The organism is Streptomyces sp. NPDC058671, assembly GCF_042716475.1.
GTDB lineage: Bacteria > Actinomycetota > Actinomycetes > Streptomycetales > Streptomycetaceae > Streptomyces.
This window is the reverse complement of sequence record NZ_JBHXSA010000022.1, coordinates 69,381-122,285: the sequence shown is the minus strand read 5'-3', so window position 1 is coordinate 122,285 and position 52,905 is coordinate 69,381. Positions and strand designations below refer to the sequence as shown.

General features: G+C 73.4%; 35 protein-coding genes. 25 read left to right on the top strand and 10 right to left on the bottom strand.

All coding sequences use genetic code 11. The features are described 5' to 3' along the window. Nucleotides 1-171 precede the first annotated feature (171 nt). Nucleotides 172-1,296 (top strand): GuaB3 family IMP dehydrogenase-related protein, encoded by a 1,125-nt coding sequence (locus ACFWV2_RS25620; RefSeq protein WP_360785411.1) that lies wholly within the window; start codon nt 172-174, stop codon nt 1,294-1,296. 127 nt (nt 1,297-1,423) lie between these two features. Here ACFWV2_RS25620 and ACFWV2_RS25615 read toward each other — a convergent pair whose 3' ends face one another. Then, nucleotides 1,424-2,665, bottom strand: a complete 1,242-nt coding sequence (locus ACFWV2_RS25615; protein WP_384408099.1) for a nucleotide sugar dehydrogenase — start codon at nt 2,663-2,665, stop codon at nt 1,424-1,426. Between the two features lie 299 nt (nt 2,666-2,964). Between ACFWV2_RS25615 and ACFWV2_RS25610 the strand changes: the two genes are divergently transcribed. From ACFWV2_RS25610 to ACFWV2_RS25585, 6 genes are all read left to right on the top strand, one after another. Further along, nucleotides 2,965-4,671, top strand: coding sequence for a glycerol-3-phosphate dehydrogenase/oxidase (locus ACFWV2_RS25610; protein ID WP_384408097.1), 1,707 nt, complete (start codon nt 2,965-2,967; stop codon nt 4,669-4,671). Between the two features lie 189 nt (nt 4,672-4,860). After that, on the top strand, nt 4,861-7,446 hold the full coding sequence (locus ACFWV2_RS25605; protein ID WP_384408095.1) for a protein kinase: 2,586 nt from the start codon (nt 4,861-4,863) through the stop codon (nt 7,444-7,446). Nucleotides 7,447-7,604: 158 nt separating this feature from the next. Beyond that, nucleotides 7,605-10,754: a protein kinase gene (locus ACFWV2_RS25600; RefSeq protein WP_384408093.1), complete on the top strand. Its 3,150-nt coding sequence runs from the start codon at nt 7,605-7,607 to the stop codon at nt 10,752-10,754. Between the two features lie 158 nt (nt 10,755-10,912). Continuing rightward, nucleotides 10,913-12,718, top strand: coding sequence for a protein kinase (locus ACFWV2_RS25595; protein WP_384408091.1), 1,806 nt, complete (start codon nt 10,913-10,915; stop codon nt 12,716-12,718). 153 nt (nt 12,719-12,871) lie between these two features. Next, nucleotides 12,872-14,536 (top strand): succinic semialdehyde dehydrogenase, encoded by a 1,665-nt coding sequence (locus ACFWV2_RS25590; protein WP_384408089.1) that lies wholly within the window; start codon nt 12,872-12,874, stop codon nt 14,534-14,536. A gap of 38 nt (nt 14,537-14,574) precedes the next feature. Next, entirely contained in the window at nt 14,575-16,398 is a 1,824-nt protein-coding gene (locus ACFWV2_RS25585; RefSeq protein WP_384408087.1) for a GMC oxidoreductase, read from the top strand. A 673-nt stretch (nt 16,399-17,071) separates the two neighbouring features. On the opposite strand, the gene ACFWV2_RS25580 is transcribed toward ACFWV2_RS25585, so the two are convergent. After that, nucleotides 17,072-17,380 (bottom strand): chorismate mutase, encoded by a 309-nt coding sequence (locus ACFWV2_RS25580; protein WP_384408133.1) that lies wholly within the window; start codon nt 17,378-17,380, stop codon nt 17,072-17,074. Between the two features lie 367 nt (nt 17,381-17,747). Between ACFWV2_RS25580 and guaA the strand changes: the two genes are divergently transcribed. The 3 genes from guaA (at nt 17,748) to ACFWV2_RS25565 (ending at nt 21,829) form a co-directional block, all read left to right on the top strand. Next, nucleotides 17,748-19,349, top strand: a complete 1,602-nt coding sequence (gene guaA, locus ACFWV2_RS25575; protein WP_384408084.1) for a glutamine-hydrolyzing GMP synthase — start codon at nt 17,748-17,750, stop codon at nt 19,347-19,349. 478 nt (nt 19,350-19,827) lie between these two features. After that, entirely contained in the window at nt 19,828-21,069 is a 1,242-nt protein-coding gene (locus ACFWV2_RS25570; protein ID WP_384408082.1) for a hypothetical protein, read from the top strand. Nucleotides 21,070-21,376: 307 nt separating this feature from the next. Beyond that, nucleotides 21,377-21,829 carry a DoxX family protein gene (locus tag ACFWV2_RS25565; protein ID WP_384408131.1) on the top strand — a complete coding sequence of 151 codons (453 nt, stop codon included), beginning with the start codon at nt 21,377-21,379 and terminating at the stop codon, nt 21,827-21,829. Nucleotides 21,830-21,985: 156 nt separating this feature from the next. On the opposite strand, the gene ACFWV2_RS25560 is transcribed toward ACFWV2_RS25565, so the two are convergent. Continuing rightward, nucleotides 21,986-23,329 (bottom strand): PspC domain-containing protein, encoded by a 1,344-nt coding sequence (locus ACFWV2_RS25560; protein ID WP_384408080.1) that lies wholly within the window; start codon nt 23,327-23,329, stop codon nt 21,986-21,988. Nucleotides 23,330-23,485: 156 nt separating this feature from the next. Here ACFWV2_RS25560 and ACFWV2_RS25555 point away from each other — a divergent pair, with 156 nt between their 5' ends. Beyond that, nucleotides 23,486-24,748: a PspC domain-containing protein gene (locus ACFWV2_RS25555; protein WP_384408078.1), complete on the top strand. Its 1,263-nt coding sequence runs from the start codon at nt 23,486-23,488 to the stop codon at nt 24,746-24,748. After that, the gene (locus ACFWV2_RS25550; RefSeq protein ID WP_384408076.1) at nt 24,745-25,461 is read left to right on the top strand and encodes a LuxR C-terminal-related transcriptional regulator; all 717 of its coding nucleotides are present in this window, start codon (nt 24,745-24,747) and stop codon (nt 25,459-25,461) included. The genes ACFWV2_RS25555 and ACFWV2_RS25550 overlap by 4 nt, the downstream gene beginning before the upstream one ends. A gap of 40 nt (nt 25,462-25,501) precedes the next feature. Here the strand turns inward: ACFWV2_RS25550 and ACFWV2_RS25545 are convergent, their stop codons facing one another. Beyond that, complete coding sequence (locus ACFWV2_RS25545) at nt 25,502-26,635, bottom strand: NlpC/P60 family protein (RefSeq protein ID WP_384408074.1); 1,134 nt, start codon at nt 26,633-26,635, stop codon at nt 25,502-25,504. Between the two features lie 342 nt (nt 26,636-26,977). Here ACFWV2_RS25545 and ACFWV2_RS25540 point away from each other — a divergent pair, with 342 nt between their 5' ends. Next, entirely contained in the window at nt 26,978-27,331 is a 354-nt protein-coding gene (locus ACFWV2_RS25540; protein WP_384408072.1) for a hypothetical protein, read from the top strand. 122 nt (nt 27,332-27,453) lie between these two features. After that, on the top strand, nt 27,454-29,904 hold the full coding sequence (gene pcrA / locus ACFWV2_RS25535; RefSeq protein ID WP_384408070.1) for a DNA helicase PcrA: 2,451 nt from the start codon (nt 27,454-27,456) through the stop codon (nt 29,902-29,904). Nucleotides 29,905-29,999: 95 nt separating this feature from the next. On the opposite strand, the gene ACFWV2_RS25530 is transcribed toward pcrA, so the two are convergent. After that, nucleotides 30,000-31,595 (bottom strand): M23 family metallopeptidase, encoded by a 1,596-nt coding sequence (locus ACFWV2_RS25530; RefSeq protein WP_384408068.1) that lies wholly within the window; start codon nt 31,593-31,595, stop codon nt 30,000-30,002. 222 nt (nt 31,596-31,817) lie between these two features. Then, on the bottom strand, nt 31,818-32,609 hold the full coding sequence (locus tag ACFWV2_RS25525; protein ID WP_384408065.1) for a lipase family alpha/beta hydrolase: 792 nt from the start codon (nt 32,607-32,609) through the stop codon (nt 31,818-31,820). Nucleotides 32,610-32,913: 304 nt separating this feature from the next. On the opposite strand from ACFWV2_RS25525, the gene ACFWV2_RS25520 reads away from it, so the two are divergent. Then, nucleotides 32,914-33,321, top strand: a complete 408-nt coding sequence (locus ACFWV2_RS25520) for a cobalamin B12-binding domain-containing protein (protein WP_360785443.1) — start codon at nt 32,914-32,916, stop codon at nt 33,319-33,321. A gap of 116 nt (nt 33,322-33,437) precedes the next feature. On the opposite strand, the gene ACFWV2_RS25515 is transcribed toward ACFWV2_RS25520, so the two are convergent. Both ACFWV2_RS25515 and ACFWV2_RS25510 read right to left on the bottom strand, forming a co-directional pair. Then, on the bottom strand, nt 33,438-35,339 hold the full coding sequence (locus ACFWV2_RS25515) for a DUF5691 domain-containing protein (RefSeq protein ID WP_384408063.1): 1,902 nt from the start codon (nt 35,337-35,339) through the stop codon (nt 33,438-33,440). Continuing rightward, a complete protein-coding gene (locus ACFWV2_RS25510) occupies nt 35,336-36,682 on the bottom strand; it encodes an SWIM zinc finger family protein (protein ID WP_384408060.1) in 1,347 nt (448 codons plus the stop codon). The genes ACFWV2_RS25515 and ACFWV2_RS25510 overlap by 4 nt, the downstream gene beginning before the upstream one ends. 147 nt (nt 36,683-36,829) lie before the next feature. On the opposite strand from ACFWV2_RS25510, the gene ACFWV2_RS25505 reads away from it, so the two are divergent. From ACFWV2_RS25505 to sucD, 6 genes are all read left to right on the top strand, one after another. Continuing rightward, nucleotides 36,830-37,243, top strand: coding sequence for a hypothetical protein (locus ACFWV2_RS25505; RefSeq protein ID WP_384408058.1), 414 nt, complete (start codon nt 36,830-36,832; stop codon nt 37,241-37,243). A 161-nt stretch (nt 37,244-37,404) separates the two neighbouring features. Next, nucleotides 37,405-38,562, top strand: coding sequence for an AAA family ATPase (locus tag ACFWV2_RS25500; protein ID WP_384408056.1), 1,158 nt, complete (start codon nt 37,405-37,407; stop codon nt 38,560-38,562). Next, on the top strand, nt 38,559-40,850 hold the full coding sequence (locus ACFWV2_RS25495; protein WP_384408054.1) for a DUF5682 family protein: 2,292 nt from the start codon (nt 38,559-38,561) through the stop codon (nt 40,848-40,850). The genes ACFWV2_RS25500 and ACFWV2_RS25495 overlap by 4 nt, the downstream gene beginning before the upstream one ends. Beyond that, nucleotides 40,847-42,049 (top strand): VWA domain-containing protein, encoded by a 1,203-nt coding sequence (locus ACFWV2_RS25490; RefSeq protein WP_384408052.1) that lies wholly within the window; start codon nt 40,847-40,849, stop codon nt 42,047-42,049. The genes ACFWV2_RS25495 and ACFWV2_RS25490 overlap by 4 nt, the downstream gene beginning before the upstream one ends. A gap of 426 nt (nt 42,050-42,475) precedes the next feature. Continuing rightward, nucleotides 42,476-43,654: an ADP-forming succinate--CoA ligase subunit beta gene (gene sucC, locus ACFWV2_RS25485; RefSeq protein WP_360785456.1), complete on the top strand. Its 1,179-nt coding sequence runs from the start codon at nt 42,476-42,478 to the stop codon at nt 43,652-43,654. Nucleotides 43,655-43,673: 19 nt separating this feature from the next. After that, entirely contained in the window at nt 43,674-44,558 is an 885-nt protein-coding gene (gene sucD / locus ACFWV2_RS25480) for a succinate--CoA ligase subunit alpha (RefSeq protein WP_055641765.1), read from the top strand. A gap of 91 nt (nt 44,559-44,649) precedes the next feature. On the opposite strand, the gene ACFWV2_RS25475 is transcribed toward sucD, so the two are convergent. Beyond that, entirely contained in the window at nt 44,650-46,071 is a 1,422-nt protein-coding gene (locus tag ACFWV2_RS25475; protein WP_384408049.1) for a sigma factor-like helix-turn-helix DNA-binding protein, read from the bottom strand. A 119-nt stretch (nt 46,072-46,190) separates the two neighbouring features. Here ACFWV2_RS25475 and ACFWV2_RS25470 point away from each other — a divergent pair, with 119 nt between their 5' ends. Continuing rightward, nucleotides 46,191-48,008, top strand: a complete 1,818-nt coding sequence (locus ACFWV2_RS25470) for a DUF6350 family protein (RefSeq protein ID WP_384408047.1) — start codon at nt 46,191-46,193, stop codon at nt 48,006-48,008. 8 nt (nt 48,009-48,016) lie between these two features. Here ACFWV2_RS25470 and ACFWV2_RS25465 read toward each other — a convergent pair whose 3' ends face one another. Continuing rightward, nucleotides 48,017-48,760 (bottom strand): hypothetical protein, encoded by a 744-nt coding sequence (locus ACFWV2_RS25465; protein WP_384408044.1) that lies wholly within the window; start codon nt 48,758-48,760, stop codon nt 48,017-48,019. A gap of 261 nt (nt 48,761-49,021) precedes the next feature. Between ACFWV2_RS25465 and purN the strand changes: the two genes are divergently transcribed. The 3 genes from purN (at nt 49,022) to ACFWV2_RS25450 (ending at nt 52,810) form a co-directional block, all read left to right on the top strand. Then, on the top strand, nt 49,022-49,651 hold the full coding sequence (gene purN / locus ACFWV2_RS25460) for a phosphoribosylglycinamide formyltransferase (protein WP_384408042.1): 630 nt from the start codon (nt 49,022-49,024) through the stop codon (nt 49,649-49,651). Further along, nucleotides 49,626-51,191 (top strand): bifunctional phosphoribosylaminoimidazolecarboxamide formyltransferase/IMP cyclohydrolase, encoded by a 1,566-nt coding sequence (gene purH, locus ACFWV2_RS25455; protein ID WP_384408040.1) that lies wholly within the window; start codon nt 49,626-49,628, stop codon nt 51,189-51,191. Before purN ends, purH begins: the two co-directional genes overlap by 26 nt. A 146-nt stretch (nt 51,192-51,337) precedes the next feature. Continuing rightward, nucleotides 51,338-52,810: a DUF2079 domain-containing protein gene (locus tag ACFWV2_RS25450; RefSeq protein WP_384408129.1), complete on the top strand. Its 1,473-nt coding sequence runs from the start codon at nt 51,338-51,340 to the stop codon at nt 52,808-52,810. Nucleotides 52,811-52,905: the final 95 nt, after the last annotated feature.

Genomic DNA, 52,905 nt, shown 5'->3' with positions numbered 1-52,905 from the left:
ACACGCCCCCCCCCCCCCACCACCCCCCCTCCCGGGCGGCCCCCCCAAAACCCCCCACAAAAAACCCCGCCCCCCGGGGGGGGGGGGGGGGGGGGGGGGGCCCCCCCCCCCCCCCCACGCTTGTGTCGGGGATACTGGTAGGCGCAGACGTAGAGGGAAAGGCCACACATCGTGACTGAGATCGAGATCGGGCGCGGCAAGCGCGGCCGCAGGGCGTACGCGTTCGACGACATCGCCATCGTCCCGAGCCGGCGCACCCGGGACCCGAAGGAGGTCTCGATCGCCTGGCAGATCGACGCCTACCGGTTCGAGCTGCCGTTCCTGGCCGCGCCGATGGATTCGATCGTCTCGCCGCAGACGGCCATCCGCATCGGCGAGCTGGGCGGCCTGGGCGTCCTCAACCTGGAGGGCCTCTGGACCCGGTACGAGGACCCGCAGCCGCTGCTGGACGAGATCGCCGAGATGGACGAGGCGACCGCGACCCGCCGTCTGCAGGAGATCTACGCCGCCCCGATCAAGGAAGAGCTGATCGGGCAGCGCATCAAGGAGGTGCGCGACTCCGGTGTCGTCACCGCCGCCGCGCTCTCCCCGCAGCGCACCGCGCAGTTCTCGAAGGCCGTCGTCGACGCCGGCGTGGACATCTTCGTCATCCGCGGTACGACGGTCTCCGCCGAGCACGTCTCGGGCGCGGCCGAGCCGCTGAACCTGAAGCAGTTCATCTACGAGCTCGACGTCCCGGTCATCGTCGGCGGCTGCGCCACGTACACCGCGGCCCTGCACCTGATGCGTACCGGCGCGGCGGGTGTCCTCGTCGGGTTCGGCGGCGGCGCGGCGCACACCACCCGCAACGTGCTCGGCATCCAGGTCCCGATGGCGACCGCGGTCGCCGACGTGGCCGCGGCCCGCCGCGACTACATGGACGAGTCCGGCGGCCGGTACGTGCACGTCATCGCCGACGGCGGTGTCGGCTGGTCCGGCGACCTGCCGAAGGCCATCGCCTGCGGCGCCGACTCGGTCATGATCGGCTCCCCGCTGGCCCGCGCCACGGACGCGCCCGGCAAGGGCCACCACTGGGGCATGGAGGCCGTCCACGAGGACGTGCCGCGCGGCAAGCTGGTCGACCTGGGCATCGTCGGCACCACCGAGGAGATCCTCGCCGGCCCGTCGCACATCCCGGACGGCTCGATGAACTTCTTCGGCGCCCTGCGCCGCTCGATGGCGACGACGGGCTACAGCGAACTCAAGGAGTTCCAGCGCGTCGAGGTCACGGTCGCGGACGCACAGCACAAGCGCTGACAGCCGTCCTGTACGCGAAGGGGCCCCGCACCGACCGTGGTGCGAGGCCCCTTTCGTGCGCTTTCCGGGCACCTTGCGCGGACTTCTGGCGTAGTCCCCGCGTGCTCCTCACGCGCTGCTCACCTGCTCAGAGGCGGTGGGCCGCTCCGGCCGGGGTGGCTCCTCTGGTGTCGAGGAGGAGTTGGGCCTTGACCGAGAGGCCCTGGAGGTCGTAGGTGCGGTGGTGCTGGAGCAGGATCGTCAGGTCGGCGTGGGCGGCGGCCTCGTAGAGGGAGTCGGCGCGGGGGACGGGCAGGTCGCGGACGCGCCAGTCGGGGACGTGCGGGTCGTGGTAGCTGACGGCCGCGCCCAGGTCCATGAGGCGGCGGGCGATCTCGTCGGCGGGGGAGCCCTGACGGTCGGACAGGTCCGGCTTGTACGTGATGCCCAGGAGGAGGATCCGGGCGCCGCGGGCCGACTTGCCGTGCTCGTTGAGCAGGGTGGCGGCGCGCTGGACGACGTACCGCGGCATGCGTTCGTTGACCTGCCCGGCGAGTTCGACGAGACGGAGCGGCCGGTGGGCGCCGACGGTGTCGACGGGGGCGCCGTGCCCGCCGACGCCCGGGCCCGGCCGGAAGGCCTGGAAGCCGAAGGGCTTGGTCTCGGCGCAGCGGATGACGTCCCACAGGTCGACGCCGAGTTCGTGGCAGAGCACCGACATCTCGTTGACCAGGGCGATGTTGACGTGCCGGAAGTTGGTCTCCAGGAGCTTGACCGTCTCCGCCTCCCGGGGGCCACGCGCGCGTACCACCTTGTCGGTGAGCCGGCCGTAGAAGGCGGCCGCGGATTCGGTGCAGGCCGGGGTGAGGCCGCCGATGACCTTGGGGGTGCCGGCGAACCCGTGGGTGCGGCTCCCGGGATCGAGGCGGCCGGGGGAGTACGCGAGGTGGAAGTCGCGTCCGGCGCGCAAACCCGAGCCCGTCTCCAGGAGGTCGCGAAGCAGGCCCTCGGTGGTGCCCGGGGGGGCCGGCGACTCGAGGAGGACGGTGGTGTGGGGGCGCAGCCGCGCGGCGAGCACGCGCGCGGAGTCGGTGACGGCGGTGAGGTCGAGCGCGCGGTCGGGGCCGAGGGGGGTCGGCGCGCAGAGGACGGCGGTGCGGACCCGGCCGAGCTCGGCGGGATCGGCGGTCGGCCGGAAGCCGCCGGAGAGCATCCGGCGGATCTCGGGGACGGAGAGCGAGCCGTCGACGGGGGAGCGGCCCGCGGCGAGCTCGGCGACGGGTCGTGGGTCGGTGTCGTAGCCGATGGTGTCGATGCCTGCGGCGGTGGCGGCCTGGGCGAGGGGGAGTCCGTGGTGGCCGAGGCCGATGACGGCGAGATCAGCGGGCATGGGGGTGGGCCGTCCTTCCCAGTAGCCGGAGGGGACGCGGGGCGCAAGCCCGGTGGACAGAACGGGTCGAGCGCAATGTCAGACTAGGCGTAAATATGACCGATATGCGGCATTGTGTGGTCGAAGGTCGCCGAGTGTTATCCACAGGTCGGCCGCGAGGCGGTGGCTGAAGTCGCGGGGGCGGGACAGAATCGAGCTGTGAGCCGGACCACACGGGCCCGGTTCGCGGCACGTGTGCGCAGGGCTGGTGTGCGTACGGCGTGTGCGGGACAGACGGGGGACGACGGGAGGCGGCAGCCGTGAGGACAGCGACACTGGGACCCGCAGAGCGCGCCGAAGCGCTGGCGGCGATGGCGGAGCGCGAGCTGGACGTGCTGGTCGTCGGTGCCGGAGTGGTGGGCGCCGGGACGGCACTCGACGCCGTCACGAGAGGCCTCTCCACCGGCCTCGTCGAGGCGCGCGACTGGGCCTCCGGCACGTCGAGCCGGTCGAGCAAACTCATCCACGGCGGCCTGCGCTACCTGGAGATGCTGGACTTCGCCCTGGTCAGGGAGGCCCTCAAGGAGCGCGGCCTGCTCCTGGGGCGGCTCGCGCCCCATCTGGTGAAGCCGGTCCCGTTCCTGTACCCGCTCCAGCACAAGGGCTGGGAGCGGTTCTACGCGGGCTCCGGCGTCGCGCTGTACGACGCGATGTCCCTCTCCTCGGGCCACGGCCGGGGGCTCCCCGTCCACCGGCACCTCTCCCGGAGCCGCGCCCTGCGGGTCGCCCCCTGCCTCAAGAAGGACGCCCTGGTCGGCGCCCTCCAGTACTACGACGCCCAGATGGACGACGCGCGCTTCGTCACCACCCTCGTCCGCACCGCCGCCTCCTACGGCGCCCTGGCCGCGAGCAGGGCCCGTGTCATCGGCTTCCTGCGCGAGGGGGAGCGGGTCGTCGGCGCCCGCGTCCAGGACGTCGAGGCCGGCGTGGCGTACGAGATCCGCGCCCGCCAGATCGTCAACGCCACCGGCGTGTGGACCGACGACACCCAGGCCCTCATCGGGGAGCGCGGCCAGTTCCACGTCCGCGCCTCCAAGGGCATCCACCTCGTGGTCCCCAAGGACCGCATCCACTCCACCACCGGGCTCATCCTGCGCACCGAGAAGTCCGTGCTCTTCGTGATCCCCTGGGGACGTCACTGGATCGTCGGCACCACCGACACCGAATGGGACCTCGACAAGGCCCACCCGGCGGCGTCCAGCGCGGACATCGACTACCTCCTGGAGCATGTGAACACGGTGCTCGGCACCCCGCTCACCCGCGACGACGTCGAAGGCGTCTACGCGGGCCTGAGGCCCCTGCTCGCCGGCGAGTCGGACGCCACGAGCAAGCTCTCGCGCGAACACACCGTCGCCCACCCGGTCCCCGGCCTGGTCGTGGTGGCCGGCGGCAAGTACACGACGTACCGCGTCATGGCCAAGGACGCCGTCGACGAGGCGGTGCACGCCCTCGACCAGCGCGTCGCCCCCTGCGTCACCGAGGACACCCCGCTGCTCGGCGCCGAGGGGTACCGGGCCCTGTGGAACGCGCGGGCCAGGATCGCCGCGCGGACCGGCCTCCACGTCGTCCGGGTCGAGCATCTCCTCAACCGCTACGGCTCCATGACGGAGGAGATCCTCGACCTGATCGCCGAGGACCCCGCACTCGGCGAGCCGCTCGCGGCCGCCGACGACTACCTGCGCGCCGAAATCGTCTACGCCGCCTCGCACGAGGGCGCGCGCCACCTCGACGACGTCCTGACCCGGCGGACCCGGATCTCCATCGAGACCTTCGACCGCGGCACGCTCAGCGCACGCGAGTGCGCGGAACTCATGGGCCCGGTGCTCGGCTGGGACGAGCACCAGATCGAGAAGGAGGTCGAGCACTACCGGAAGCGGGTCGAGGCGGAGCGGGAGTCGCAGCGGCAGCCCGACGACCTGACGGCGGACGCCGCCCGGCTCGGGGCGCCGGACATCGTGCCGATCTGACAGGACCTCGGGGCGCACGCGCCGGGTGGGAACCTGGGGGCGTGCGGGGGCGTCGTCAATCCCGGAGTACGGACCCGGGGGCGCCGCCCGTCCCGAGGTGAGGGACAATGGCCTCTCTTCCAGGGCGGGTTACCGCATCGGGCGGAAAGCGGCAGACGCGGCGAAGATCAGGGATCGCAGAGGGGACGCATGTCGGAGGCGGAGCAGTCGCGGGACAAGGCGAAGGACCCCGGGCGGGACGCCGCCGCGGGGGCCGCCACCGAGGGCGACCGAGGAGCGGTCCCGGCCGCGCGTGAACCGGTGCGGGACCCGAAGGACCCGCAGGTCAGGCAGGGTGCGGGCGAGGCCGGCAACCCGGTGGGCAGCGGTGTCCCGGAGGGCACCGGCGAGGCGCGGGGCGCGCGGGGTTCGGAGGACGCTGTGGGAGCTGCGGGCTCGGACGGTTCGGGCGGCGTGGACGGTGCGGCTGGTTCGGGTGCCTCGGGTAGTTCGGCTGACTCGGGTCGTCCGGCTGGTACGGGCGGTTCGGTCGGTTCGGGTGCCTCGGGTGGTTCGGAGCACGCCGTGGGAGCTGCGGACCCGGACGGTTCGGTCGATGCGGGCGGTTCGATGGGCGTGGCGGAGAGCGCGGTCGACGGTGCGGGCTCTGACGGCGTGTCGCCTGACGGTGCGGCGGGTTCGGGCGGGAGCCGGGGCGAGGACGCCGGTACGGCCGGGCGGCTGCGCGGGACCGAGCCGTCGACCGGACGCGCCGGGTTCGGCGCGGGCGACGGTGACGGCGAGAGCGGCCGCCGGCCGGCGCCGGGCACCGCGCGCGGCACCGGCGGCGACAGGCCGCGCAAGGCCCCGGCCGGAGAGGGCCGCCTCCTGGCGGGCCGCTACCGCCTCGGCGTGGTCCTCGGACGCGGCGGCATGGGCACCGTGTGGCGCGCGGTCGACGAGACCCTCGGCCGTACCGTCGCCGTGAAGGAACTCCGCTTCCCCACCAGCATCGACGAGGACGAGAAGCGCCGCCTCATCACCCGGACCCTGCGTGAGGCGAAGGCCATCGCCCGGATCCGCAACAACGGCGCGGTGACGGTGTACGACGTCGTCGACGAGGACGACCGCCCGTGGATCGTCATGGAGCTGATCGAGGGCAAGTCCCTCGCGGACGCCGTGCGCGAGGACGGCACGCTCACGCCCCGGCGCGCCGCCGAGGTCGGCCTTGCCATCCTCGACGTGCTGCGTTCGGCACACCGCGAGGGCATCCTGCACCGCGACGTGAAGCCGTCCAACGTCCTGATCGCCGATGACGGCCGGGTCGTCCTCACCGACTTCGGCATCGCCCAGGTGGAGGGCGACCCCTCGATCACCTCCACCGGCATGCTCGTCGGCGCCCCCTCGTACATCTCGCCGGAGCGCGCCCGCGGCCACAAGCCCGGCCCCGCGGCCGACATGTGGTCGCTCGGCGGGCTCCTGTACGCGGCGGTCGAGGGCAGCCCGCCGTACGACAAGGGCTCCGCCATCGCCACCCTCACGGCGGTGATGACCGAGTCGGTCGACCCGCCGAAGAACGCCGGACCCGAGCTCGAGAAGGTCATCTACGGTCTCCTCGCCAAGGACCCGGCCCAGCGGCTCGACGACGCCGGCGCGCGCGTCCTGCTGCGTGCCGTGCTCGACGCGCCCACGGTGGCGACCCCGGAGACCTCCCCCGAGGCCACCATGGTCGTACCGCTGCCGCCGCGTCCCGAGCGGACGCCGGTGGTCCCGGCCGCCGACCAGGGCGCGCCCGACGCGGCCGCCGACCGGATGCGGGGCGCCCTGAAGTCCGTGCGCAACGCGGCGGCCTCCGTGAAGGCCGAACCCGCGGCGGGTGCGCGGTCGAGGACGGGCGCCGGTGCGCGTACGAGTGCGGGCGACCCCGCACGGCGCGGAGGGGGCCGCCCGGTCGCGGCCCGCGCGCCGCTGACCGATGTCGTACCGCGCCGCACGCTGGTGATCATCGCCGCCGTCGTCGTCATCGCCCTGCTCGGGACGATCTTCGCGGTCTCCCTCAGCGGTGGCGGGGACGAGAACAACCAGGGCAAGGAGACCGGCGGCACCACGGCCTCGGCCGGTGCCTCGGCCGGCGGTGACGCCTCCGGCGGATCCGGCGGCTCCGACGGCGGCAAGGGCCAGACACCCGGCGGCCCCGGCCAGCAGGGCGGCGCGCAGCCCGGAGACAACGGCGCCACGGGGTCCACGGGGACCACCGGCACGACGGGTTCCACCGGAGGGTCGAACGGCGACGGCGTCACGCCGTCCGGGAAGCCCGGCAGCGGCACGGGCGCGCAGCTCCCCGCGGGCTACAGCCTCGTCACCAACGAGCGCTGGCACTTCTCCATGGCGATGCCGTCGACCTTCACGGTGCGTGCCATACCGGGCTACAGCGGCGGCGGGATATTCAGCGAGAGCGGAGGCTTCCCGCGCGTCCAGGTCGACTTCAACGCCAGTCCGAAGGACGACGCCGCGGCCGCCTGGGAGCTGGGCAAGATAGGTGTCGCCGCCACCAGCAAGGGTTACAAGCACGTCGGCATCAGGACGGTCTCGTACAAGGGCTACCCGACCGTCGCCGACTGGGAGTTCGAGCGCGTCCAGCAGGGCATGCGTGTCCATGTGCTCAACCGCGGCTTCAAGGTGGACGCCAAGCACGGCTACTCCATCATGATCAGCTGCAAGGCGGAGGAGTGGAACGGTGCGGAGTGCCGGACGCTGCGGGAGACGGCGTTCGCCACGTTCAGCCCCAAGGACTGACCGGCGCACGTATCGTGAGAGTTCGAGGACCGTTCGCAGCCGAAAAGAACCGTTAACTGCGCGGTGCCGGACCGGAATTGTCGGACTCTCGTGATCCCGTCCGATCCTGAGGGATCGGCGGGTCCACGGGGGACAGCGTGCGCGCGTGGGGAGGCGTCATGGACGACTACGCGGGAAGGGTGCTCGCGGACCGCTACCGCCTGCCGCTGCCACCGGCGGACGCGGACGCGGACGTGTACGACCCGACCGAGACGCGCGCCTTCGACACGTACAGCGGGCAGGAGGTCCTGGTCCGCCAGGTGCCGCTGCCGGAGTTCGTCGACGCGGAGGTGGTCGACGACGAGGGTGACCGGGCAGGTCCCCACGGCGGCGGGGGGCGGGCGACCCGCCGTCCGGCCGAGCCCGTCGTCCGCCGGGCGATCGAGGCGGCCCAGGCCGCCGCGCAGATTCCCGACCATCCCCTCCTCGACCAGGTCTTCGACGTCTTCGCGGAGGCCGGCTCGCTGTGGATAGTGAGCGAACGCGTGGCGGCCAGACCGCTGTCCGCGCTCCTCGCCGAGCGCCCCCTGAACCCGTACCGGGCCGCCGAGATCGGCGCCGACGTCCTCACCGCCCTGCGCGCGCTCCACGCCCACGGCTGGGTCCACCGGAACATCACCTCCCGGACCGTGCTCGTCTGCGACGACGGCCGCGTGGTCCTCACGGGCCTCGCGGTCGGCGCCGCGGAGGAGGCCCTCTGCGGGTACGCGCCGGTACCGGAGGACCAGGGAGCGGAGCCGGAGCCGGGGCCGCTCATGACGGCCGAGCAGATCCCCTACGGGGCGGACGAGACCGAGGAACCGGGGGAGGGCCAGGGCTACGGCCACGGCGTCGACACGTACGGCCCGGACGCCTACCCGGCCGAGCCGTACGGCCCTGACCCGTACGACCTGGACGATGCCCACGGTCCTGATACGCACGGCCGTGACGGGTACGACCCCGAGGGGTACGGCCCTGAGTCCTCCGGCCCCGACACCTACGGCCCGGACACCTACGCAGCCGAGTCGTACGGCCGTGACACGTACGGCCGTGACGCCGGTCCTGACACGTACGGCCCGGACACCTACCCGGCCGAGTCGTACCGCCCCGACACCTACGGCCCCGAGTCGTACGGACCCGACACCTACGCCGCCGACTCGTACGGTCCCGACGCGTACGACCCCGACTCCGCCGGCCCCGACGACGCCCACCCCGACGCGCCCGAGCCCGACGGTCTCCGGGCGGGCGACAGCGAGCCCCCTTACGGTGCCGACCCCTACGGCCGGTCCGTGCCGCCCACCGCCCGGACGCAGCCCGCCGCCGCGCCGCCCACCGCCGACGTGCGCGCCGCGCGGGCCGGGGCCATCGCCGCCTACCGGGCAGGTGCCCGCGCCGCGGCCAGGCTCAGTGAGACCGGGGCGCTCCCCGTCCAGCGCCCCGCGCCCGCGGACCCGCCCGAGCTGCCCCCCGCACCGACCGCGCAGGCGGCCGGCGCGCCCGAGCCGCAGTGGTGGGCGCGGGTGGCGGACGAGGACGACGAGGACGACGGCGAGGAACCGTACGGCGGCGGCCCTCAGGCGGACCCGCCACCGCGGGTGATGCTGGCCGGAAGCTGGAGCGACGGCCCGCACGCGTCGCGGGACGCTTCAGGGCCGGTCCCGGCCGGGGGCGGTGGCGGTTCGGGTCGCGACCGTGGTCCCGTGCTGCCCGGTTCGGGCCGTCCGGCGCTGCCCGCCGGGTACCGGGCGGCGACCCCCGACCCCGCGCGGCTCCCGGTCCCCGCCGGCGGCCGGGAGGAGGCTCCGGCCACCGCGCGTGCCGCCGTCCCCGCGCAGCCGGACCGCGGCCCCACCACCCGGCTCGCCGCCGAGCGCGCCCGCCAGACCCGTATCGCGGTCGTCGGCGCCGTCACCGAGCGCTGGGCGCCCGAGCAGGCAGGCCCCGTCCACGAGAACTGGCAACTGGCCCCGCCCATCGGCCCCGCCACCGACCTGTGGGCGCTCGGCGCGCTCCTCTACCGGGCCGTCCAGGGCCACGCCCCCTACCCGGAGGACAGCGCCGCCGAGCTCGTCCAGCTGGTCTGCGCCGAACCGCCCGCCTTCGCCGAGGAGTGCGGTCCCCTCCGCCCGGTCGTGGAGTCGCTGCTGCGCCAGGACCCCACGGAGCGGCCCGACTTCGAGGAACTGCGCGGCTGGCTGCGTTCCCTGGTGCGTTCGGCGCCGGAGCCGGAGGTCGGTGCCGGAGTCGTGCCGCCGCCGTCCTACGACGGGAAGCGGCTGCCGATCGTGCGCCGACGCGGCGAGCTGGTGCGCCGCCGACGCGGAGGAGCGGGGGCGGGCCGCCACCGCCACAAGCGCGGCAAGGACCCGCGTCCGGCCCACCGCGAGGACGCTCACCCGCACGAGCGTGGCTCCGCCCCCGTACCGCCCGAAGGCCGTGGGGAGTTCCGCGAGTCCGCACGCGAGTCCTCCCGCGCGCCGTTCCACGAGCCGTATCAGGAGTCGTTCCACGAGGAGATTCCGCAGCGGGCCCCCCGGTCGCCCCGTGGCCCGCGCCCGTCGTCCTCCCGGCCGTCGGGCTCCCCGCGTGCCCTCGGTCGTACGCTCCTGGTCCTCGTCCTCCTCCTGCTCGGCGGCGCCGTCGCGTACGCCGTCCTCTTCCTGCCCGGCGAGGGGGAGACGCCCACCGGACCGGCCACCGGGGCGACCCCCACGGCCGGCCGGACCCCGGCCACCACCGCGCCGACGCCGACGAGCCGTCCGTCCACGGGCACGGCGTCGCCGCCCGCCGCGCCGCGCACGACCCCGCCCGCCGCGGATCCCTCGGCTCCCGCGCTCGCCGCCGGGTACGCGCTGCGCCAGGACCCGGAGGGGTTCCGGATCGGGGTGCCGAACGGATGGCGGCGCAGCCCGATCAACGATGCCGGGCAAGTGCGCTTCGTCGGCGGCGACTTCACGATGATCGTGGTGCCCGGCCGGGACAGCGTCCGTGACAACGGCTCCGATCCGCTGGAGTACCAGAGCACGCGGGAACGCGAACTGGAGCCGTGGCGGACGTCGAGCTGGTCGCGGGTGGAGAGGGCCCGGCGGGTGGACATCGGCCAGACGCCGACGGCCGAGGGCCACTACGTCTGGCTGGACGGCACGGGCCGCGAGGTGTTCGTGCGCAATCTCGCCCGGATCGACGGCGGCCGGTACTACGTCGTGCTGGTCATCGGCCCGGACAGTGAGCGTGACAAGGTCTCGGAGATCTTCGGGGAGGCCACCAAGGCGTTCCGGCCGGGGCGCTGAACCGGGCCGAGCAGGCGCGGAGCCCCGGCCCGGGTGTCGGTCCGAGCGCGTGAACGCCACCAGCCCCCGGTCACAGTGCTGTTCCTATGAGCGCCCCGAGGTTCCGCCGCCCGTGCCCCCCTCCGTAACCTGGCATCCGAAGGAACGGGCGGGGGCAAGTGGAACATTCTCAGAGCACAGGATCGGGGCTGTTGCTGGCCGGTCGCTACCGGTTGGGCGAGTCCATCGGACGCGGCGGCATGGGCAAGGTCTGGCGCGCCCACGACGAGGTGCTGCACCGCGTGGTGGCCGTCAAGGAGTTGACGGCGGGCCGGTTCGTGGCGGAGGCCGACCGGCTCGTCCTGCACGCCCGTACGCAGAAGGAGGCACGGGCCGCCGCGCGGATCACGCACCCGGGTGTGGTGACCGTCCACGACGTCCTGGAGCACGACGACCGGCCGTGGATCGTGATGCAGTACGTCGACGGGCCCTCGCTCGCCGACGCCGCCAAGGAGGCGGGTCCGATCGAGCCCCGCGAGGCCGCCAGGATCGGGCTGCACGTCCTCGGCGCGCTGCGCGCCGCGCACGCGGCCGGGGTGCTGCACAGGGACGTCAAGCCGGGCAACGTGCTCCTCGCGCGCGACGGGCGCGTCCTGATCACCGACTTCGGGATCGCGGCGATCGAGGGGGACTCGACGATCACCCGTACCGGTGAACTCGTTGGCTCCATCGACTATCTGGCGCCCGAGCGGGTACGGGGCGGTGACCCGGGCCCCGCCTCCGACCTCTGGTCCCTCGGCGCGACCCTGTACACGGCGGTGGAGGGCACGTCGCCGTTCCGCCGCACCTCCCCGATCAGCACCATGCAGGCCGTGGTGACCGAGGAGCCGCCGCACCCGGAGAAGGCGGGTCCGCTGGCGCCCGTCATCGTGGCCCTGCTGCGCAAGGACCCGGCGCACCGTCCGCGCGCCGACGAGGCCGAGCGGATGCTGCTCGACGCGATGGAGGGGCGGACGCCGGAGGCGGCACAGGCGTACGTGCCGACCCAGCGCGTGGCCAGGGAGCCGCTGGACACGGGGAGCGACCGGCCCGGCTCCCCCTTCGGCGCCGACCCTGCCGATCCGGGGGCCGAGGGCGGTGGGGCGCACCCGACGGGTCCCGCCTCCCGGCCGCCGGCCGCGAGCGCGACAAGGCCGTCGCCCCCCGGTACGACGGCGCAATGGCCCCACCACTCCCATCAGCAGCACCCGTCCCACCAACCCAACCAGCCCCATCAGCCGCACCCGGCCCACCAGCCGCCTGGGACCCATCAGTCACACGGAACCCACCCCACCCCGATGCCGCCCTCCTCGGCACCCGCCCGGGGCCGCTGGCGTACCGCCGTCCTCGCCGCCCTGCTCGCCGGGCTCGTCGCGGGCGGTGCCGTCTTCGCCGCGATGAACTACGCGGACGGCGACCGGCACGGCGTGGGTGGCGGCGGGCGGACGGCGACCACCGGCCCCGCCTCCGCCACCCAGGGCGCGGCGGACGACGTGCCGCCCGGCTGGCACCGCGTCGACGACCCAGCCGGTTTCAGCCTTCTCGTACCGGACGGCTGGAAGCGGCAGACCGAGGGCGACCAGATCGACTACACCCCGGACAACGGCCGCCACCGCATCCGGATCAGCATCGACCCGAGCCCCGACTTCGAGAACCCGTACATGCACGCGCTCGACCTGGAGCGCGTCCTGGAGAACCGGATGGACTACACCCGGGTCAGGCTCGGCCAGGTCACCTACCGCGACCAGGTCCGCTCCGCCCAGTGGGAGTTCACCTGGACCGAGAGGAAGGACTTCCCCGGGCCGCGGCACGCGATCGACCTCATGTACTACGAGGACGACGGCACGGAGTACGCCCTCTACATGTCCTCGCCGGAGTCGAGCTGGGAGACCACCCGCGAGCAGTTCGACATCGTGCTCCAGCACTGGCGGGCGCCGGGCGACTGAGCCCTCGGGGAAATCTCCGAGGAGGGCTTCCGTCAGACGTAAGCCCCTGATCAGGGCTTATGTGCCAGTGATCGCTGGCGCGATGTGCGCGCCCGGCGAAAACGCGTTACCGACGGGTACCCAAAGGGCGGCACGCCGCTTACGCTCGCCCTCATGACGGACTCGCAGGCCCCCGCCGCCCTCTCGGTTCCCGACGCCCCCGCAGCGAAGGCCCGGCCGGCCGCGCCCGCCGGTGCCACCAACCCGGTCGCGCCCGCGCCCGCAGGCGCGCGTACCGCCGCCGACGTCGTGACGCCCGAGGTGGTCGCCCGGCTCGTCCGGGGTGTCGTCGGCTCCGGCCGCACCGCCAACCACACCCCGTTCACCGGGGAGAAGCTGACGAACCTGCCCGAGTCCACCCCGGGGGACGTCGCCGAGGCCTTCACGCGCGCCCGTGTCGCCCAGGCCGCCTGGGCCGCCACCCCGGTCAGAAGCCGCGCCGCCGTCCTCCTCCGCTTCCACGACCTCGTCCTCCAGCGCCAGTCCGAGGTGCTCGACCTCATCCAGCTGGAGACAGGCAAGGCGCGCCTGCACGCCCACGAGGAGGTGCAGGCGGTGGCCGTCGCCGCCCGCCACTACGGCCGCAAGGCCTCCTCGTACCTGCGTCCCCGTCGCCACACCGGAGTCGTCCCGACCCTCACCAAGGTCACCGAGCTGCGGCAGCCGCGCGGTGTCGTCGGCCAGATCGCCCCCTGGAACTACCCGCTCGAACTCTCCGTCGGCGACGCGCTCCCCGCCTTCGTCTCGGGCAACGCCGTCGTCATGAAGCCCGACACGGAGACCGCGCTGACCGCGCTGTGGGCCCGTGACCTGCTGATCGAGGCCGGACTCCCCGCAGAGGTCTTCCAGGTCGTCCTCGGCGAGGGCCCGGTCGTGGGCCCCGAGGTCGTCCGGCACGCCGACTACGTCTCCTTCACCGGCTCCACCCGCACCGGCCGCGAGGTCGCCAAGGGCGCCGCCGCCCGGCTCGTCGGCGTCTCCCTCGAACTCGGCGGCAAGAACGCGATGCTCGTCCTGGAGGACGCCGACGTCGAGAAGGCCGCCGCCGGAGCCGTCCGCGCCTGCTTCTCCTCCGCCGGCCAGCTCTGCATCTCCATCGAGCGCCTGTACGTGCACGAGTCGGTCGCCGACGCCTTCCTCGCCCGTTTCGCCGCCCGCACCAAGGCCATGCGGCTCGGGAGCTCCCTCGCGTACGGCGCCGACATGGGATCCCTCGTCGGCGAACGGCAGCTGGAGACGGTCACCAAGCACGTCGAGGAGGCCGTCGCCAAGGGCGCCACGCTCGTCGCCGGCGGCGTGGCCCGCCCCGACATCGGCCCCCTCTTCTACGAGCCGACCATCCTCGACGGTGTCGAGGCGCCGATGGCGGTCTGCACCGAGGAGACCTTCGGCCCGGTCGTCTCGATCTACCGCTTCCGCGACGAGGACGAGGTCATCGCCCTCGCCAACGCCACTCCGTACGGCCTGAACTCGTCCGTCTGGACGAAGGATTCCCGCCGGGGCCACGCCGTCGCGGCCCGCCTGCGCACCGGCACCGTCAACATCAACGAGGGGTACGCCCCCGCCTACGGCAGCGTGCAGTCCCCGATGGGCGGCATGAAGGACTCCGGGCTCGGCCGGCGCCACGGCTCCGAGGGCATCCTCAAGTACACCGAGGCCCAGACCGTCGCCCAGCAGCGGCTCATCCCGCTCGCGCCCTCCTTCGGGATGGACGACGAGAAGTACGCCGCGTTCATGAGCGTGTCCCTGAAGGCGATGAAGGCCCTGCGCCTGCGCTGACGCCCTTTCCTTTTCACACCTTTCGTACGAGGAGAGCCATGACCGCGGTACCCCCTACCCAAAACCAGGAGCAGACGCGGGACGCCGCGTACGACTACGACGTCCTCGTCGTCGGCTCCGGCTTCGGCGGTTCGGTCACGGCCCTCCGTCTCACCGAGAAGGGCTACCGGGTCGGCGTCTTCGAGGCCGGGCGACGCTTCACCCGCGCGACGCTGCCGAAGAACTCCTGGGACGTGAAGAACTTCCTGTGGGCCCCCGCGCTCGGCCTCTACGGCATCCAGCGCATCCACCTGCTCGGCAACGTCATGGTGCTCGCGGGCGCCGGCGTCGGCGGCGGCTCCCTCAACTACGCCAACACCCTCTACGAACCGCTGAAGCCGTTCTTCGACGACCCGCAGTGGAAGGACATCACGGACTGGCAGGACGAGCTGCGGCCCTACTACGACCAGGCGAAGCGGATGCTCGGTGTCCGCCTCAATCCGACGATGACCCCTTCGGACGTCCACCTGAAGTCCACCGCGCAGGCCATGGGCATCGGCGACACCTTCCACATGGCCCCGGTCGGCGTCTTCTTCGGGGACGGGCAGGACGCGGACGGTACGGCGAGGGCGAAGCCCGGCGGGGAGGTGGCCGACCCCTACTTCGGTGGCGCGGGCCCGACCCGGCGCGCGTGCAGGGAGTGCGGCGAGTGCATGACCGGATGTCGCCACGGCGCCAAGAACACCCTCAACGAGAACTACCTCCACCTCGCCGAGAAGGCGGGCGCCACCGTTCACCCCATGACCACGGTCGTCACCGTCACCGAGGACTCACGGGGCGGCTTCGCCGTCACCACCCTGCCCACCGACCGGCGCAGGAAGGGCAGGGGGCGGACGTTCACCGCCCGCCGGGTGGTGATCGCGGCCGGCACGTACGGCACCCAGACCCTGCTGCACCGGATGAAGGACAGCGGACTGCTGCCCCGGATCTCGCACCGGCTCGGCGAACTCACGCGCACCAACTCCGAGGGCCTCGTCGGCGCCCAGACCACCGACCGCCGCTACCGCAGGAAGTTCGGCAGCGCCTTCGGCAAGGGGAAGCCCGACTTCACCCGGGGCGTCGCCATCACCTCCTCGATCCACCCCGACGCCCACACCCACATCGAGCCGGTGCGGTACGGCAGGGGCTCCAACTCGATGGGCAGCCTGACCGTCCTCCAGGTGCCCTACGGAGCCCACCGGGTACGCAACTGGTTCCTCAACCTGGTCAGGCACCCCGCGCTCGCCGCCCGCTCCCTCTCCAACTGGCACTGGTCGGAACGGACCATCATCGGCCTGGTCATGCAGTCCCTCGACAACTCCCTGACGACCTACCGCAAGCCCGGCGGTCTCGGAAAGGGCCTGCTCACCGCCCGCCAGGGGCACGGGGCGCCCAACCCGGTCCAGATCCCGGAGGCCACCCGGGCGGCCACCCTCCTCGCCGAGGAGATCAACGGCTTCGCCGGCTCCAACATCGGTGAACTCATGGGAACCCCGCTCACCGCCCACTTCCTGGGCGGCTGTCCGATCGGCGCCGACGCCGAGTCCGGCGTCATCGACCCGTACCACCGGCTCTACGGCCACCCGGGGATCTCCGTCGTCGACGGGGCGGCCGTCTCCGCCAACCTCGGTGTCAACCCGTCCCTGACGATCACCGCGCAGGCCGAGCGGGCCATGTCCTTCTGGCCCAACAAGGGCGAGGAGGACACCCGGCCGCCGCAGGGCGAGGCGTACGTGCGGCTCGCGGCGGTCGAGCCGAAGTCCCCCGCTGTCCCGGCCGGGGCCTTCGGTGCCCTGCGGCTGCCGTTCCTCGGCCTGCCGACGGTCCCGCCGAAGAGCGTGTGAGACGGCGGGCACGGTACGAGGCGACCGGCGCGAGGCGACCGGCGCGAGGCGGCCGGCTGCGAGGCACAGGAAAGGGCGCTGCACCCCCCTCCGAGTGCAGCGCCCCAACCAGCTTTTTGGTGTTGCCGCATAGATGACCCGTGACCGGAGGGATTGGTTGTAGCGGTTGCACAGGAACTTCGTGTGACGCGCGTCACATGCCTCGGGGTGGTCCGCGCAGGCAAGAGCCCCGTGCCCGCGATTCCGGTCGCGACGGCACGGGGCCCTTGGGGTCGGCACCGGTGTCAGGGCAGCGGCGGTGCCGAACGGGGCGGCGCCGGGGGGTCGCGCCGCGTGGGGGAGGGAACGAAGGGGACCGGGAGGTGGGGAGGGCGGGAGGCTCGGGGGGTCGGCCGTTGCGGTCGGGCCCGGGCGTCCCCGGGACCGACCGCACTTGATGGGTGACCGGGCCGCTGTCCCCTGCTGCCCGGTCACAAGCGCTGGTGCGAGGTCCCACGACGTACCGGAGTACGCCACACGCCCCAGCGAAGCCACGCGTGGTTTCTTACGGGCCCGCCCCTGGCTGGCACGGACACCCGGACCAACGAAGCCGCGCCGGAGCCGGTCACGCGCCGTACGGGTGAGAGCGGGTCCGAACTCAGATGCGGGCACCCACTCGGATGCGGGCACCCCCTCAGACGCGCCCCCGGCACAGCTCCAGCATCGTCATCGCCAGCGCCGTGCCCGGCTTGCCCAGCGCGTCCCGGTAGTGCCCGAGCACCTCCATCTCGCGCGCCAGGTTCACCCGGCGGCCGCCGGAGGAGATCCGGGCCTCCTGGATCACGGCGGAGACGGCCATCCGTTCCTGGATGAGTCCGATGATCCGGTCGTCGAGCGCGTCGATGCGCTCACGGGAGTCGCCGATCAGCGCCGCCGCCTCGTCGGTGCGGGCGCCGGTCCTCTCGGTCGCGGTCGGGAGGGGCGGGGCGGTCACGGCGCTCATGGCGGTCGGGTCGGTCACGGCGGTCAGGGTGGTCATGGCGGTCACGGTGGGGCTCCTCGTGGTGTCGGACGCCCTGGACCGATCCGGCCCGGAAACAGCAGAACGCCCCGGGCCTTGTCGGCCCGGGGCGCCTGGGAAGTCGCTTGTCAGTTGCTCAAGCAGCACGACCATGGCAGCCGGTGGGCCGGTTGCCATAGGTAAAGACGAAGGTCGTGAGCGTGCGCATGGCGACAGTATGAACCCCGCGGCCGAGCCGGAACCACACCGGGTTCGGATGGTGAGACGAACAGCTTCTACCGGCGCGCCGGTAGAATCGACAAATAACCCCCTGTCGGGGGACCCTCCCTACCGCCGGAAGGCCGCCGTAGTGTCATCAGCGACTCCCGCTGCCGCGCCCGACGTCTCCAACCCGGACGTAGTCCTCGTTGTCGACTTCGGCGCCCAGTACGCCCAGCTCATCGCCCGCCGTGTCCGTGAGGCCCGGGTCTACAGCGAGATCGTCCCGTCCACCATGCCGGTGGCCGAGATGCTGGCCAAGAACCCGAAGGCGATCATCCTCTCCGGCGGCCCGTCCTCCGTGTACGCGGAGGGCGCCCCCCGTCTCGACCGCGCGATCTTCGAGGCGGGCGTCCCCGTCTTCGGCATGTGCTACGGCTTCCAGCTGATGGCGACGACCCTCGGCGGCACCGTCGACAACACCGGCGCCCGCGAGTACGGCCGGACCCAGCTGCATGTCTCCCGGGCCGGCTCCACCCTCTTCGAGGGCACCCCGGTCGAGCAGTCCGTCTGGATGTCCCACGGCGACGCCTGCTCCGCCGCCCCCGAGGGCTTCTCCGTCACCGCGTCCACCGACGTCGTGCCGGTCGCCGCCTTCGAGAACGACGAGAAGAAGCTGTACGGCGTCCAGTACCACCCCGAGGTGCTGCACTCCACGCACGGCCAGCAGATCCTGGAGCACTTCCTCTACCGCGGCGCCGGCATCGAGCCCAACTGGACCACGGGCAACGTGATCGAGGAGCAGGTCGCGGCCATCCGCGCCCAGGTCGGGAAGAAGCGCGCGATCTGCGGTCTCTCCGGCGGCGTCGACTCCGCCGTGGCGGCCGCGCTCGTGCAGAAGGCCATCGGCTCGCAGCTCACCTGCGTGTACGTCGACCACGGGCTGATGCGCAAGAACGAGACCGAGCAGGTCGAGAAGGACTTCGTCGCCGCCACCGGCGTCCAGCTGAAGGTCGTCGACGCGCAGGAGCGCTTCCTCGCCGCCCTCGCGGGGGTCTCCGACCCCGAGACCAAGCGGAAGATCATCGGCCGCGAGTTCATCCGCGTCTTCGAGCAGGCCCAGGCCGAGATCGTCGCCGAGTCGGCCGGCACCGGCGAGGACGTCGCCTTCCTCGTCCAGGGCACGCTCTACCCGGACATCGTCGAGTCCGGCGGCGGCACCGGCACCGCCAACATCAAGTCCCACCACAACGTGGGCGGCCTCCCCGAGGACCTGGAGTTCGAGCTCGTCGAGCCGCTGCGCCAGCTCTTCAAGGACGAGGTCCGCATGGTCGGCCAGGAGCTCGGCCTGCCCGAGGAGATCGTCCAGCGCCAGCCGTTCCCCGGCCCCGGCCTCGGCATCCGCATCGTCGGCGAGGTCACCAGGGAGCGCCTGGACCTGCTGCGCGAGGCCGACGCCATCGCCCGCGAGGAGCTCACCGCGGCCGGCCTCGACCGCGAGATCTGGCAGTGCCCGGTCGTCCTGCTCGCCGACGTCCGCTCCGTGGGCGTCCAGGGCGACGGCCGCACCTACGGCCACCCGATCGTGCTGCGCCCCGTCTCCTCCGAGGACGCCATGACGGCCGACTGGTCGCGGCTGCCGTACGACGTGCTCGCCAAGATCTCCACCCGCATCACCAACGAGGTCGCGGACGTCAACCGTGTCGTCCTCGACGTCACCAGCAAGCCGCCGGGCACCATCGAGTGGGAGTAGTCGCTCCCGCGGGCGCCTGAGGCCGCCGCCCCGGTACTCCGGGGCGGCGGCCTCGTCTCGTCCGGGCTGGTGACCTGCCCCCGGCCGGGGGTGACCTTCCGGCACATGAGCGTGACACCCGACCCCGTCCCCCTCGACCGGCTGCACTTCGCATGCGGCCCTCTGCGACACCTGCACTGGCGTCGCCGTCGATGAGGAAGCGCGCCGGATCTCCGTCGCCCTCGGCACCCTCAAGGCGATCGTCACCCGAACTCCTGTCGTCACACCATCGCTTCACCCTTCTGTACGTCAATGAGATGGCGCGGCAATCACTCTCCGGCGGGGCGCACGCGGGAGGCGCGGAAGCCGCCGGTACGACACAATTCCGTTGAGTCGACGGCTGGTTGACTTCCGGGCCGCACCGGTACGCGCCGTGAAGAGAGCTCGGCAGGCGACCCCGGCGAGTGAGTTCGGCAAACGAGCTCGGGAAGTGAGCACCGTGGCGGTTCAAGAGGCGAGACAGTACGGCGAGCACGCGACGGCCTGTACCGGCTGCGCCCACTGCGGACGGGCCGGCCACCGGCGCGCCGTCGCGGCCTTCCTCGCCCGGCGCGACGAACTCGCCGCCGGACACGGCGTCCCCGCGGCGGTCGCCCACTCCCCGGTCGCCGCCCGCCAGTGGGTCTCCGACGAGCTCGCCCAGTCCGCCCGCGCCGTGACCGCCCGCGGCCGGGGAGCCGACGCGGCCTGGCTCGACCGGGTACGGCGCGGGGGTCTCGGCGCCGCCTGGGGCGCTGTCCTCGCCCTCCTCCTCGGCCAGGCCCTCACCGCGATCGGGGCCGGCTGGACCGCCACCCGCACGGCCGGCCTGTGCACGGCCCTGCTCCTCGCCCTCCTCCTCAGCGCCGCCGCCCACGCCCACCGCTCCCGCGGCGGCCTCCTCGCCCCCCTGACCGGTGAGGACAACCGGCTCTCCACCACCCGGGCCGTCGCCGCCGTCTGGCTCCTCCTCCTCGGCTACACCCTTCTCTTCCTGGCGTGCGTGTCCCTGCTGACGCCCGACGCGGTCGCCTTCGGTCTGGCCCGGGGGGCCGGTCTGCTGACCGTCCTCGCCCTGATGTCGGCCGTCGCCGTCACCGCCCGCCTCGTCGTCTCGGTGGGCATCGCGGCCCGCCGTCTCCAGAAGGTCCGCGCCGACCGTCCGCGCGCCGCCGACCTGCTCTGCGACGACAGCGGCAGGGCGAGCCTCGCCGACGTCCAGTACCTCCTCGTCTCCGGTTCCGTCCTGGTCCTGACGGCCGTCGCACTCGGCCGCCACCCCGCTGGGCTCCCCAAGGTGCCCTGGTCCCTCGTGCTCCTCATCGGCGTCTCGGCGGCCTGGCACCTCGCCGCCAAGTGCACCGAGGGCGTCCGCCCCACGATCCACTCCGTGGTCCGGTCCCGTGAGGCGGGCGACCTCGACGCCCCGATCCGCACCGGCGACGACATCGAGATCCGCGGCTGCGGCTTCGTCCCGCCCGGCGCCGGCGCCCCCGACCCGCTGACGCGGCTCGTGGTCCGCATCGGCCCGGTCCACGCCCACGTGCCGCTGGTCCCGGTCCCCGGCGGCTTCGCCAACCCCACCGACACCGCCCTGACCGTCCCCCTCCCCGCGGACGTGGAACCCGGCCGCGTGGAGGTCTCGGTCGTGACCGCGGCGGGCGTCGAGACCAACCGGGTCACGATCGACGTCGTGGACTGAGCGTCCGGCCCCCTTCCCGTATCCCCGGAGCCCCGGTGCGAGGAGAATCGGTGCGCGAGCAGCCGTACGGGGCAGGGAGAGGTGGCCGGCGATGACGGGACAGGCGAACCGGGGGAACGACACGGGTGGCGGCCCGGACGGCCCCGGCGGGGGCGGCCCGGACGGCACGGGCGGTGGCGGTCCGGACGGCAGGGGTCACAGCCCGGGGGCCACGGATGCCGTCGGCCGTCCGGTCCGGGGAGGCACCCGCCTCGCCCGGCGGAGAGGCGTCCTCGATCGGCGGAGGAGCGTCCTCGACCGGTGGAAGGTGATCGCCTCCCGTCACGCCCTCCTTCCGCTCCGGCTCTTCCTCGGCATCACCTTCGTCTACGCCGGGCTGGACAAGCTCACCGACTCCGCCTTCTTCGCCGACACCGGCAGCGGCTCCCTCGGCGAGACGATGCGCGGCGTCCGGGACACCTCGGCCGTCCCCGCCCTGGTCGACCTCGCCCTCAGGAACCCCACCGGCTTCGGCTACGCCATCTCGATCGGAGAGCTCGCCGTCGGGATCGGAACCCTGCTCGGTCTCTTCGCGCGACTGGCGGCGCTCGGGGGCGCGCTGATCTCGCTGAGCCTCTGGCTGACCGTGAGCTGGCAGGTCCAGCCGTACTACCTCGGCAACGACCTCGCCTATCTGATGGCCTGGCTTCCGCTGCTGCTCGCCGGGGCGTCCGTGCTCGCGCTGGACCGGCTCCTCGCCGAACGCCGTCGTATGCCATAGGCGATCCAGCTCGCGACGCCGGCCGCGCCCAGACCGCCGCAGAGCACCGGGATCACCACGTACCACGGGGTCGTCCAGCTCCCGGCGGCGTCCCCCGCGTACACGGCGGCCAGGGCGAGGGCGGTGAGGCCGACGAGCAGCCTGCCGGGGCGGAACTCATGAAGCAGCACGGGTGACCTCCACCTGTCCGATGCCGACCTCCAGCGAGAGGTCCAGGATGCCCGCCGGGACGGTCCCGGCCGGCGGGTCGAGCGTGCGGGTCTCGTCGCGGTCGGGCGCGATGTCGATGTCGTTGGGGGCCTGGCCCGGCAGCTGCAGATCACCGAGTCCCACCTCGGCGCGCAGCTTCACCACCGCGTTCTCCGGGACGATCACCCTCAGCTGCCCGGCACCGACCTCGGCCGCCGTCGTGACGGTCGTGCCGGCCGGGACCGGGAGCCGGGACAGATCGAGCGTGCCGACCCCGGTGCCCACCTCGTAGCGGGGCTGCACGGCGGTGACGGATGTCGGCTCCCATGTCGAGCGGACCCACTCCGTGGAGATCCGGTCGGGCAGGGCCGTGGCCAGCGCGAGCAGGCCCGCCGTGATCACGGTGTGGAAGACCGTGCCGAACCCGGTCCTGCCGAGGAAGCTGCTGACGACCAGCCCGAGACCGAACACCGCGAGCGCGGCGACCAGACCGGTCTGCAGGCTCGTGCCGAGCGGCTCGGTCCCCCAGGACATCGAGGTGCCGACCACGGCGGCGACAAGGGCCAGCAGGTGCACGAGCCCGCCTATGGAGAGCGGGCTCCGTCGCACCGAGGGCTTGGGGCGCCCGGGGGCGGAGGGGACGGGACCCCACTGGCTGCCCGGCTTCGGCACCTCGCCGCCCACCCGGCCGTCCTCGTCCAGGATGCCGTGCGGCCCCCACAGGTAGCCGACGGCCACCTTGCCCGTCGAGCCGTCCTTGACTATCGGGTCCTTCCACCACGACGGGAACTCGACCAGCGGCGGTGCCTTGGTCTCGGGCGGGGCCTCGGCGACCACGAGGGCGGCCGCGGCCGACTCCACCCGTCCCTCGGGCTCCACCGCACCCACCTGCCGGCGCCGTGACCACACCGCCGCCGCGCCCACGGCGAACGACACCAGCAGAGCCGACCCCAGCATCGACCCGCTGTGCAGCATCGACAGGAAGATCCCGCATCCCACCAGGGCCATCAACACCGCCGCGAGGGACGCACCCGAGACCCGGCCGGTCAGCAGCCTGCGCCCCTCGCTCTCCTCGCCCACGAGAGGGATCAGCAGCCAGGCGAAGCCGTAGAAGATCAGCCCGAGGCCGCCCGGCACCGCCAGCACGCCCACCGCGACCCGGAAGATCACCGGATCGAGGTCGAAGTGCCGGCCGAGACCGCCGCAGACACCGCCCACGACCTTGCTGCCGCGCGAGCGCCGCAGTGGCGTGGCGGTGACGGCCTCCGCCGTCGGCGGGGCCTCGTGCTGCGAAGGCATCGAACTCGTCATGCCTCCATGGTGACGGCCCGTGACGTCGAGCGGCACCGGGTCCGACCCTGGCCCGACCCTGATATTCGGTCCCCCTCCCTCCCCGAGGCGGCACCAGGGGCGATCTCAGGGCAGACCCTGATGTCCCGGGCCGGCCGGACGTGTGACGATCGGTGCATGTCCGCAGCCGCTCGTGTCACCGACACCGACGAACCGCCCGTGCGCAGGCTCTACCGGAGCGCCGACGGGCGGTGGCTCGGCGGTGTCGCCCGCGGCCTCGCCGGACACCTCGGCCTGCCGGTCGTCTGGGTGCGCGTGATCTTCACGGTCCTCCTCATCACGGACGGCCTGGGACTCCTGCTCTACGCGGCCTTCTGGATCGTCGTCCCCCTCGGCGTCGGCGGCCGGACCGCTCCGCGCCCCGTCTTCGAGACCACCCCGGACGGGCGCCGCCGACTGCGCAAGCCCGACCGGGGCCAGGTCTTCGCCCTGATGGCCCTCGCGATCGGCGGCGCGGTCCTCGTCGGCAACATCGACATCGGCAGCCAGACCGGGCGGTACGTCTGGCCCGGGATACTGATCTGCGTCGGCGTCGTCCTGGTCTGGCGCCAGGCGGACAACGCCCGCCGGGCCAGCTGGACCGACGCGGGACGCCACGGGCGCGCCTTCCACCTCGTCCGCGGCTTCGTGGGTGTCGCCCTGGTCGGCACGGGCATCGCCGTCTTCATGGTGGTCCGCGGCTCCGTCGCCCAGCTCGGCACGGCCCTCACCGCCGCGGTCGCGGTGCTCACCGGGATAGCCCTGCTCGCCGGTCCGTGGCTGATCCGGATGTCGCAGGACCTCACGGAGGAGCGCACCATGCGCATCCGCGCCCAGGAGCGTGCCGAGGTCGCCGCCCACGTCCATGACTCGGTGCTGCACACGCTCACCCTGATCCAGCGCAACGCCGACGACGCGGGCGAGGTCCGCCGCCTCGCCCGCGCCCAGGAGCGGGAACTGCGGAACTGGTTGTACAAGCCCGAGGGGACCGGCAGGGACGAGGAGCCCGAGACCCTCGCCGAGGCGGTGAAGAAGGCCGCCGCCGAGGTCGAGGACAAGCACGGGGTCCCCCTCGAAGTGGTCGTCGTCGGTGACTGCCCGCTCGACGACGGGCTGGTCGCGCAGATGCAGGCCGCGCGTGAGGCGATGGTCAACGCCGCCAAGTACGGTGGCGAGGGCGGGGCCGTCCAGGTGTACGCGGAGGTGGAGGGCCGCACGGTCTTCGTCTCCGTGCGGGACCGGGGGCCGGGCTTCGACCTGGACGCGGTGCCCGAGGACAGGATGGGCGTACGAGAATCGATCATCGGCCGGATGCAGCGCAACGGCGGCACCGCCCGGTTGCGGTCCGTGCCCGGCGGGGGCACCGAAGTGGAGCTTGAGATGGAGAGGGCGGACGGATGAGCGACGAGACCGGGACAGCGACCGGGACCGAGGCGGGGGCGGCGGGCACGGAGCGCCGGGTGCGGGTGGTGCTCGTCGACGACCACCGGATGTTCCGTACGGGCGTGCAGGCCGAGATCGGCCGGACCGAGGTCACCGGCGTCGAGGTGGTCGGCGAGGCCGCCGACGTCGACCAGGCGGTCACCGTCATCACGGCCACCCGCCCCGAGGTCGTCCTGCTCGACGTGCACCTTCCGGGCGGCGGCGGGGTCGAGGTGTTGCGGCGCTGCGCGAGCCTGATGGGCACCCCGGAGGACCCGGTCCGCTTCCTGGCCCTGTCGGTCTCGGACGCGGCCGAGGACGTGATCGGGGTGATCCGGGGTGGTGCCCGGGGGTACGTCACCAAGACGATCACCGGCGCCGACCTGGTGGATTCGATCTTCCGGGTGCAGGAGGGCGACGCCGTCTTCTCGCCCCGGCTCGCCGGGTTCGTCCTGGACGCCTTCGCCTCGACGGACGCCCCGCCGGTGGACGAGGACCTGGACCGGCTGACCCAGCGGGAGCGGGAGGTGCTGCGGCTGATCGCCCGGGGATACGCGTACAAGGAGATCGCCAAGCAGCTCTACATCTCGGTGAAGACGGTCGAGTCGCACGTCTCGGCGGTGCTGCGGAAGCTCCAGCTCTCCAACCGGCACGAGCTGACCCGCTGGGCCACCGCCCGCCGTCTGGTCTGAGCCCGCCCCGGGCCCGAACCGGTCGGAGTGGTTCCGTCCCTCAGCCCACCCGGGTCGCTCCGGCGAAGGGCATCTCGTCGATCGGGGCGACACGGATCGGGGCGCCCGGTCGGGGAGCGTGGATCATCTGGCCGCCGCCGATGTAGAGCCCCACGTGACTGATCCCGGAGTAGAAGAAGACCAGGTCACCCGGGGCGAGCCGGGAGCGGGAGACGCGTGCTCCGGCGTTGATCTGGGTGTACGTGGTGCGGGGCAGGGACACGCCGGCCGCGCGCCAGGCCGCCTGGGTGAGGCCCGAGCAGTCGTACCCGGAGGGGCCCGTCGCCCCCCACACGTACGGCTTGCCGAGCTGGGCGCGGGCGAAGGAGATGGCCTCGGCGGCCCGCGTGTTCGGGGCGGTCACCGGCCCGCGCTCGCCCTCGGAGGAGCGGTCGGCCCGCACCGGGGCGGAGCCGCCGGAGGCGGTCGTGCCGTTCGCGCCGCTGTTCCGCGCCGAGGTGCCGTTGCCCGTCGTGGCGCCGGAGCCGTCCCGGCCGGCCGCGGCGGCCTCGTACCGGGCCCGTTCCTCCGCCGTCAGGCGGGCGAGCAGGGTCCGCGCCGACCGGAGCTTGCCGACCACGGCCGCCTTCTGCCGCCGCAGCTCCGCCTCGTGCCCCCGCAGCACGGCGAGGCGCCCCTCCGCCTCCGCGCGCAGCTGCCGGACGGCGGCGAGTTCGCGGCGTACGGCGGTGATCGTGGCGGCCTGTCGGTCCCCGGCCTTCTCGGCGAGCGCGGCCCGCTCCAGATACTCGTCGGGGTCGGAGGTGAGGGCGAGCTGTACCGCGGGGTCGAGGCCTCCGGACCGGTACTGGGCGGCGGCCACGGCCCCGAGCCCGGCTCGCGCGGTGTTGAGCCGCTGGGTTCTGCGGGCGGCCTCGTCCCGGAGCCGGTCGAACGAGGCGCGGGCCTCGTCCGCCTTCTCCTCGGCACCGTTGTACCGCTCCGTCGCGACCTCGGCCTCCTGGTAGAGCCGGTCGACCTTCGCCTTGACCTGGGCGGTGGTGGGCCGTGGCTCCGCGTGCCCGGCCCCCGCGAAGAGCGTCGAGGTCGCGGCGGAGGCGAGGGCGAGGGTGGCGGCGGTGCGGACCGCCTGGCCACCGAGGGGCGACTGCTTGGGTTTTCGGTGCGCTGCCACGAAGGCGGGTCACATCCTCTGCCTGGGGGAACGGGCCCGCCGGGCCGACGGCGGGCCGCACAGGGGAGACGGACCGCCGCCGGGTTTTCTCGGCGGGGGCGACCGACGACCGCCGGAGCGCCGGCGGCGGTGGGGAGTCGGCCACCTGGTGGAGGACGCTAAACCGGGGGTCACGCCCGGACGACGAGTTGACCGGTATTGGCGAGAGTTGACGGGATGGGGACCGGTCTCTTTCGCTTGCGAGGAGGGACCGGAGGCGTTCCTGCGGTGGACCGACCGAAGTACGGGAGCGGATGGACCCGGCCCCGGGGCGGTGCCGAGGCCCCGGCTAGGCTCCGCCTCATGGACGTACTCATCAATGTCTTCGTCGCCCTGCACATCATCGGTATCGCCTCCCTGCTGGGCGGATTCCTCACCCAGATGAAGGCGATGGGAACCGGTACGGCCCGCTTCAGCCCCGCGATGCTGCACGGCGCGCTCGTCATGCTGATCACGGGCGTGGCGCTCGTCGGCCTGAACCAGGCGGACGACCAGACCGTGAACAACATCAAGATCGGCGTCAAGCTGGCGGTGCTCGTCGTCATCCTCGGCCTCGTCTACGTCAAGCGGGACGAGGAGAGGGTCGACAAGGGCCTCTTCGCCGCCGTCGGCGCCCTCACCACGGCGAACATCTTCATCGCGACCCTCTGGACGTGACGAGCGGCACCCCCGGCGGGGCGACGGCCCCCTCGGGTGTGACCGGTTCCGCAGCCCTGCGAGGAAGGCGGGTCCCGAAGGCGGGCCCGGATGTCGGTGGGGCGTCCTAGACTCGTGAGGCGATGAGCAGCCTCTTTGACGACAGCTTCCTGGCCGGTCTCCAGAACCACTCCTCACAGGAGCCCCCGCCCCACCCCGAGGACCACGAGCACGGCTCCCCGGCCGGGGAGGAGGTCCCGCACGACCTCTTCGGGGAGCACTTCGACGTGCCCCCGCCCGCCCGGGACGCGTACTACCGCGACGGCGCCCCCCGCCCCGTCGTGGACGCCGCCGCGCTCCTGGACGGGCTGAACGAGGAGCAGCGCGCGGCCGTCGTCCACACCGACACCCCGCTGCTCATCGTCGCGGGCGCCGGCTCCGGCAAGACCCGGGTGCTCACCCACCGCATCGCCCACCTCCTGGGCACGCGCCACGTGCACCCCGGCCAGATACTGGCGATCACCTTCACCAACAAGGCCGCCGGCGAGATGAAGGAGCGCGTCGAGCAGCTCGTCGGACCGCGGGCGAACGCGATGTGGGTCATGACCTTCCACAGCGCCTGCGTCCGCATCCTGCGCCGCGAGTCGAAGAGGCTCGGGTTCACCTCCTCCTTCTCGATCTACGACGCCGCCGACTCCAAGCGGCTGATGGCCCTGGTCTGCCGTGACCTGGACCTCGACCCCAAGAAGTTCCCGCCGAAGTCGTTCAGCGCCAAGATCTCTAACCTCAAGAACGAGCTGATCGACGAGGAGACCTTCGCCGACCAGGCCGTCGACGGGTTCGAGAAGACGCTCGCCGAGGCGTACCGGATGTACCAGGCGCGGCTGCGCGAGGCCAACGCCCTGGACTTCGACGACATCATCATGACGACGGTCCACCTGCTCCAGGCGTTCCCCGACGTCGCCGAGCACTACCGCCGCCGCTTCCGCCACGTCCTCGTCGACGAGTACCAGGACACCAACCACGCCCAGTACACCCTCGTACGCGAGCTCGTCGGCACCGGCTACGAGGACCTCGGCCCGGCCGAGCTGTGCGTCGTCGGCGACGCCGACCAGTCGATCTACGCCTTCCGCGGCGCGACCATCCGCAACATCCTCCAGTTCGAGGAGGACTACCCGGACGCGACCACGATCCTCCTGGAGCAGAACTACCGCTCCACGCAGACGATCCTCTCCGCCGCCAACGCCGTCATCGAGCGCAACGAGTCCCGCCGCCCCAAGAACCTGTGGACGAACGCGGGCGCCGGCGAGCGGATCACGGGCTACGTGGCCGACACCGAGCACGACGAGGCCCAGTTCGTCGCCGACGAGATCGACCGGCTGACGGACGCGGGCGAGGCCAAGGCCGGGGACGTCGCCGTCTTCTACCGGACCAACGCCCAGTCCCGTGTCTTCGAGGAGATCTTCATCCGCGTCGGCCTGCCCTACAAGGTCGTCGGCGGCGTGCGCTTCTACGAGCGCAAGGAGGTCCGGGACGTCCTCGCCTACCTGCGGGTCCTCGCCAACCCCGAGGACAACGTCCCGCTGCGCCGCATCCTGAACGTGCCCAAGCGGGGCATCGGCGAGCGCGCCGAGGCGATGATCGACGCCCTGTCGCTGCGCGAGAAGATCACCTTCCCGCAGGCGCTCAAGCGGGTCGACGAGGCGTACGGGATGGCCGCCCGCTCGGCGAACGCCGTCAAGCGCTTCAACGCCCTGATGGACGAGCTGCGGACCGTCGTCGAGTCCGGCGCGGGCCCCGCCGTCGTCCTGGAGGCCGTCCTGGAGCGCACGGGTTATCTGGCCGAGCTCCAGGCCTCGACCGATCCGCAGGACGAGACCCGTGTCGAGAACCTCCAGGAACTCGCGGCCGTCGCCCTCGAGTTCGAGCAGGAGCGCGGCGAGGAGCCGGCGACCCTCGCGGAGTTCCTGGAGAAGGTCGCGCTCGTCGCCGACTCCGACCAGATCCCGGACGAGGACGAGGAGGGCAGGGGCGTCATCACCCTGATGACGCTGCACACCGCCAAGGGCCTCGAGTTCCCGGTCGTGTTCCTCACCGGCATGGAGGACGGCGTCTTCCCGCACATGCGCGCCCTCGGCCAGGCGAAGGAGCTGGAGGAGGAGCGGCGCCTGGCGTACGTCGGGATCACGCGCGCGCGTGAGCGGCTCTACCTGACGCGCTCGTCGATGCGCAGCGCCTGGGGCCAGCCCTCGTACAACCCGGCCTCGCGGTTCCTGGAGGAGATCCCGACCGCGTACCTGGAGTGGAAGCGGACCGGTCCGATGGCGAAGCCCGCCGGGCCGACGTCCGGGATCACCTCCTCGCTCTCCTCCTCGCGTTCGCGCTCCGGGCCCTCGGGCTTCGCCACCAGGCGCGCGGGGGAGAAGCCGGTGATCTCCCTCCAGGTCGGCGACCGGGTCACGCACGACCAGTTCGGCCTCGGCACGGTCATGACGGTGACGGGCGTGGGCGCCGACGCCCAGGCGACGATCGACTTCGGCGACGAGAAGCCGAAGCGGCTGCTGCTGCGGTACGCGCCGGTCGAGAAGCTGTAGCGCGTCAGGCGCCGGCGCGCGAGGCTCCGGCGCGTACAGGAGAGGGCCCCGGCTTCGGCCGGGGCCCTCTCCCGTACGTACGGGACGGTGCGGGGTCAGTTGGTCGGGTCGAGACCGTGGCTGCGCAGCCAGTCCAGGGGGTCGATCGCGTAACCGCCGCCCGGCCGGACCTCGAAGTGGAGGTGCGGGCCGGTGGAGTTGCCGGAGTCGCCGGAGTACGCGATGACGTCGCCGGCCTTCACGGAACCGGAGCGGTACTTGGCGCTGCTGAGGTGGCAGTACCAGGTCTCGGTGCCGTCCGGGGCGGTCACGATCACCATGTTGCCGTAGGCGCTGTTGAGCTGGGTGCGGACGGTGCCGTCCGTCGCGGCGCGCACGGGCGTGCCGGTCTGCACGGGGAAGTCGATGCCGGTGTGCACGGACATCCAGTTGACGCCGGACTGGCCGAAACGCGCGCTGAGCTGGTGGAGTTCCACCGGCAGGCTGAACTTGGGCCGCATCGCCTCCTTGCGGGCGGCCTCCTCCTCGCGCTTCTTCTTCTCGGCGTCCTGGCGGGCCTTGAGGTCGATGCGCTCCTGGGTACGGCTGGCGCGTTCGCCGAAGTCGCGGGCGTCGGCGCTGAGCGCGGCGAGCTGCGTGTCGAGCGCGCTGTTCGCGGCGACGTGCTGCACGGAGGCCGCGTCGGCGGCGGCGAGGGAGGTCGTGTCGTCCTTCTGACCGCCGTCGGTACCGGTGGCGGAGAGTCCGCTGACGGAGGCGGCGGCGATGCCGGCCACTCCCATGACGCAGGCGGAGGGGACGGCGATCGTCAGCAGCGCGGACCGCTTGGCGGGAGTGCGGCGGCGGCCGCGGCCGCCACCGGAGGAACGGCGCACGGACCGGCCGGCGGCGGGGGAGTCCGTACGGACCTCTACGGCGGGCTCGTCGTCGAGGTCGGCCGGTCGGTCGTCGGCGGGGGCGGCGTGGGCGTACGCGGCTTCGGTGCCGTCGTCGTCCGCGAGATCCTCGTCGCCGGGGGTCTCACCAGGGTGTTCGGCGTAGGTGTACTCCGCTTCGGCGGCGTCCGACCCGGCCTCGGGGACGTACGCGAAGGCGAACTCCGCGGTGTGCTCGGCCGGCGGCACGTACTGGCGCGGGACGACCGGCTCACCCTCCGGGGCTGTCTGGTTCCACGCGGTCGCGTCGAAGGCGCCGGTGTCGGTGGCGAAGGCGGGGGCGGCCCACTGGCCGGTGGCGTCGTAGGCCTCGTGACCGTAGGTGCCCTGGGCGGCGTAGGCGCCGGAGTGGACGGTCTCGTACGGGGCGGTGTGCTGGGCCTCGGTCCAGGCGGAGGCGTCCCACTGGCCGGTGGTGTCGTACTGCCCGGTCGTCGTGGCGTAGGTGCCGGTGGCCGCGTAGGCGTCCGTGGTGTCCCACTGCCCGGTGGTGTTCCACTGGCCGGTCGTGTCGTACTGCCCGGTCGAGTCGTACGGGGCGGTGGTGCCGTACTGGCCGGTCGTGTCGTACTGCGTGGTGCCGTGCTGCCCCGTCGTCCCGTACGCGCCGGAGGTGTCGTACCCGCCGAGGTCCCACTGGCCGCTGTGGTCGGCAGTGGTGTCGGCGTAGGCGCCGAACAGGGGATCCGTGGCGAAGGTGCCGGTGGGGTGTGCGCCATCTCCGACGTACCCGGCGTGGGGGTGCTGGTCGTTCACCAACGTCTCTCTCGCCTCGGCAGCAGGACCAGTCCGGGGCGACCCGACGAGGGGTGTCCCGGGGGTAAGCAGTGGCGCGACTGTACCCGGCGGTATGCGCAACCGACAATCTTCGAAGGGGTTTGCGGGCGCAGGAAACGGGCAATCGGCCGTGTTTCGCCAGCTCACGGGCAGAGCTTTGGCCTTGTGTTCGACGAGCGTTCGAAGAGTGGTGTCGGAGTGTCACGCCACGGAGCTGGTGTCGGGCTCCTCCGCGCCGGCCGCCCGGCCCTCCGGACCACCCGCGTCGAGGGCCTCCAGGACCCCGGCGGCCACCGTCGGGTGCACCGGCAGCGCGAGATGGCCGATCCCGCTGACCCTGACGTTGTGCACGAGGAGATCGGTGTGGTCGAGACGGGCCGTCTCCACCGGCACCATCACCTGGTCGAGGTCGCTCCAGAAGCTGACGAACCGCGTCCGGCAGCCCGGCGCGGGCCCGGCGAGCTCCCGCAGCACCTCCGAACCGGGCCGCATCTGCCGCACCAGGGGATGGGCGTCGGCGAGCGGGGCCACGGTGGTGCCCGCGTGCGGGGTGCCGAGCATGACCAGGGTGCGCACCCGGCTGTCACCGCCGAGACGCTGTACGTAGTAGCGGGCGATGAGTCCGCCCAGGCTGTGCCCGACGATGTCGACCTCGGCGTGCCCCGTACGGGTGCGGATCTCGTCCACCCGTCGGCCGAGCACCTCGGCGGCGGTCCGCAGGTCGCAGGTGAGCGGGGAGTAGTTGAGCGACTCGACGCAGTCACGGCCGTGTCGGGTGAGCGCGCGGCGCAGCAGGACGAAGACCGAGCGGTTGTCCATGTACCCGTGCAGGAGGATCACCGGGCGGCGGCCGGCGCCGATCGTCCTCGGGGGAGGGGCCTGCGCGAGGCGCTCGGCCAGTACCCCGGACGGGTACAGGACGAGATGGCCGGTGAGGATCGCGAGCTCCAGGGCGGTCGCCCGCATCAGGGCGGTGACCTTGGTGAACTCCATGGCCGACCTCCCGAACGGTGCGCGGGGCCGGACGTAACGCCCGGTGCGCCGTGCCCCCGCGCCGCACGGACGGCGGCGCGGAGGCACGGCGGACCTCGTCGCGGCTCCCTTCGCGGCGGGCCCCGCTTGCGGCTGGTGGACCCCCGGTGAGGGCCCGAAAGCGGGGAACGGCGCAGAGCGAACATGTCCCACGTGTGATTTCCCCCTCGCTCGCCTCCGCGAAACAGCCGGGTACGGGATGCTGGAGATAACGTTCGTTCACGTCCCCGGCAATCAGGCGCGGGGGTCGCATGTGGAGGCAGTCATGGGTGTGAGCGGTCCGATCCGCGTGGTGGTCGCCAAGCCGGGTCTCGACGGTCATGATCGCGGGGCCAAGGTGATCGCGCGGGCACTCCGCGACGCCGGCATGGAGGTCATCTACACCGGACTCCACCAGACGCCGGAGCAGATCGTCGACACCGCGATCCAGGAGGACGCCGACGCGATCGGCCTCTCGATCCTCTCCGGGGCGCACAACACGCTGTTCGTGAAGGTCCTCGAGCTGCTCAAGGACCGCGACGCGGAGGACATCAAGGTCTTCGGCGGCGGCATCATCCCGGACGCCGACATCGCGCCGCTCAAGGACAAGGGCGTGGCCGAGATCTTCACGCCGGGCGCGACGACGACGGCGATCGTCGACTGGGTCAACGCCAACGTCCGCGTGGCCGCGTAACGCGGTCCGCACGTCCTGAACCACGCGTGACGCGTCACGCGACGCCTGTCACCCGGCACCCGTCACGTCGGCTGGTCCGCAGGGCCCTCCCCGCTCCGGGAGGGCCTTTCGCCGTGTCAGGGGTGCGGCGGTACGGCGGGCGGGCGCGGCTCCCCGTGTCGCTCCGGGACCTTCGGCGGTTGCGTGAGTTCGGCCCTCATCGCCGCGCGCAGGCGGAGCGTGGAGACCAGCCGCTGGAAGGCCTCGGACCAGTAGCCGCCCGCGCCGGGAGCGATGTCCTCCGCCTCGTGCGGGTGGGCCATCAGGGCTTCCAGCTGCCGTGCCGCCTCCGGGGCGAGGCAGCGCTCCGCGAGGCCCATCACCCCGCTGAAGCTCCAGGGGTAACTGCCCGCGTCCCGCGCGATGTCGAGGGCGTCGATCACGGCCCCGCCGAGCGGCTCCGCCCACGGCACCTCGCAGACACCGAGCAGCTGGAACGCCTCCGACAGACCGTGGGCCGCGATGAAGGAGGCGACCCAGAGTGCCCGCTCGGCCGGGGCGAGCGTCGACAGGAGCTGGGCCCGCTCGGCCAGCGACGAGGTGCCGGGACCCGTCGCCGGCGGGGTCGCGGGGGAGCCGAGCAGCGCGCGCGACCAGGCCGCGTCCCGCTGCCGCACGGCCGCACGGCACCAGGCCGCGTGCAGCTCGCCCTGCCAGTCGTCGGCGACCGGGAGCGCCACGATCTCCTCCGGGCCGCGCCCCCCGAACCTGGGCGGCCAGCAGGACAGCGGTGCGGCCTCGACGAGCTGGCCGAGCCACCAGGACCGCTCGCCCCGCCCCGCCGGAGGCGTCGCCGTGAGACCGTCCCGCTGCATGGCCGTGTCGCACTCGTGCGGGGCCTCCACGGTGATCGTTGGCGACTGCGCCGTCCGGTCGAGACCGACGCAGGAGACCGCCCGGCCCGCCATCCGGCCCGCGAGGGCGGAGTTCGGCAGGGCGGAGAGCAGCTCGGCGGCGGTGGCGCGGACATTGCGGCTGCGGTCGCCGAGGGCCGCCTCCAGGAACGGTTCGTCCGCGTCCGACAGTCCGGTCCGCAGTGAGTCGAGGAACATCAGCCGGTCCTCCGCCCGCTCGGCGGACCAGGTGGACGTGAGGAGGGCGCGTCCGGCCACCGGGTCGGCCGTCCGTACGGCGGCGAGCAGGGCGACCCGCTCCGCGAACAGGCCCTCGTCCCACAGCATCCGCACGCCCTCCTGGTCGTCCGGGGCGGGGAGGGCTCCGCCCGCGCCCGCACCCCGCAGGGCGAACCTCCAGTCAGGGTTGAGCCGGGCGAGCCATAGCCCGCGCGGCCCGGCGAGACGGAGGGCCTGCGGCCGCAGGTCGGTGCGGGCCCGGGCCGCGTCGAGGAGGGCGGGCAGGGCGGCGGCGGGGGCCCTGTACCCCCATTCGCCGGCCAGCGCCAGCCACTGCGGGAGCAGTTCGGCCAGGTCGGGAGCGGCTCCGCGCCGCCCGGCGGGCGAGGGCGCGGTCCGGCCGGCGAGCAACTGGTCGAGCCGGCGCCGGGCCGCCGCGGGCAGCGGTTCGCGCGGGTCCTCGGGCGCGGGCTCCGGCGGCGGGGCGGCGGGCCCGGGGCGCAGCCCGGCCCTGCGCCGTACGGTGTGCAGCGCTGCGGCGTCGAGCAGGGCCCCCGGCAGGTCCGGGCCGGTCACCCCGGAGAGTGAGGCGGGCACCCTCCGGTCCGTACCGAGCAACGCGGAGGTGACGAGCTCCTCCCAGGCACCGTCCGCGCTGCGACCGTCGATGTCGATGTCGCGGCCCCTGCCCCCGCTTTCGTCGCTGCCGCCGCTGCCGTTGTCCCTGCTGCTGCTGCTGCCACCACCGCCGCCGATGTCGTCGTCACTGTCAGCGCCGAGGGCGCCGTCGCCGTAGCGGCCGGTGCCACCACCGATGTCGCCGTCGCGGCCGATGGTGAGAACGGGGGTCGTCGTGTCCTTCTGCACCGGTCCTCCGGGCGGGTTGTGGGCCGTGGGCGGGGTCATATGAGCGGGACCGTCTCTCCCGGGGACTCCGGGGACCAGGCGGCGAGGGGGGTGAATCCCCCGTGCCCGCACTCCCCGAAGACGGTGACCGGGCCGCCGCCGGACAGGGCGACGAGGCGCCAGAGCGAGGACCGGGACTGGGCGACGGGCGTCAACGGCAGCGCTTCCCGGCCGTCCGCGTCGGCGAGCTGCCAGCCGTACTCCGCGCGCGCGGGCACGACCTCGCGCAGCGTCACGGGACAGGAGTCCAGCCAGGGGTCCTCGGTCAGCGCACGGCCGTACGCGTCGAGGGCCTCACCCACCGGGCCACCCTGCGGCGGGGACGCGGGGCCGGTGACCGGGACGAACTCCTCACCCGGCTCCGCCCGCACCTGACCGGAGCCCGCGTGCGGGGTGACCTCGCCGTCGAGCACCGCGCCGACCGGGAGCGCCAGTCGGGGAGGCCGGCCCGCCGCGCCGAAGGAGAGCAGCAGCGCCGTCCGCCCGCTCGTCGTGCCGTGCAGCCAGATGCGCCGGGTCGTCAGCCGGGCGTCTGCCGCGTCGTACTGCGCGAGGACGAGCCAGTGGTCGCGCACCGGGGCGCCGGCGGCCGGGGCGGGGAGGCCGACCCGCGTCCGTACCGTCGTCGCGAAGGGGGAAGGCAGCCGGTCGGCGGCCAGCCAGGCGCGGTCGAGGAGGTGGGTCAGCGCGCACTCCTCCAGGAGCCGCACCGGCCAGCCGGGCCCCGAACCCGGTAGGGATCCCAACTCCCTGACCCGGCCGGCGAGTCCCGGGGCCTGGGCGTCGATCATGCGGGCGGCCGTCTCCTCCCACCACCCGTATCCGGTGTGCTCGGTCGTGGCGAGGCCGCCGCGCAGCAGGTCGGTGAGCCGCTGCTCCAACTCCTGTGCGCCCGAGGTGATCCGTGCTGCTCTGCGCTCCGCCCTGCGGCGGGCCGCCTCGGGGTCCGCCGGGCCTTCGGGAGTGTCGCGTCCGGTGGGCCGGGCGGCGCCCCGGGGGCGGTCGCGCCGGGTGGCGAGCCAGGGCGCGGCCCAGTCGGGCACGGCGGAGTCCTCGAAGGCCGCCCCCTCCGCCGCCTGGAGCAGCAACAGGCCGAGCACGTGCTTGCAGGGGAACTTGCGGCTCGGGCAACTGCACGTGTACGCGGGGCCCGTGGTGTCGACGACCGTCCGGTACGGCGAGCTGCCGCTGCCCTTGCACAGGCCCCACACCGCGCCCCCGCCACAACCCGTGCCGGACCACGGCCCGGCCGTGCCGAGCCTGCTTCCCGCTCTGCGCGAGGCGTCGTCAGGAGCCAGTGCCAGCACCTGCTCGGCCGTCATGCGCACCCCCATGGCATTCATGTCCCCGACGGTAGAGGCCCCCACTGACAACGCGGCTGGCCTGGGGAGTTAGGGGTGCGTGGTGCGGGCAGGCAATTTGACTTGACTGTTCCTTTACGGTTCCCTGCCCGGACCGATCGATCCGCTTACGCGTCCAGGGGGACCCCCATGAAGCGCACCGCCCGCACCGCCGTCTCGGCCCTCGCCTTCGCCGGCCTGGCACTCGGCCTCAGCGCCTGTTCGGAGGCCGCGCAGAAGGCCGCCGACCAGGTCGACAAGTCGGTGACGGAGTCCTACGAGGTCACCTACGAGGTCACGGGCACGGGAATCGAGTCCATCGACTACCACGCCGGCGACGGCACCGCGATGGAGCCGAAGGTCGAGTCGGAGAAGAAGCCGACCACGCCGTGGAAGAAGACGGTGAAGCTCCGGGGCATCATGCCGGCGGCCGTCATGCCGGTCTCCCTCACCCCCGCCGACCTCACCTGCAAGGTCATCTACCAGGGCAAGGTCATCAAGGAGGCCAAGGCCGAGCAGGCGATGGCGGGCGGCTGCGTCGCCGTCTCCCCGGTCGCGGGCTGACCCCCGGTCGCGGGCTGACTTCTAGTCACCCCCGGCCCCTGCGCGGTGAGATGACCCCTCCCCACCCCGCCGATCGCCTCTGACCAGCGCGGACATCCGATTGTCAGTGGCATGGTGCACGGTGGATCACACAGCAGGTCGAACGATCTGGAGGGGGATCCATGCCCGTGCCCGAAACCATCGCGCAGCCCGGTTCCGGTGTCGAGACGGACACCGGACCGGGGCAGCCGCCCGCCGTGACCGAGGTCCTGCGGGCCCACGCCGAGCACGCCTTCGCCGACGAACTCGCCGCTCTCGGCGCGGCCGACGACCGCCCCCGCCCCGCCCGCTGGCGTCTCTCGCCGTGGGCGGTCGCCACCTACCTCCTCGGCGGCACCCTCCGCGACGGCACGGTGATCACACCCAAGTACGTCGGGCCGCGCCGCATCGTGGAAGTCGCCGTCACCACCCTCGCCACCGACCGGGCGCTGCTCCTCCTCGGCGTGCCCGGCACCGCCAAGACCTGGGTCTCCGAGCACCTCGCCGCCGCCGTCAGCGGAGACTCCACCCTCCTCGTCCAGGGCACCGCCGGCACCCCGGAGGAAGCCGTCCGCTACGGCTGGAACTACGCCCGGCTCCTCGCCCACGGCCCCAGCCGGGACGCCCTCGTGCCGAGCCCCGTGATGCGGGCGATGTCGCAGGGCATGACCGCCCGCATCGAAGAGCTCACCCGGATGCCCGCCGACGTCCAGGACACGCTCATCACGATCCTGTCCGAGAAGACCCTCCCCGTGCCCGAACTGGGCCAGGAGGTGCAGGCCGTCCCCGGCTTCAACCTGATCGCCACGGCCAACGACCGCGACCGCGGTGTCAACGAACTCTCCAGCGCGCTCCGCCGCCGCTTCAACACGGTCGTCCTGCCGCTGCCCGCGACCCCCGAGGCGGAGGTCGACATCGTCGCCCGCCGCGTCGAGCAGCTCGGGCGCTCCCTGGAACTGCCGGCCGCCCCCGACGGCGTCGACGAGATCCGCCGGGTCGTCACCGTCTTCCGCGAGCTGCGCGACGGGGTCACCACCGACGGCCGGACCAGGGTCAAGTCCCCCTCGGGGACTCTCTCGACCGCCGAGGCCATCTCCGTCGTCACGGGCGGCCTCGCCCTCGCCGCACACTTCGGCGACGGCGTCCTGCGCCCCTCGGACATCGCGGCCGGCATCCTCGGCGCCGTCGTCCGGGACCCCGCGGCCGACCGCGTCGTCTGGCAGGAGTACCTGGAGACGGTGGTCAGGGAGAGAGACGGCTGGAAGGACTTCTACCGCGCCTGCCGCGAGGTGAGCGTATGACCCCCGCCACCACGGCCCGGCGCGGCGGACCGCTCCTCCTCGGGGTACGGCACCACGGGCCCGGGTCGGCGCGGGGTGTGCGGGCCGCCCTGGACGCCGAGCAGCCGGCCGTGGTGCTCGTCGAAGGTCCGGCCGAGGCCGACGCCCTCGTGACCCTCGCCGGGGACCCCGACATGCGGCCGCCGGTGGCGCTGCTCGCGCACGCCGTGGACGACCCGGGGCGGGCCGCGTTCTGGCCGATGGCCGAGTTCTCGCCCGAATGGGTCGCGATCCGCTGGGCCCTCGACCGGGGCGCCGCCGTCCGGTTCGTCGACCTGCCCGCCGCACACACCCTCGCCGCCTCCGACCCCACCTGGGACGACAGCGAGGACGAGGTCGCCGGCGACCCGCGGATCGACCCGGTCGCCGAACTCGCCGCGGCCGCCGGGGCGGGGGCGGCCGGGCAGGAGGGCGCCGAGCGCTGGTGGGAGGACGTCGTCGAACTGCGCGGCGACGGCGACCCCACGGCCCCGTTCGAGGCCCTCGCCGAGGCCATGGGCGCCCTCCGCGACGCGTACGGACACGGCGGTCACCCCCGCGACCTCGTCCGCGAGGCGTACATGCGGATCCAGCTCCGCGCCGCCCGCAAGGAGTTCGGGGACGCCGTCGCCGTCGTCTGCGGCGCCTGGCACGTCCCCGCCCTCTCCCGGAGGACGACCGTCGCCGCCGACCGGGCCCTGCTCAAGGGCCTGCCCAAGGTGAGGACCGAGATGACCTGGGTCCCCTGGACCCACCGCAGGCTCGCCCGCCGCTCGGGATACGGAGCGGGGATCGACTCGCCCGGCTGGTACGAACACCTCTTCGCCGCCCCCGACCGGCCCGTCGAGCGCTGGATGACCAAGGTCGCCGGACTCCTCAGGGCCGAGGATCACCCCGTCTCCTCCGCCCACGTCGTCGAGGCCGTCCGGCTCGCCGACACCCTCGCCGCCCTGCGCGGCCGGCCCCGGCCCGGCCTCGACGAGACGACCGACGCCGTCCGCGCCGTCCTCTGCGAGGGCTCCGACGTGCCGCTCGCCCTCGTCAGGGACCGCCTCGTCATCGGCGACGTCCTCGGTGAGGTCCCCGCCGGCGCACCCGCCGTCCCGCTGCAACGCGACCTGACCCGCCGCCAGCGCACCCTGCGCCTCAAGCCCGAGGCCGCCGAGCGCGCGCTCGAACTCGACCTCCGCAAGGAGACGGACGGCAACCGCAGCCGGCTGCTGCACCGGCTGCGGCTCCTCGGCGTCCACTGGGGCGAACCGGCCGAGGGACGCGCCGGCACCGGCACCTTCCGGGAGACCTGGCGGCTGCGCTGGCAGCCCGAGCTCCACGTCCAGGTCGCGGAGGCCGGCGTCTGGGGCACCACCGTCGAGGCCGCCGCCACCGCCAAAGCCCGTTCACGGGCCCTGGCGACGACCGCCCTCTCCGACATCACCGGTCTCGCCGAGCAGTGCCTCCTCGCCGGGCTCACCGACGCCCTGCCCGTCGTGATGCGGGCGCTCGCCGACCGGGCCGCGCTCGACACCGACGTCACCCACCTCGCCCAGGCCCTCCCGGCCCTCGCCCGCTCCCTGCGCTACGGCGACGTCCGGGGCACCGACACGGCGGCCCTCGCGGAGGTCGCCACCGGACTCGCCGAACGGATCTGCGTCGGCCTGCCGCCCGCCTGCGCCGGGCTCGACACCGACGCGGCCGCCGCCATGCGCGAGCGGATCGACGCGGTCCACCGAGCCATCGGCCTGCTGCCGGGCGCGGCTTCGACGGCCGACCGCTGGGCCGGCGTCCTGCGCCGGCTCGCCGACCGCGACCGGATCCCCGGCATCCTCAGGGGCCGCGCCGCCCGGCTCCTCCTGGACGAGGGCCGCATCCCCGACGCCGAAGCCGCCCTGCTCATGAGCCGCGCCCTCTCCCCCGGCACCCCGCCGCCCGACGCCGCCGCCTGGATCGACGGCTTCGTCGGCGGCGCCTCCGGCGGCGGACTGCTCCTCGTCCACGACGAGCGGCTCCTCGGCCTGGTCGACACCTGGCTCACCGGCGTACCGGCCGAGGCGTTCACCGACGTCCTGCCGCTGCTGCGCCGCACCTTCTCCGTGTACGAGCCGGGAGTGCGCCGCACCCTCGGGGAGCTGGTCGCCCGGGGCCCCGGCACCGGCGGCGCCGGACACACCGCACCCGGCGTCCCCGGCTTCGCCCCCACCTCCGACCCCGACCGGGCGGACGCCGTCCTTCCCCTCCTCCACCTCGTCCTCGGCCCGGAGGTCATGGCATGAGCACCGACGTGAACCGGCGGACCCCGGCGGACGACGAGCGGGTGCGCCGCTGGCGGCTCGTCCTGGGCGGCGGCGAAGCCGACGGCACCGGCCGTGCGCTCACCGGCACCGACGCCGCCATGGACGGAGCCCTCACCGCGCTCTACGGCCGCACCAGCCGGACCGACGCCGTCGGGCAGGACCGCACGGGGCGGGACCGTACCGGCCGGGACCGCTCGGCCGGACTCGGCGCGTCGGCGCCGTCCGTCGTCCGCTGGCTCGGCGACATCCGGACGTACTTCCCCAGCTCCGTCGTCCAGGTCATGCAGCGTGACGCGATCGACCGCCTCGGCCTGGCGACCCTCCTCCTGGAGCCGGAGATGCTGGACGCCGTCGAGGCGGACGTGCACCTGGTCGGCACCCTGCTCTCCCTCCACAAGGCCATGCCCGAGACGACCAGGGAGACCGCGCGGGCCGTCGTGCGCAAGGTCGTGGACGACCTGGAGAAGCGCCTCGCCACCCGCACCCGCGCGACCCTCACCGGCGCCCTCGACCGCTCCGCCCGGATCAGCCGGCCCCGCCACCGGGACATCGACTGGGACCGCACGATCCGCGCCAACCTCACGCACTACCTGCCCGAGCACGGCACGGTCGTCCCCGAGCGGCTCATCGGCCACGGCCGCGCCTCCCGGGGGATACGGAAGGAGGTCGTGCTCTGCGTCGACCAGTCCGGCTCCATGGCCGCCTCCGTCGTCCACGCGTCCGTCTTCGGGGCGGTGCTCGCCTCCATGCGGTCGATCGCCACCCGGCTCGTCGTCTTCGACACCGCCGTCGTGGACCTGACCGACCGGCTCGACGACCCCGTCGACGTCCTCTTCGGCACCCAGCTCGGCGGCGGCACCGACATCAACCGTGCCCTCGCCCACTGCCAGTCGAAGATCACCCGTCCGGCCGACACCGTCGTCGTCCTCATCAGCGACCTGTACGAGGGGGGCATCCGCGACGAGATGCTGAGGCGGGTCGCGGCGATGAAGGCCTCGGGCGTCCAGTTCGTCGCGCTGCTCGCCCTCTCCGACGAGGGCGCCCCGGCCTACGACCGCGACCACGCGGCGGCGCTCGGCGCACTCGGCGTCCCGGCCTTCGCCTGCACGCCCGACCTCTTCCCCGAGGTCATGGCGGCGGCCCTGGAGAAGCGCCCCCTGCCGATACCCGCCGACTGACGCGGGGCCCGGGCCCGGCTGACGACTCCCGCGGTGCGGAATCCGTCGCCCGAGGACCACCCGCACGGGTGCCCCGCCCCGACTGAGGCTCACATCACACCGGCGTACGAAGGCCCCTCACCCGTTCGCGCCGCGCGTGGTGAGGTGCCGAAAGGTCAAGCGCCGCCTACGGCGAGCCCCGCACGTCCCCACCCCTCGACCCCTACCGAGGGCCTCCTGGCCCCTACGATCTGTGACCCGTATCACCGCTCTGTAGTGACCTGCGATTTAGGGACCCACGTCCCACGGCGATAACCTGCGAGACGGACATGCCGCGTCCACGGACACCGTGTACGCCTCCCTTGTGACAGATGCAGTCACGTTGCCCTCCGCGGCACGCCCACGCAGAAAACGAACCGCGATCATCAGAAAAAGGGACGGACGCGCGTGGACCTGTTCGAGTACCAGGCGAGGGACCTCTTCGCCAAGCACGGTGTACCGGTGCTGGCCGGTGAAGTCATCGACACGCCTGAGGCGGCGCGCGAGGCCACCGAGCGTCTTGGCGGCAAGTCGGTCGTCAAGGCGCAGGTGAAGGTCGGTGGCCGAGGCAAGGCCGGCGGCGTCAAGCTGGCCGCGACCCCGGACGAGGCGGTCGCCCGGGCGACCGACATCCTCGGCATGGACATCAAGGGCCACACGGTCCACAAGGTGATGATCGCCGAGCTGTCCCCGGAGATCGAGGCGGAGTACTACGTCTCGTACCTCCTCGACCGCACCAACCGCACCTTCCTCGCCATGGCGTCGGTGCAGGGCGGCATGGACATCGAGGAGGTCGCGGAGAAGACCCCCGAGGCCCTCGCGAAGGTCCCGGTCAACGCCGTCGAAGGCGTGAACATCGAGAAGGCCCGCGAGATCGTGGCCCTGGCGAAGTTCCCGGCCGACGTGGCCGAGGGTGTCGCCGAGGCCCTGGTGACCCTGTGGGACACCTTCGTCGCCGAGGACGCGCTCCTCGTCGAGGTCAACCCGCTGGTGAAGACCAAGGACGGCCGCATCCTGGCCCTGGACGGCAAGGTGTCTCTCGACGAGAACGCCGACTTCCGTCAGCCCGGGCACGAGGCGCTCGAGGACAAGGCCGCAGCCAACCCGCTCGAGGCTGCCGCCAAGGCCAAGAACCTCAACTACGTCAAGCTCGAGGGCGAGGTCGGCATCATCGGTAACGGTGCCGGTCTGGTCATGTCGACCCTGGACGTCGTCGCGTACGCCGGTGAGAACCACGGCGGCGTGAAGCCGGCCAACTTCCTCGACATCGGCGGCGGCGCCTCCGCCGAGGTCATGGCGAACGGCCTGGAGATCATCCTCGGCGACCCGGACGTCAAGTCCGTGTTCGTCAACGTCTTCGGTGGCATCACCGCCTGTGACGAGGTCGCCAACGGCATCGTCCAGGCCCTGGAACTCCTCGCCTCCAAGGGCGAAGAGGTCACCAAGCCGCTGGTCGTGCGCCTCGACGGCAACAACGCGGAGCTGGGTCGCAAGATCCTGTCGGACGCGAACCACCCGCTGGTGCAGCGCGTGGACACCATGGACGGCGCGGCCGACAAGGCCGCCGAGCTCGCGGCTGCGAAGTAAGGGACGAGGTCAGAACACCATGGCTATCTTCCTGACCAAGGACAGCAAGGTCATCGTCCAGGGCATGACCGGTGCCACGGGCATGAAGCACACCAAGCTCATGCTGGGTGACGGCACCAACATCGTCGGCGGCGTGAACCCGCGCAAGGCCGGCACGTCCGTCGACTTCGACGGCACCGAGGTCCCGGTCTTCGGCTCCGTCGCCGAGGCGATGAAGGAGACCGGCGCCAACGTCTCGGTCCTCTTCGTCCCGCCGGCCTTCGCGAAGGCCGCCGTGGTCGAGGCGATCGACGCCGAGATCCCGCTGGCCGTCGTCATCACCGAGGGCATCGCCGTCCACGACTCCGCCGCCTTCTGGGCGTACGCGCAGTCGAAGGGCAACAAGACCCGCATCATCGGCCCGAACTGCCCCGGTCTCATCACCCCGGGCCAGTCCAACGCCGGCATCATCCCGGGCGACATCACGAAGCCGGGCCGCATCGGCCTGGTCTCGAAGTCCGGCACGCTGACGTACCAGATGATGTACGAGCTCCGTGACATCGGCTTCTCGTCCGCCGTCGGCATCGGTGGCGACCCGGTCATCGGCACCACGCACATCGACGCCCTCGCGGCGTTCGAGGCGGACCCCGACACCGACCTGATCGTCATGATCGGTGAGATCGGCGGCGACGCCGAGGAGCGTGCGGCCGACTTCATCAAGGCCAACGTCACCAAGCCGGTCGTCGGCTACGTCGCGGGCTTCACCGCGCCCGAGGGCAAGACCATGGGCCACGCCGGCGCCATCGTCTCCGGCTCCTCCGGCACCGCCCAGGCGAAGAAGGAGGCCCTCGAGGCCGCGGGCGTCAAGGTCGGCAAGACGCCGACCGAGACGGCCAAGCTGGCGCGCGCCATCCTCGCGGGCTGACTCCCGCGACAGGCGACAGCTGTACGAGAGGGGCCCCGCCCCCGCCCGGTCACCCGGACGGAGGGCGGGGCCCTCTCGCGTACGGCGGCGCCTACTCGGCCGAAGGGACGAGCCGCTCGGGTCCCGGGTTCGGCTCGCCCCGCAGCCGGTCGCGCAGTTCCAGGTCCTCCGGGCGGAGCTGCTGCGGGCCGCCTCGTACGGGGACGCCGTTGACGGTCTCGCCGGGGGCGTTCACCGGGATGTACCGGGTCGGCGCCGTGACCGCCGTGAAGCCGGTGACCCCGATGAGGACCGCGGTCACGCCGAGCACCGCGCGGGTCCAGGTGCGGGTCCGGCGTTCGCTGCCCGTCCGGACCGAGCGGGCGGCCGGAAGGGTGGCCGTCGGCGCCTCGGTGACCAGCGCGCGGAGCCGCCGGTGCAGGGCCTCGGGTTCGGCGAGCTCGGGGATCCGCCGTCCGAGGACCGTACGGGCGTGCAGCAGCCGGTTGGCGGCGGCGGGGGTGCTCGCCTCCGTCTCGGCCGCCGTCTCCGGCAGGTCGAGGCCGAGCCCCTCGTAGAGCAGGACGGTACGGCGGTACGGCGGCGGCAGTTCGAGGAGCGCGGTCAGCAGTGCCCTGCGGTTCGCGTCGGTCGGCGGGGCGTCCGGGTGCTTGTGCGTCCGGCGCAGCCGGTGCCAGGGGGAGAGGGCGTACTCGTACGCGGTCGCCCGCACCCAGCCGACCGGGTCCGCGTCGACGGCGACCTCGGGCCAGCGCTGCCAGGCGTGGTGGAAGGCGTACTCGACGGCCTCGCGGGAGAGCCGGCGGCGGCCCGTCAGCAGGTACGTCTGGTGGACGAGGCCGGGTGCGGTGTGCGCGTACAGCTCGTCGAAGGCCTCCTCCGGGGTGAGGCTCGACACGGCGACCGACGGCTCGGGCTCCGGGGCCGGGGCCTCCGCCACCACCGGTTTCAGACGCTCCTGCGGCCTCGTGGTGCCCTTGCGCGGGCCCTTCGGCGGCTTGGCGGCCCGCTTGGCGGCGGTCCGGGGCCGGGCGGGCGTGGCCGCCGGCGTCCGAGCCGAAGCGGGGGTCGGGGCCGAAGCCGGGATCGTGGCCGGAGCCGGAGCCGGAGCCGGAGCCGGAGCCGTGGCCGGGGGAGACGACGCCCGCGACCGGGCCTCCCGCTGGGCCTGGGTCTCCGGCCGGGCCTGCGTCTCAGGCTCCGCCTGTGCCTGCGCCTCTGCGGGTGCCCGTGCCTCGGCGTGTGCCTGTGCCTGTGCTCGGGCCGGCGTTGTCCGGGGCGGCGAGGGCGCGTCGGTCGGCTCGGGTGAGCCGAGCAGCTTCGCGTACGCCTCGCGCTTGCGGCCCCGGGGCGACGAGCGCCCGGTCTCCCACGCTCTGACCGTGGCCCTGGTGACGCCCATGGCCTCGGCGACCTGCTCCTCGCTCAGGGCGAGGGCCTCACGCAACCTGCGCCGCTCCTTCGGGGTCGGCAGGGTGACGGAGGATGCGGAATGCGCGCTGCTCGGGCTCATCGGCGTCGACCTCCCGCAGAGCTGCTGTGGGCGGAAAAGTACATAAACGTATCTTGAGCGACACAACGGAGGTTTGCCTGTTACGCGGCAAAAGCGCGTGTCGTTGGGAGCATGGCCCCGTGACCCATGTGACCGAGCATCCCCTGATCCAGGGCGGCCGTTCCGCCGCGCTGGCCGCCGCCTGCGTCCGGGGCGGGGTCGCCGCCGGACTCGGCCTCGGCGCGCTCGCGGTCCTGGTGGTCGCGGGCTGGATCAGCTCCCCGTACCCCGACAGCGGCCCCGGGGACACCCTCCACCTGGCGGCGGGGCTCTGGCTGCTCGCCCACGGCGTGGACCTGGTCCGTACGGACACCCTGTCCGGCCTGCCCGCGCCCCTCGGCGTCGTCCCGCTGCTCCTGACCGCCCTGCCCGTCTGGCTCCTCCACCGGGCCGCCCGCGACACCCTCGAAGCCCGCCACCTCCTCGACGCGGATGACGCGACCGACCGGTCGCGGCTCTCCGCGAGCGCCGCCGTCGGCGCCGTGGCCGGGGGGTATCTGCTGGTCGCGGGGGCGGTCGTGGTCTACGGCGGGAGCGGCCCGCTGCCCGCCGACCTGATCACCGCCGGGTTCTGGCTGCCCGCAGTCGTCGTGGGCGCGGCGGGCGCCGGGGTCTGGACGGCACTGGGCCGCCCGTGGCCCGGCCGGCGCCAGGCGTCCGCCTCGCTGCGAGCGGCGTGGCTGGGGCTCGTGACGCTGCTCGGCGGCGGCGCGGTGGCGGCGGCGGTGTCGCTGGCCTGGCACGCGGATGAGGCGCAGGCCGCGTACGCGGGCATCGCGGGGGAGTGGTCCGGTCGGCTGGCGGTCCTGCTGCTCGTCCTCGCGCTGCTGCCGAACATGGCCGTGTGGGGGGCCGCGTACGGCCTCGGGCCGGGCTTCACCCTCGGTACGGGCGCGCTCGCGACCCCGCTGGGTCTCGCCGGGGATCCGGCCGTGCCGCCCTTCCCGCTCCTGGCCGCGCTGCCCGCCGAGGGGCGGGGCAGCTGGATCCACTGGTCGGTGGCCGCGGCCCCGCTGGCCGCGGCCCTGGTCCAGGGCCATCGGGTGGGCCGCTCGGCCAGGATCTGGGCGGCCCGGGACACGGCGCTCACGGCGCTGGGCGCGGCCTGGGCGTGCGGGACGGCGGTCGCGGTCCTGGCGGCGGCCGCGGGCGGCCCGCTCGGCGGCGGACGGCTCACGGCGTTCGGTCCGGTGTGGTGGCAGGCCGGGGCGGCGACGGTCCTGTGGGGCGCCTGCGTGGGTGTGCCGGTGGCCTTGGGCGTACGGGCCTGGGGCCGCCGCGCCCTCCGGCCGAAGCCCTTGTCGGAGCCGTCGGGGGGTGTACGGGCCTGGGGCCGCCTGACCCTCCGCTCGAAGCCCCTGCCGGTGCCGGTGCCGGAGCCGTCGGGCGGTGTGCGGGCCTGGGCCCGCCGCACCCTCCATCCGGAACCCCTGCCCCTGCCGGTGCCCTCGGCCCCGTCCGGTTCGGGAGTGGCGGGCGCGGGTGCCGCCCCGGCAGCGGCGAACGGCCCGACGGCCGGTCTCGGCCACGGGCCGGGACTCGGCGGCCTCTCCGGGCGTCTCACCGGCCTCCTCCGCCTCGGCCGCCCCGCCGGACCCGCCGGGGGCGGCGGGTCGAAGTCCGGTCCGGGACGGGCCGAGCCCGCCGGTCCGGGCCCCGGCCCCGTACCCCCGGCCGCTCCCGACGCGTCGACCGCGGAAGGTACGCGACCGGGCATCCCTCCGGGGCCCTCTTGGCCCGCTCCGACCTCGGGCCCGCGGCCCACGGCGGCACCCGCCGCCGGGTCCGGCTCCGAGCTGGGGCTCGACGACGACCCGTACGGCGACTCCGCGTTCGAGCCGTACGACTACCTTCCGGCGGCCTGGGAATCCACCCCGCCCCCGGAGGGCAACCGCTAGGGCCTGTCCTACTCCCGCACCCCGAAGCCCGCACGCAGCGGCTTCGGGAGGAGGTCGTTGCAGGCCAGCTGGCCTGCGTGGGTGAGGGCGTCGTCGCGGCACTCGTAGAAGTCGCTGTAGACGAGCTGCATGGTGAAGCCGACCGCGACGATCATCAGGGCCACGCTCGCCGCGACCAGACCGCTGATCGCGGCCGTCCGCATCGAGCGGAGCGGGGCCGCCGCGGCCCCCTGCCCCGACGGCCGTCCCGAGGGCTGAGACGCCGGTGCGGGCGCCGGCTGTGATGTCGGCGACAGCTCCGTGGCCGGCTTCGGCTTGTTCCGCAGGGAGCTGATCGCCCAGTAGAGACCCAGGGCGCCGAGGAGCAGCGCCAGTTCCGGGATCTCGAAGATGGCGAAGAAGAAGGCCCACATGCCCGCGAGGATCGCGTACCGCGCGCGCCGCTGCGCCGGGTCCTTCGGGTCCCAGCGGGGCCCCTGGCGGCCGTCCTGGCCGCCGCCCCCCTGGCCGGGTCCGCCCTCCGGGCCGCCCTGGTCGCCTCCCTGGCGCTCCGGCCCCCGGCCGAAGCCGTCGTCGGAGCGGCCCGGCTGGCGCGGGCTCCAGCGGCCGTCGGACGGCCCCGGCGAGTCCGGGGCCCCGGACGCTTCGTCGCCCGAGCCCTCCGGTCGCCGCGGCTGCCACGGCTGATCCGGCCGGCCCTCGGGCGGCGGTGCGAACGGGTTGTTGTCGTCCGTGGACTGGCGTTCCGGCATCTGCTGAACGTCTTCCCTCTGTCGTCAGGACCACGGCCGCACCCGTGGTCTCCGCTGCTGTCTCGTCCGCCGCTGTCTGCCGATCGTGCCGATCGTCAGGCGTCGGACCCTGACGCTACCGCCCTGCTCCGCCCCCGTCCCGTGGGGGCCGCCCGGTGTGCCGGTATCGTTGCTGACGGTCGAGCCATTCGTAGGGTTCCCCGTATCGAGCGGCACGATTCGTTCGTACGACCGTACAAACACCACGGAAAGAGTGACCCAGTGGCTGCCGCCCGCCTCGTCGTCCTGGTCTCCGGTTCCGGTACCAATCTGCAGGCCCTCCTCGACGGCATCGCCGCGGACCCGGAGGGGTACGGCGCGGAGATCGTCGCCGTCGGCGCCGACCGCGACGGCATCGCCGGTCTGGAGCGCGCCGAGCGCGCCGGTCTGCCCACCTTCGTCTGCCGGGTCAAGGACCACGCCACCCGCGGGGAGTGGGACCGGGCGCTGGCCGAGGCGACCGCCGCGTACGAGCCGGATCTCGTCGTCTCCGCCGGGTTCATGAAGATCGTCGGCAAGGAGTTCCTCGCCCGCTTCGGCGGCCGGGTCGTCAACACCCACCCGGCTCTGCTGCCCAGTTTTCCCGGTGCCCACGGGGTGCGTGACGCCCTCGCCTACGGCGCGAAGGTCACCGGGTGCACCGTCCACTTCGTCGACGACGGTGTCGACACCGGCCCGATCATCGCCCAGGGCGTGGTCGAGGTGCGGGAGACGGACGATGAAGCCGCTCTGCACGAGCGCATCAAGGAAGTCGAGCGCTCGCTGCTCGTCGACGTCGTGGGGCGTCTCGCCCGGCACGGCTACCGCATTGAGGGACGAAAGGTTCATGTCGGTGAACACGGACACCGTTAAGCCCATCCGCCGCGCGCTGGTCAGCGTCTACGACAAGACGGGGCTCGAAGAGCTGGCCCGCGGTCTGCACGAGGCCGGTGTCGAGCTCGTCTCCACCGGCTCCACGGCCGGGAAGATCGCCGCGGCCGGGGTGCCGGTCACCAAGGTCGAGGAGCTGACCGGCTTCCCCGAGTGCCTGGACGGCCGCGTCAAGACCCTCCACCCGCGCGTGCACGCCGGCATCCTCGCCGACCTGCGCCTGGAGTCGCACCGCGAGCAGCTCGCCGAGCTGGGCGTGGAGCCCTTCGACCTGGTCGTCGTGAACCTGTACCCCTTCCGGGAGACGGTCGCCTCCGGCGCCACCCCGGACGAGTGCGTCGAGCAGATCGACATCGGCGGGCCGTCCATGGTCCGCGCCGCGGCCAAGAACCACCCGTCGGTCGCCATCGTGACCAGCCCCGGGCGGTACGCCGACGTGCTCGCCGCCGTCAAGGCCGGCGGCTTCGACCTGACCGCCCGCAAGCGGCTCGCCGCCGAGGCCTTCCAGCACACCGCCGCGTACGACGTGGCCGTCGCCTCCTGGTTCGCCGCCGACTACGCCGCCGCCGACGAGTCCGGTTTCCCCGACTTCCTTGGCGCCACGTACGAGCGGAACAACGTCCTGCGCTACGGCGAGAACCCGCACCAGGGCGCCGCGCTCTACGTCGACGGCACGGGCGGCCTCGCGGAGGCCGAGCAGCTGCACGGCAAGGAGATGTCGTACAACAACTACACGGACACCGACGCCGCGCGCCGGGCCGCGTACGACCACACCGAGCCCTGCGTCGCGATCATCAAGCACGCCAACCCGTGCGGCATCGCGATCGGCGCCGACGTCGCCGAGGCCCACCGCAAGGCGCACGCCTGCGACCCGCTGTCCGCGTTCGGTGGCGTCATCGCCGTCAACCGCCCGGTGTCGGTCGAGCTGGCCGAGCAGGTCGCGGAGATCTTCACCGAGGTCATCGTCGCCCCCGGCTACGAGGACGGCGCGGTCGAGATCCTCGCCAGGAAGAAGAACATCCGCGTCCTGCGCGCCGAGGGCGCCCCGGCCAACCCGGTCGAGGTCAAGCCGATCGACGGCGGCGCGCTGCTCCAGGTCACCGACCGCCTCCAGGCCGAGGGCGACGACCCGGCGAACTGGACCCTGGCGACCGGCGAGGCCCTGTCCGCCGCCGAGCTGGCCGAGCTCGCCTTCGCCTGGAAGGCCTGCCGCGCGGTGAAGTCCAACGCCATCCTGCTCTCCAAGGACGGCGCCTCGGTCGGCGTCGGCATGGGCCAGGTCAACCGCGTGGACTCGGCGAAGCTCGCCGTCGAGCGCGCGGGCGAGGAGCGGGCGGCCGGCGCCTACGCCGCCTCGGACGCCTTCTTCCCCTTCCCCGACGGCCTGGAGATCCTCACCGCGGCCGGCGTGAAGGCGGTCGTGCAGCCCGGCGGCTCGATGCGGGACGAGCTGGTCGTGGAGGCCGCGAAGAAGGCCGGCGTGACGATGTACCTCACCGGTACGCGCCACTTCTTCCACTGAGCCGTACGGGCAGCGGACGGCCCGCCGGTACCCGGGAGGTACCGGCGGGCCGCCCCCTTTCGCGGCCCGCGGCGCCGGATCCGCCGATCGGGTGGACTCTGGTCTAATGGGTTGCTCTTTTGTCGGCCACTGGTAGTGGGGGCGTGGTGTTGGACGTACAGAACAGGTCCGCCGAGGAGGCCGCCACCGGCACCCCCGGCGCCACCGGCACTCCGGACGCCACCGCGACCGAAACGCCCGACGGCCTCTCCCCGGCCCCGCTCCGCCCGTACCTGATCCTCGCGGTCGTCCTGTGCGGTCTGTACTTCCTCTACTCCTGGGTGCAGTACACGCATTTCCGCACCCCGTCGTGGGACCTCGGGATCTTCGGGCAGTCCGTCCGGGCGTACGCCGAGTTCCGCGCCCCCGTCGTCGACATCAAGGGCCCCGGCTTCCACATACTCGGCGACCACTTCAGCCCCGTCACCGCGCTGCTCGCACCGCTCTACTGGATCTGGCCCTCGCCGGTCGCCCTGCTCTTCGGCCAGGCCGCGCTGTTCGCCTCCGGCGCCGTCGTCGTGGGCCGCACCACCCAGCAGGTCCTCGGCAGCCGGGCCGCGGGCATCGGGCTCGCCGTCGCGTACGGGCTCTCCTGGGGGCTCCAGGAGGCGGTCAAGTCCGACTTCCACGAGATCGCCTTCGCCGTCCCGATGCTCGCCCTGACCTGCCGGGCCCTGATCCTCGGGCGCTGGACCGCGGCCGTCGCCTGGTCCGCACCGCTGGTCCTGGTCAAGGAGGACATGGGCCTGACCGTCTCCATGGTCGGCGTGGTCCTCTTCGTGAAGGGGCAGAAGCGGCTCGGCGCGGCCCTGGCCGGCTTCGGCGCGGCGGCCTTCGCCCTGACCGTCCTGGTGCTCATCCCGGCGGCGAGCCGGGTCGGCGAGTACGACTACTGGTCCAAGATCGAGAAGACCGGGGAGGGCACCGAGACCTCCTTCGGGCAGGTCGTCGGCGACGCCCTCACCTCCGGCGAGCGCTGGGAGATGGTGCTCTTCCTGCTCGCCGTCACCGGCTTCCTCGCCCTGCGCTCCCCGCTGGTCCTGCTCGTCCTGCCCACGCTCGGCTGGCGCTTCCTCTCCCAGGACGCCAACCACTGGGGCATGCACTGGCACTACAGCGCGATCCTCATGCCGGTCGTCTTCCTGGCCCTGGTGGACGGCGTCCGCTCGGTGCGCACCTCCCCGCGCGCGTGGCTCGTCTCGTACGGGAAGGTCGTCGTCCCGGTCGCGACGGCGGTGGCGCTCGTCCTCGCCGCGAACCTGCCGCTGCGGGAGCTCCTGACGTCGGAGACGTACCGGACGGACACCCGGACCGAGCAGGCGCGGGCGGCGGTGGCCGCGGTGCCGGAGGGCGCGAGCGTGGAGGCGGACGTCTCGCTCCTCGCGCACCTCACGGCGGACCACCGGGTCTACTGGGTGGGCACGTCGAAGGGCGTCACCCCGGACTACCTGGCGTACGACCTGCGCGGCTGGTCGCAGCAGGGGTCGGACCCGGTGCGGCTGGCGTCGCAACTGCATCCGGAGGCGACGTACGAGATCACGTACCGCTCGGACGGCTTCGCGGTCCTCAGGCGGGTGTGACGCGGGAACGACCGGGGGCCTGGTTCCGTACGGAACCAGCCCCCCCGGGGGTTGGGGGGGATTAAGGGTAGTTTTTGGGGTTGTGCAAGGCGCGC

What these genes read in the sequence shown, in the direction of transcription:
- ACFWV2_RS25550 (WP_384408076.1), top strand. Translation starts at nt 24,745, where the DNA reads ATGAGCGACGAGACCGGGACAGCGACCGGGACCGAGGCGGGGGCGGCG.
- ACFWV2_RS25590 (WP_384408089.1), top strand. Translation starts at nt 12,872, where the DNA reads ATGACGGACTCGCAGGCCCCCGCCGCCCTCTCGGTTCCCGACGCCCCC.
- purH (WP_384408040.1), top strand. Translation starts at nt 49,626, where the DNA reads ATGTCGGTGAACACGGACACCGTTAAGCCCATCCGCCGCGCGCTGGTC.
- ACFWV2_RS25515 (WP_384408063.1), bottom strand. Translation starts at nt 35,339, where the DNA reads ATGACCCCGCCCACGGCCCACAACCCGCCCGGAGGACCGGTGCAGAAG.
- ACFWV2_RS25495 (WP_384408054.1), top strand. Translation starts at nt 38,559, where the DNA reads ATGACCCCCGCCACCACGGCCCGGCGCGGCGGACCGCTCCTCCTCGGG.
- ACFWV2_RS25510 (WP_384408060.1), bottom strand. Translation starts at nt 36,682, where the DNA reads ATGAATGCCATGGGGGTGCGCATGACGGCCGAGCAGGTGCTGGCACTG.
- ACFWV2_RS25555 (WP_384408078.1), top strand. Translation starts at nt 23,486, where the DNA reads ATGTCCGCAGCCGCTCGTGTCACCGACACCGACGAACCGCCCGTGCGC.
- ACFWV2_RS25615 (WP_384408099.1), bottom strand. Translation starts at nt 2,665, where the DNA reads ATGCCCGCTGATCTCGCCGTCATCGGCCTCGGCCACCACGGACTCCCC.
- pcrA (WP_384408070.1), top strand. Translation starts at nt 27,454, where the DNA reads ATGAGCAGCCTCTTTGACGACAGCTTCCTGGCCGGTCTCCAGAACCAC.
- sucD (WP_055641765.1), top strand. Translation starts at nt 43,674, where the DNA reads ATGGCTATCTTCCTGACCAAGGACAGCAAGGTCATCGTCCAGGGCATG.
- ACFWV2_RS25525 (WP_384408065.1), bottom strand. Translation starts at nt 32,609, where the DNA reads ATGGAGTTCACCAAGGTCACCGCCCTGATGCGGGCGACCGCCCTGGAG.
- ACFWV2_RS25500 (WP_384408056.1), top strand. Translation starts at nt 37,405, where the DNA reads ATGCCCGTGCCCGAAACCATCGCGCAGCCCGGTTCCGGTGTCGAGACG.
- ACFWV2_RS25540 (WP_384408072.1), top strand. Translation starts at nt 26,978, where the DNA reads ATGGACGTACTCATCAATGTCTTCGTCGCCCTGCACATCATCGGTATC.
- ACFWV2_RS25585 (WP_384408087.1), top strand. Translation starts at nt 14,575, where the DNA reads ATGACCGCGGTACCCCCTACCCAAAACCAGGAGCAGACGCGGGACGCC.
- ACFWV2_RS25465 (WP_384408044.1), bottom strand. Translation starts at nt 48,760, where the DNA reads ATGCCGGAACGCCAGTCCACGGACGACAACAACCCGTTCGCACCGCCG.
- ACFWV2_RS25490 (WP_384408052.1), top strand. Translation starts at nt 40,847, where the DNA reads ATGAGCACCGACGTGAACCGGCGGACCCCGGCGGACGACGAGCGGGTG.
- ACFWV2_RS25505 (WP_384408058.1), top strand. Translation starts at nt 36,830, where the DNA reads ATGAAGCGCACCGCCCGCACCGCCGTCTCGGCCCTCGCCTTCGCCGGC.
- ACFWV2_RS25560 (WP_384408080.1), bottom strand. Translation starts at nt 23,329, where the DNA reads ATGACGAGTTCGATGCCTTCGCAGCACGAGGCCCCGCCGACGGCGGAG.
- ACFWV2_RS25580 (WP_384408133.1), bottom strand. Translation starts at nt 17,380, where the DNA reads ATGAGCGCCGTGACCGCCCCGCCCCTCCCGACCGCGACCGAGAGGACC.
- ACFWV2_RS25605 (WP_384408095.1), top strand. Translation starts at nt 4,861, where the DNA reads ATGTCGGAGGCGGAGCAGTCGCGGGACAAGGCGAAGGACCCCGGGCGG.
- ACFWV2_RS25600 (WP_384408093.1), top strand. Translation starts at nt 7,605, where the DNA reads ATGGACGACTACGCGGGAAGGGTGCTCGCGGACCGCTACCGCCTGCCG.
- ACFWV2_RS25475 (WP_384408049.1), bottom strand. Translation starts at nt 46,071, where the DNA reads ATGAGCCCGAGCAGCGCGCATTCCGCATCCTCCGTCACCCTGCCGACC.
- ACFWV2_RS25520 (WP_360785443.1), top strand. Translation starts at nt 32,914, where the DNA reads ATGGGTGTGAGCGGTCCGATCCGCGTGGTGGTCGCCAAGCCGGGTCTC.